This window comes from Methanosarcina sp. UBA411 (genome assembly GCF_002495725.1).
GTDB lineage: Archaea > Halobacteriota > Methanosarcinia > Methanosarcinales > Methanosarcinaceae > Methanosarcina.
In genome coordinates this window covers 126,735-184,405 of sequence record NZ_DAGK01000034.1, presented here as the reverse complement: position 1 = coordinate 184,405, position 57,671 = coordinate 126,735, and the positions used below count along the sequence as shown (strand labels likewise).

Below are 57,671 nucleotides of genomic sequence, written 5' to 3'. Positions count from 1 at the left end.
AATGGGAAAAAACATAATTAGAAATGTAGTAAAATAATAATGAAAGTTGATCCTCGACTAAATTGATAATTTTATTGTATACTGGATGTACATAGGAGTGCCAAAGATTATACGAAGTATACAGACAGGGCACTCATGGTTAACGCTATGATCAATGGGTGCATCCTGCTTCATGGCCATGCACCAGTATCAAAAACGGCTTTTGGACTGAGCAAAATGAAAAATAGTATTACCGCACGCATCTGTAACCCTGGTCAGCACAACGTCCTTACTTTCTTAATAATCATCCCTTGTTTCGCAACTTGGTAAATTTCAGACTACCACCTAGTAAAATCTACACAGTCTTTATAAGAATATGGCCACCCAAATTTCTTTACGCTCTATGTGAAAAAATATATCTTTTTTATAAAAAACGATCGAATATTATTAATTCTCGTTAAAGTACTGGATATAATTTATAAATTATTTAATATTGAATAGTCCAATTTGCTCATAGTTTATAATACACGGTATCAGAAAGATACTTTTGACAATTTTATTAGTAATAAATAGTATTATCATTTTTAAATAATATTTCATTGTTTTTATTTTTCTTAATATTTTCCGTTTGGAGATTTTTTAATTATATAAGAATATTTTTAAATGCACACATCGTTTATATTCTCACTATGTCCTCAAAGAACCAAAATGGCAGTAATTTATCCCATTTTGTTAAAAAGTATCTGCCAAATAGAAATATTATTTCTCAAAATCTTAAAATATTTCTACCAGCTTTTCCATATATAATAATATTAACTGGGTTATTATTTGTGGTATATTCCGTAATAACTCCTGTTCCTGTTAATTCTACATCAGTGACTGATATTTCTACAAGAGTATCTACTATATCTACTATTTCTGCTTTTTTCACTGTAGTTCTTACAGGTTTATATTTTGTTGTTAACTCCAAGCAACTAGATGTAATGTCAAAACAACTAAATGAAATGAAAAATGATCGAGAGCTTCAAAATCAACCTCTTCCTTGGATCTCTAATTTGAATTTCTATATAGAAAAGCCAAAATTATTTTATTCACCACCTGTACCTATTGAAAAACGCCATTCAGTTCAGGCAACTTATTGGGCTGAATTTGAGATTAAGAATGTTGGTTCATATCCGGCTGTATGTGTGGATGTTTCGTCACTTGTTTTAGTGCTTAAAGATAAGCCAAATACTACCTATGATTCATGTTTTGCAGCGATCAAAGAAGATTCCTCAGATATTGTGAGAAAAAATGACGATAGATATCTAAGCTTTGAAGGTATATCTGAAAGGATAGATACTCTTGAGGAGAAAGAAAAATGCAATGTACATTTTATGTTCTCTCATGATGAAGAGGGTGTTTTATTAAGAAGATTAATAGATAGTCGGAATGTTCATTATCCAATTTTAAAAATTAGAATTCTCTTTAAAAACATTCTCGGAGCACCTTTTTTTCTTTATAACGTATATTCTTTATATCCACCTTACATTAATTCTGAAATAAGCCCAGTTTTAAAAGATTGGTTGAGTAAGATAGTATCATTCCCAATAACTTATAATAATGAATTGGACAGTTTAAAAAGCTTAGATAAATCACGTAATGGAAAGGATAGATATGAATTATTTCAAGAAGTTACAGAAAAGTTTAATGTATCTTTATTAAATGCAAGTCCGGAAGCTGACAAAGAAAAATTGCGTGTAGTACCTATTCCTGGATATTTCGTTATTAAACCGATAAGCGAAGAAGAGTATAAAGAAGCTACTAAAGAGATTTATTATGGATTTGTACCTTTCTAAATAAAAACCATAAGGGATAAATGCACAGATTTTGAGGTAAAACTTGTGCAATATCCTATAAAATCTAAATTTTCATGACACTTCAATATCCGAACTTTTTGATGTACAAAGTTCGGATTTTAACCAAAAAACCACTGACTTTTCGGTCAATTTTTATGAAATTCACCATAAAATACGAACTTTATTATATTTAGTTCGTATAAGCTTTTCATAAATAATAGACTTGTAACCTTTGATGGAACCAAGGTTCTCACAGCAGCAGAATACGATTGATTTGTTAATTTCATTCCAATGAAGTTCAGGCGCATATTTTTGAAGTTAATACAATTACAGGCCTTTGGTACGTGGAGGCAGTATCCAGAATTTACTGAAAATTCAAAGTCAAATTTTTGTATACTGAGCAAAATATAGTTCTCTTGCTATTCGATTTTCAAACCACAAACTTACTAAAGTTTCTACTTTTATAGAAAAATTGGAACACTACCCCAAATTACCTTAAAACCTTCATTTGTTCTTGGTTTATTCTGAAAGACTCAGGTACTTCTCCCTGAACTCAGGGTTTCTCATAAGGCAGCACTTTGCATTATATGCAGGGTCTTCCCTGATCTTTTTCCACACATCCTTTATCCTGTCTCTATGAATATTTCCATAGGGGATCGGGATACAGGCACAGGGAAGAATATTCCCTTCAGGGGTTATATGGAGCCACTTCCGGCCGGCCATACAGCCTGTAGTTTTCATGACCTGTGGGATCGGAAATACTCTAGGGCCTTCTTTCTCCTTGGCGCTGGATACGAAATTCTCAAATTTTCTCAGATCTTTTGGAGTCATGATTTCAGAGGCGTGATCCATCCACCTGCCCGTGGGAACTATTTCGTAGAAGGAGAGTTCATGGACTCCAAGCTCCGATGCAAGCGCATACAGTTCTTCAAGCTCGTTCACATTGTCCCTGGAAAGCACCACATATATGTTTACAAGCAGTCCTGCCTTAATTCCATTTTTGACGGCTTCAACGGCGCTTTTAAAAATTCCTTTTCTGCCCCTTACGTGATCGTGTTTATCCTCGTATGAACTGTCAAAACTGACAGTAAGGGAATAAAGGCCTGCTTCTTTCAGGCGGCGGGCTCTTTCTTCGGTCAGTCCTACCCCAGAGGTGAACATGCCTGTAATGGCTTTTTCAGGGTCTACATATCTTATCAGGTCTTCAAGGCCAGGATAGGTCAGGGGTTCGCCCCCGTCAAAGATCACGAAAGTCGTGCCCATTTCGAGCACCTGGTCAATTGTAGATTTTACGATTTCAGGGTCAAGCTTTTCCCGATTTTTCGTGTCAGGCAAAGCGCAGTGAATACAGTTATTCGGGCACTCTTCAGTAATGGAAATTGTTACCTGGTCAGGAATCATTTTTCCTAGAATAGAATAAATCTGGCTTTTTACCAGGCGGTCAAAACCCGAGCTTGGCACAGGAGGCATCCAGGTTGAACAGATGAGTTGGTCAGCCTCGACTTTTGCAGGCTTTTCGCCTTCAAAAATTGTTAGGTTTTTCTCAAGAGTTTTTCTCACAAGGATGGACGCAGCCCCGCTGGTTTTCATCTTCATCTGTCCATCTTCGATCTCAGCATAAACTCTGAAAAGGGGACTTTTATAGAAATCGTATTGCATATTGTTTCCTGCGTCTGGCATTTGATAATGTCCGTGTCGGTTCCGTTCTTTTTTACTCTTTTAAATTTCAGTTCATTTGTTCCTGAGGAGTGCCCTGTATTTTAAGATTGCAGAGGGTTTTTTCTTTAGCATGAACGCAAAAACCTGCATAGCCTGCTCAATTGAACTTCCATGAATAAATGAGAGATCTTCCTTTTCAAAGACCTTTGTCATCTCATCGATTTCCCTATCCGTCATTTTCCTGAGAGTCTCAAGTCCTATCCGACCCACATAATGCTCGGCCAGAAACTCTTTTTCCCAGATCTTCCGGTATTCTGATAGGGCAGATTTTGAGACATCTCCTTTGCTTATGGCATCTGCAGCGACATCTCCACATATCTGGCCTGCTCTCATTGCATAGCCTATTCCCGACTGACCTGCAGCCCCGCCAGCAACCATTATCCCATCGGTTATGTATTCACCTGGAATTGTCACTATAGGATCTCCGCCGGAAAGTTTTCTTACAACTTCAAACTCTTCGAGCCCTTTAAGTTTTTTGAAATTCTCAACCCAGGCATTAAGGTAAGGCGTTGCATCGGTTCCACATCTGCGCACGTAGGCCCCGATTGCGGCATTGTCTCCTCCTCTTGGGGAGTATGTAGTTTTCCAGCCAGGGGCATGATTTCCTACATAATACTCAAACATCTTCGGTTTCCCAAGTCCAGGACTTTTTATGTCCAATTCGATTCCCCACGCAATATCTTCAGGGTGTTTCATTGTCTTAAGGCCCACAAGGGAAGCCATCTTTGAATTTATACCGTCGGAGATAATAACCAGTTTTGAGGTAAATGTCCCGGCAGAAGTGTTAACAGTAAATCTCTCTCCTTCTTTCTGGATATCCTGCACTTTTACTCCTGTCCGAAGCTCTACGCCGGTTTTCATTATTTTATTTGCATAAAACCTGTCGAATGCAGTTTTATCAATAGCGTATCCGGTTGCCTCAACTTCGACTGTCCTTCCTGATGGTGAAATAATCTTCATGCCTTTAAGATAATGCAGAACATAAGAAGGATCTGCCTTTTCTCCGCATTTATCTAGCATTCCCTTAAAAAAGGAGTTTGCAGGATGGGGAGGATGCCCTATGTCTTCTTTTTTTTCCAGTAAAAGGACCGCTGACCCTTTCTCACAGGCGTTCCTTGCAGCCATCAGTCCTGCAGGAGATGCCCCTATTACAATGATATCTGCATCCATTTTTCTCTACCTGTTTTACCAGAGAATGGAGGTGTAACCTACTGCATAAATGCACAGCACTACGTCAAGAATCATTGATCCGAACATAATCGCTCTATAATTTGAGCCGTTAAGGAAGAGCCTGCCACCCCTCTCCGGCGTAGGATGTTTGATAAAATCAAAACACTGAGTGAGCATCCAGAGACCTGAAGCCAGGGCCCCTGCAAAGTATACAGGTCCGAGACGGGCTGACCAGCCTATGATTAGTGAAGCTATGACACCAACGATCCACCAGAATATTACGAATCGCGCAGTAAAGGGAATTCCAAAAGTTACTGGCATTGTTGGAGCACCTTTCATTCTGTCCCCTTCTACATCTCTGGAAACCCCTCCAAGAGTAAAGGCCCAGTCTGTAACGCAAATCATTAGCCCGAAGCAAATAGCCGGCAAAGGAAGAATTACCCCATCACTGCCTTTCAGGAGTCCCGCAGGGTCAAAGGCGAGCCAAATACCCACAGGTACAAGCCCATAGGATATACCCACTGGCAAAAAACTGAGGAAAGTATTCCTTTTTGCAAAGATTGAATATATTGTGATAACTGTAGCCGCAATAATAAGGATTAGGAGAGACTCAGGGTTCAGATAGGTGGCTGCTGCTCCTGCAATTACTACTAAAAAAATAGCATAGGCAAGTGCAGAGTTCTTTGACACTTTCGACGAGGGCAAGGGACGACCAGGCAAGTTGATCGTATCGATATCTATATCACAGCAGTCATTGAACACGTACGAACTTGTAATGGCTGCAAAGCCGCCTATTACTGCAATCAAGAAGGGAAAAAGTTCGGGAAGCCCTCCGGTCGCCAAATAAGAAGCAAGGATTGCACTCGAGGCAGGTAGGGTAAGGTCCATGTAGTAGAGCTCGGGTCTCATCAGACGCAGATATGGACTGAGTTCACCAATTCTTGCTGTGAGGGACAATAGTTTCACCTATACTTTTCTGGTTTATACGAAAGTTTTTGTATAGAGCTTTATATTTCAGCTCTTTCCCTGTTTAGAGGGTTCTTTGCAGGTAATTCTATAAAGGTTTGCACCTCAAAAAGTTTTCTTTTTATCTTTTTTGGGACAGGTTTTGATTGCCAGTAACTCTAAGGATTCAAGGTATCAGGAATTACAGGGCATCTGGGACTGCTAATTGGCTCCTCAAAATTTATTTTTTTCACTCTTCCCTCTAATTTATTCTTTTTTCCAATCTTTCCTGTATACCAGTTTTGCTTTTTTGCTGATCTCCTCAATTAGAGGGTGCCTGAACTCCTCCTCGCAGATAAAAGTAAATTCAGCTTCCGGGTTCAGATCCATCAGTTTAAGAGTGTTTGAAAGAGCGGTATTAAGAGCTTCGTAATCCGGAAGTTTCGGGACTTCGGCATTGAATGGATAGACTTCTTCCATCTCGGCGGGAAATGCCCCGAAAGGCGCTTTGAAAGTAAGGACCTGGTCGTACTCTTTCTCTCCTTTTACAGGACCTGTCCTAATGATTGCTGAGCCTTGCAGGCTGAACCTATCCAGTCTTTTTCCGAAACGCAAGACTTCGGGACGGAAGGAAGACTCTGGCCCGCAATAGAAATAAGTGCCCTTTGTAGCGGGATCAAGTTGCTCAAGCCAGGAAGAGTGGGTATAAAGTTTTTTTAACCCATCAAGAAGTTTCGGGTGGGCACGACAGCGCTGCTCTACAAGCTCAAGCAGTTTTCCATCCTTTATGCACTGTTTAATCAGCCTGATCTCAGCAAAGGTCGCGTAAAGGTTGTGCTTCCCCAGAAGTTCTTCCCGGTTGTCGGCTTTTTTCAATTCTTCTGCCGTGTATCTTGAACAGATCGGACAGGAACAGGGCAGATAATTCAGTTTTTCAACATGGTAAGTTCCATTTACAGTAATATAACGTCCGTCCTTGGCGTAAAGGGCATAAGCTGCCGAATCAAAAAGGTCACAACCCAAGGCTACTGCAAGGGCGAACATCATGGGGTGTCCTGCCCCGAAGAGGTGAACCGGCGACGCTGGAGAAAGACCTTTTTTGGATGCGGCAATTACATCAACAAGTTCTCCGTAGCGATAGGCTTCCATGAGCGGAACAACTGCTCCAAGGGGATAGACTTCAAAATTGAGGTCTCTAAGGTGAGAAGCGGCTTTTTCCCTTAATTCTGGGTAGGTCGAACCCTGAACCGGCCCTGCAAGAAGCTGTTCGCCCTGGATAAACTTTCGTGCCGCTTCCAGGCGTTCGGCTGTGACTGTTAGTTCCTCTTCAGCCCTCCTGTAATGAACATCAGGGGGTGTAGGGATATCCAGCGGGACAATAATATCGCTTCCTATCTTTTGCTGGAACCCGAGGATTTCCTCATTCGTAACTTCCACGGAGCCGTATACGGAAAGCTGGAAAGAACCTGAATCCGTCATAATGGGCCCGTCAAAATCCAGGAGCCCATGCAGCCCTTTTTCCAAGGCGACGCTTTTCAGTTCTTCCTTACGGTAAATAATATAGGAATTGGTAATCAGGATCTCTGCCCCGAAGTTTCGCATTTCTTTCGGGGGGATAAGCTGAATATTTGGATTAATCACAGGCATAACAGTAGGTGTCTCAACAGTCCCATGGGGAGTTCTGAGCCTTCCTATCCTGCCGCCTGCATCCTTATCGAGAATTTCAAATATTGCTGACATGCCGGGGGTATAGATGCCTCTCAGATATATCTATTTTTGGGGACTGAAAGGAATGCTGGGGAAGTGCAGATCAAACTGGATTTTTACCCTTATTCCTGGTTTCTTTCAATATCTTGGAAGTCCTTGAATATTTTATTTTTTCGAATACAGTGGCATTTCTCTTTTACACAATCTTGTGATTTTTATTCATCATTTTTATATATTATTAATAATCAAACGCATCATGACTGAAAATATACAGGTGAAAATATGACTGAAGATCCGAAAGAACTGTTATTTGACTTTACGGCCGGACTCGGAGATTTTGCTTCCGAAACCGAAGCTCAGGGACAGCAGGCTGCAGCGTTTATGGGTATGGTCGGGGCAAGTTTTGAAACCTCGGTTCTTGACTTTAAAACCAAGGAACTTATCGCAATCGGTGTTGCCCTATATCACCGTTGTCCCTATTGTATCTCTCTTCATGCCTTCAACGCCCTTGAAGCCGGAGCTACAAAAGAAGAAATTATGCAGGCATCCATGGTTGCAGTTGCTTTTGGCGGCGGGCCTTCAATGTCCTTTGCAGTCACTCTTCTGAAAAAAGCTGTTGAGACCTTCCAGGGAGAGTCCTTTACTGAGGAAGACCGAATGGAAATTCTCAAAAGGCTTGGTATGGCCTGAACAATTTTTTTTCTCTTTATTACTTTGAAACCGCGAAAGGTAATGATATCTTTCTTCAAGTTGGAGTCAAAGTAATCTTTATCTGTTTTTGTTCCTTTAATTCTGTAGACCAGCTGGGAATCTCATAATAAATACAGATTTTTTTGTATTGGAAAACCCTCTCTGTTAATAGAGAAACTTTACTTCTTAGTGAATAATTTAAAATCAATTCAAAATCACAGTATCAAATAATGAGCATCGGAATCTTGTTTTTGAATATTTGCAGAAAGACGAGAAAAGTAAAAAGTCTCTCGTCTTCTGTTTTTTAGACTTTGATATAAGACTCAAAAATGTTTTTAGGTAAGAAACTTTCATTTCACGAATTTTCTCTGTTTTCTTGCCTTAATCTTCTTTAGCTCGCGGCATAGCAATAATTTCCCTAACCTGAAGGGAAAAGAAATCTCCACTGTGGGCCGGCCTGAGCACGAGGGCTACATCTGCACCCTGCCTTGTGCCTCCTATTGCTATAATCTCCGTGTTATCAGAAACAGGGATATGGCCTGAATCTGCTGCCATAATTGCGACCTCAATGGCTACCTTGAAGCCTTTTCCGAAGAGAGACCTGAGAGTATCCGAAATCACTTCTAGTCTGGAATATCCTCCGAATTTCTTTGTAATTGAGCGTTCGACTCCTGAGAATATATGGGACTGAGTGGTTATTATCGCCCCAAGCTCTTCAAGCTTCTTTTTATATTCCTCTTCCACTTCCCATTCGCCTTTCTCTTTCTGTCCATACTGGTGGCTTATTCCGATAACTTTTATGTTGCTGCCCTTCACAGCCTCTGCCATTTTTAGCGCGGTTTTTCCACTGGTGCTTGCCACCACAATATGTGATATTTTAAGTTCAGCCGCCCTTTTAGCTGCCGCTTCAATAACGGCTTTTGTATTTGACTCTCCTATGTTGTCGAAATAGAGAATAGATTTTTCCATAAATTCTTCTCCTCCTGTGTTCGGATTTTTTTCTATGAGCTCTTTTTACAGTTTCCTTTGTCTATTATGCTTTTTCTATTGCTATATTCGATATAATCCGGTCTCAGTTAAGCTCTCCACCGGAGAGACAACTTAAAATCCATTGTAATTTCTTTATAGGAATTATTTTTCCCTGTCAGGAGAAAAGATATATATTAAAAAGATTCTCTTTTTATCAGAAAGAGGGTATGGTGGTCGGAAGCTTGGGTACATTACATGTTATTTATTGGTGTATGTTCAGGAAGTAGCGTAAATTCGGGCCGCCGAGAAACTTGTTTATCTAGGATTAGCTCAGATATATAATCATAGGGGTCGTATTTTGCTGAGGTGGTTATTTGTCAAATACAGATTATGACAACAATGACGTTAAGATTATTACCAAACCTGTGCAATCAAAAAATCCTGTTTTGATTGAAGGTTTTCCCGGAATCGGGCTCGTGGGGAATATTGCAAGTCAGCATATGATAGAAGAATTGAAAATGGAATATATCGGCTCTATTGACTCGAGGTATTTCCCCTCGATTGCAGTGCTTTATGAGGGACTTATAAATATGCCTGTGAGGATTTACGAGAGCGTAGAACACAACCTGATTATTGTAATCTCCGACATTCCTATTAGTCACACTGTCTCCTATGACGTCAGTAACGCTCTGGTGGATTGGGCTGAGTCTATTAATGTAAGAGAAATTGCTTCCATTGCAGGAATTGCTATAATGGACGGGGGACATAAAGTATTCGGGGCAGCCACCACTCCGGAGATGCTGAATAGAATCAAGGAAAAGGTAGAGGTTTTCCAGATGGGAACTATCTCCGGAATTTCGGGCAGCGTAATGGCTGAATGTCTGCTGCGTGAAATCCCTGCTTTTAGCCTGCTTGGTGCTACCAGAACCCAGAATCCTGACCCAAGAGCTGCTTCTGCTGTTATTGAAGTTTTAAATGAGCTCTATGGGCTTTCAGTAAGTACAGTTCGGCTTATAGAGCAGGCTGAACGTATAGAGATCGAACTCCAGAGGCTTGCTGAAGATGTTCAGACTGCGGAGCAGAAAGGAGAAGTAAAGAAGGAGTTCCCAATGTACGGGTGATCCAATGGAGTACATCGCGTTAACAGGAATTGCTGATTCTCTTATCGAGGTCCTGAAGAAACACCATCTCAGGACTCTTGAGATTCGGAGTCCTCAAAATTTCGTAGGAGTACTCGGGCTCAATGTAGGAGATAACGTTCTCCTGACATCTACCAGCCTTCAGGATCTCACGGATGGAACTCAGGGTCTCATAGCAAAGGTTGTACAGAAGCAAATTTCGGTTCATTCCATTGTCAGTTCGAACGATTTCTACATTGAAGAACGAGAAGCTATGTCAGCCCGTATTCAGCTTCAGTGCAGGTGTATGGCAAGGGTAAGAAATGTTATTTCAAGTGAGCTTGGAAAACCGGTCCGGGTGGATGCCAGAGAAATTTCTTGCTATGAAGCCAGATAACAATTTTTACTGATAATCGTTCTTTTTAGAAATTTAACAGTACTTTGTTAAAAATCAAAAAAATCTCTTTTTTAAATTTTAATTTTCTTTTTTAAATTTTCAATATTTTTGTATATATTCTAATGTGTGAAAATTCTAGTTACAGATTAACCGCTAAAAATTCTAGAAAGACTGTCTTAATAAGATTTTTAGAGTATTTTTGGAATATTTCCTGAATAATTATCCTGAAATTAAAAAAGAAAGGTTCCGGAATGCTGGGGACTGCCAGCAATCCTGGATTTATACTTTAAATTTTACATCATATCTTCAGGCATTTCGCCGCCTGCTCCAGGACCACCTAATTTGGCTGGACTGGATGAGGCAATTACATCATCGATCCTGAGAACCATAATTGCGGCTTCGGTAGCTGCATTGATTGCCTGGGTCTTGATCCTGAGAGGTTCGACAACATTGTCTTCGAACATGTCCTCGATCTTGCCGGTGTAAACATTGAGTCCGGCACGCTTGTTACCTTTCTCGTGCTGGGAGCGCATTTCCACAAGCATGTCGATTGGGTCAAGTCCTGCATTCTCTGCAAGGGTGCTAGGAATAACCTCAAGGGACTCGGCGAATTTCATTACAGCAAGCTGCTCCCTGCCTTTAAGGGTTGCTGCGTATTCCTTGAGCCTGAGTGACAGTTCTATTTCGGGGGAGCCTCCACCCACAACGATTTTTTGGTCTTCGAGAGCAACGCCCACTACTCTGAGAGCGTCTTCGAGGGCTCTTTCAATTCCTTCTACCACATGCTCGGTTCCGCCGCGAAGAAGGATTGATGTAGCTTTGCTGTCCTTGCAGCCTGTAACGAAGGTCATTCTTGAGCCTGTAACGTCTTTCTCCTCTACAAGCCCGGCATAACCAAGGTCAGATTCCTCGATTTCATCAAGGTTGGTGATAATTCTTGCACCTGTTGCGCGGGAAAGTTTGTCCATATCGCTCTTCTTTACCCTGCGCATGCCAAAGATTCCTGCTTTTGTCAGGTAATACTGGGCAAGGTCATCAATTCCCTTCTGGCAGAAGACAACATTTGCGCCTGTGTTGATTACCTTGTCCACAATTTCCTTGAGCATTGCTTCTTCCTGGTCTAAAAAGAGCTGCATCTGGTCAGGAGTGGTGATCTTTATTTCGGCTTTAGTCTCGGTTTTCTTGAGCTCTATGGGTACGCTTAAGAGCAGGACTTTTGCATCCTCTACTACTTCGGGCATGGCTGGGTGGACACGCTCTTTATCGACAATTACACCATCGATAATCTCGGAATCCTTGATACTTCCGCCGGGTCTCTTCTCTACCTTGATGTCATCGATGTCTACAGTGATCTTTCCATCCTCGCTTCTCTCAGCAACTGATTTTACGGCCTTTACTGCAAGCTTGGAAAGGTGGTCCTTTTGAGCCTCTGCTCCTTTTCCTGTTATGGCTGTAGCTGCAATCTTTTGGAGAGTTTCGGTATCTTCGGGAGCGGCACTGATAGTAATGGTATCGATTATTTTTGTAGCCTGGTCTGCTGCAAGTCTGTAGCCGCTTGCAATTACTGTTGGGTGGACGCCACTTTCCAGCAGGTCCTCTGCCTTTGTCAGGAATTCTCCTGCAAGTACGGCTGCGGTGGTGGTTCCGTCTCCTACTTCGGCATCCTGGGTCTTGGCTACTTCTACGATCATCTTTGCACCTGGGTGCTCGATGTCCATTTCTTTGAGGATTGTTGCTCCATCGTTGGTGATAACAACATCACCCATGGAGTCTACAAGCATCTTGTCCATACCCTTGGGTCCAAGAGTGGTTCTTACCGCTTCAGCAACCGCTTTTGCGGCCATAATATTGTTATGCTGGGCATCGGAACCATGAGTTCTCTTGCTGCCTTCCTTTAAAATAAAGATCGGTTGTGCTGCCAAGCTTTAATCTCCTTTTATGATATGAATTTCTATGAATTTTTATTAATTGTATTATTGAGCACGTTAGCTTTGTGCGTAATTTCCTATTCTTAATGCAAGCACTTCTATATAAGAATTTCTCTGTATCTTATGTCCTGAATTCGGAAAACGGAGCCTCCTGAACCTTTTAATGCCTTCTCCGAGCTATTTTTTCAGGTAGACAAAGTTTGCAGTGTTATTCCTATCTCACTCCTTATGTTGGGATTTATGAACCTGGAGGACTACATCCATTATTGGGATGTATTGAAACACAATTTTATCGAACAAAAATTCGCATCGTTTTTCATTAATCTTTCATCTATGTAATTTTTCGCTCTCTGTTTGGGTCTGCCATCACGCTACCGTTTTGTAATCAATAATAATAAAAATAGTCGGAAAAGGAGCTAACATGTAATGTCTTTGCTTAAAATTCCGCCGATATTACATAACAGATCCTTAGTACTCTTATTAGCTGCCCGTATATCAACTGCAATTGCTTTTCAAATGTTAACCGTTGCTGTGGGGTGGCAAATTTACTCAATTACTCAAATGCCTATTTATCTAGGGCTTGTCGGATTAGTCCAGTTTTTACCTATGGTTTTACTTACTCTTGTAGTCGGTTATTTAGCAGATCGCTATGACCGAAAGTTGATAATTTCTTTCAGTCAAATTGCAGAAAGTATAGGGATTTTCCTGCTTGCTTACGAAAGCTATGTTGGATCAATTACCGAAGAAGGAATTCTCATCACTATCTTTTTTGTAAGTACCGCCAATGCTTTTCAAGGGCCGTCAATGCAATCTTTGCTACCTAATATTGTCAGTAGGGAAGTTTTTCCGGAGGTAGCTGCTTTATCAGCATCTACAGCTCAGTTTGCATTCATTATAGGTCCAGCAATTGGAGGAATTCTTTATACGTTAAATCCCGAAGTTGTATATTCTGTAGCTGGTATGTTAACACTGGCAACAAGTGTGATTATTCTCTTTGTTTCAATAAGGATGGGATCTCAAAACTCTGAACCAGTAACCAGAAATTCGATATTCGGAGGAATAGCTTTCATTAGAAGCAAGCCTGCTATACTCGGGGCAATTTCCCTTGACCTTTTTGCAGTGTTATTTGGCGGTTCGACAGCGTTATTGCCTGTTTATGCCAGTGACATTTTAAAAATTGGACCTTTAGGTTTGGGATTACTGCGTTCAGCACCCGCCGTAGGTGCATTGATAATGTCTGCTTTTTTGGCAAAAAAGCCTCTAAAGAACAACGAAGGGCTTATAATGTTTATTGCAGTAATCTTTTTTGGGATTTTTACCATAATTTTCGCTGTATCAACTTCTTTTCTTATATCACTCGCATCACTTGTGCTGTTAGGAGCATCTGATGTGGTAAGCGTAGTCGTCCGTTTAACATTGATACAATTGGAAACTCCAGATAATATGAGAGGCAGAGTAAATGCCGTAAATTCAATGTTTATAGGTACATCTAATCAACTTGGTGAATTTGAATCAGGGTTAACTGCTTCCCTGTTTGGAGTCGTACCTGCTGTGTTACTTGGTGGAATTGGTTCAATAATCATTGCAGTTCTATGGATGAAGCTGTTTCCAGAGCTTTTGCACGCAACCGAACTGGGAAAATCAACTGACTAATGCTTTAGATTCTAAAATACGCTCACAAAAATAAGCTTTTAAATGAATTCATTGGTCAATGAAAAACCATTAACTTATGAATTTATGAGATAAATAATCTATCAAGGACTTATACGGAAAATATTTAATGTGATCTCATGTATTAATCGTTAGTGAAATCTTTTTTAGTAAATATTAGTGAGTAGTTTATTAGTAAGTTTTTCTCAATAATTCGTAGTCAAGACCAGTATTATCAGGCTTAATATCTACGAACCTTACTGGATTTTCGAACACCGCCAGTTACGAACTATAGGACTTACGCAGTTGGACTGAGAAATCAGTAGAATTAAACCCTCAACTGTCTAAAACATTGAACCAATCGCAACGCTGATTGTTCTTGATTTTGTAGTTCAAGTGCGTAAGTCATGGAACTATTTATCTTTAAACACCTTCATAAAAATCGTATTTTCGGAGATTTTACTCTCGACGTTGGCCCCATATGTTTTAAATAAACTTTCAAATGTTGTTAAATTTAATTTAGAATTATTAAGGCCCAGACTATGAGTTAGTGCCAGCAAATAGTAGTCACTGTTGTCTTTATAGTCTACCGTATCAAACATGTGTGATGTTCCAAAAACAATCGTTAGTCCATCTACAACTTCTTTTAGACTGCACTCGTTAAGAGGCTTCTGAAGAAAAAACTGTACTACACATTCAATGGGTTTATTTTTAGTCACATACTCATCAAATCGCTCAAGATTAACAGTTTCCATTAGTATTTTTAAAGCCCCTCTTTGGACACAACAAACCGAATTTATTGATTCACACGCCAGCCAGAATTTTTGTTCAGTAGTTAATTCCGGATACTGCTTTGAATTATTTTCCAGACATTCCAATGCTAGTTCCAGGACTTTTTGTTGCGTTTCAAATTTTTCAGCATGTTTTTTTAATAATTCCCAATGCCTCCCTGAAATGGTGGTGGCAATGCGGTGTCTTTTCATATTATAGCTCATGATTCTCCTCCTCTTATCTGCTCCACTTGTTTTTTAATGTACATGCTGAACATACGATACGCAGATAATCTATTTTTACATGTGTATTTTATGTTATGACAATAACAGCAAAAAATTGCTGTGAGATTTGCACAGTTAATGTAAATAATTTATAAAATAATTATAAAAATAAATGAAAAAATATTCCAAAAAATGGGAAAATGGTTACGTTTTAATCAACTGCGTAATTTTTAATTTGATAAAACCAATAAGGAGCGATTAAAATGTCAAGTTTGGATAGTACTGATTATAGCTTAACAATCAATCTGAGTAGTTCAAAGAGAGATCAGCTAGCAAATAACGGTTTTCATCTTTTTGCATTTCGAGGAGTAGACGTTAAAGGACAAAATGCACAACCAGTTATTTGGAAAAGATTAGATGATCTGTACGAGACAATACCAATTCCATTAACAGTTCGATATGGAGCTTTTATTGGCCCAGAAGACCAAACGTATATACCTGGTTCAACCAGTAGAGAAATTAATTTAGGTCAGGAAATGACTGTTGATGACAATACCCATGTTGAGATTATTGACGGTCCCAGTGCAGATGCTATATCAATCCATAATACAGGATCAAAAACACACACTGCTGGGATTAGTGAATTCGATTCGGCAAAAAATACGTTTAGTGCATTATGTGCTTCTATACTTATTCAACAGGCACTAGGTGAGTTTACTCCCACTCAAAAAATAGCAGTAATATTTGCCACAGCCTCCAAAGTGGTCGGATCGGTAATTGTAAGATCAATGGCCGATGGAATCTTGGTGGACTTAACACAAAAACATAATCGTACAATTCTCTATGATGACAATGGAGTGTGGAAACCTGATAGCAGTGACGGAACACAGGTTATTAAAGCTAATGATGTCCTTAAAGATTATTTAATCAACTCCCCGACATTTAATCAACCTGCCTTATTACCATATGAGTTAAAAATATCAAACCGGATAAACAGTCTTGAAAATAGAGTTGAAATTATAGAAGCGTGCTTGAATAAACAATAAAACAGTAATATAGATTGCTTATTTTAAAAATTGATTTCTAAAATGTATTTTACTGGGGAACTCTATATGCATGTATATAATCTGTAATCTGTGATCTATGGCATTATTATAGCCCTTAGTTAATACATTCATTGGAAAGAAAACTAACGCTTAAAAATGAAACTAGAAAACTAATTAAACTACTTCAAGATTTATAAAAAGAATTTTAACGAGAGATCTCATGTACGAGCCTTTATCATATACTAATCGTTAGTGAGATCTCACGTACTAATTGTTAGTGAGTTTTCAGTTAGTGAATTTCATTTACTCATCATTAATGTGTCGTTATATACTCGATCATCCGTGGAGTCAGCAGAGGAATGAGCTCCGGAAGCATATTAGGCATCAAGTTCTCCATAGCTTTCGGCATAAGGTCCGGGAGCTGTTCCCTCATGTAATCGGGCATAGGAACTCTCCTTTCTACGGCTTTAAGCATGTCAGGCATGACTTTCGGCATAACCATCGGCATAAGCCGGGGCATCATAACCGGCATCATGGGTTTCATCATGGCATCCATGCCTGGCACATATTTGACCATCTTCATCATTGCCTGAAGCGGGGCTGGCATCGCTGCCATCATCTGGGGCATGAGTTCAACCATCAGGTCGGTCATATTCTCAGGCTGCATAAGGGAAATCATCTTTTCAAAGGGAACCCATGATTCCAGGGTATAGGCAGTAGAGTCAGGGAGGTTGTACCCAAGACTTCTAGCCACCAGGGCTCCCAGATCCTGAACCTCGATATTAAGATTGTTTTCCTGCGCTGCCACGCGGAACTGGAAAATACAGCATGGGCAAAGCGCTGCAACGATGTCGGCTTTAACATCAAGGGCTTCTTGGAGTCTCATATCTCCCAGTTTGTATGCAACAGGGGGCTCGGCAATAAGGCTTACAACCGAACCGCAGCAGTGAGCTCTTTCCCGGTTGTATTCAAGCTCCCTGAACTGGATTCCGGGAATCGATTTCAACAGTTCTCTGGGCGGCTCGTAGACTTTGCCCCCTGCCCTTCCAATGTGGCAGGAATCGTGCCAGGTTACCACTTTATCTAGCGGTTGCTTGAACTTCGGCTTCAGGATATCGAGACGCTCCGCGAGCACTTCAGAGTAGTGTTTTGCCTCAAGCCCGTATTCAATTCCCAGTTTTTTCGCCCACTGAGGATAAACTGTATGCCACATTAGCCAGCAGGCAGGGCAGGAAGTTATTACGGTTTTTACACCTTTCTTTTTCATGTTTGCGACATTCATTCTCATTGTCTTTTCAAAAACATCCCACCTTCCGGCAACAAGCATGGGAATTCCGCAGCAGGATTCTTTGTCAAAGAGCCCTGTAAGCTCCACTCCAGCATCATCAAGCATGCGGACAGCCCCTACAGCCACGTCATTTTCCACAAAGGACGCCGTACAGCCCGCAAAATAGGCATACTCGGCTTTATCCTTCATCTTTGCCCTGATGTCTTCCGGAATCCATTTATCCCGGTCTTTTCTGTAGTTTGCCCAGATATTCCGCTCTTTAAGGAGGCTTGCAGCCATGATCTCAAAGGGAGGGAAGGTCATCTTTTTCTCTTCTACAACCAACTTTTTGCGCATCGTCATCCAGGCATCTTCAATCGGCATATCCAGTTCACAGCGGGAGTCACACATCTGACAGGTGGTGCAGCCAAGGAAAGTATTTGTCTGCCTCTGGTCAAGTTTTTCCCGGCCTGCCAGGTACTCCTTGATAAAGAACCATTTTCCGCGAGGTGATTGGGATTCCCATCCCCTGCCGTAATACTGGTCGCATTCGCTCACACAGTACCCGCACTGGGAACAGGAATAGGCAAGTTCTGCCACTTCTGCCGGAATCTCTTTTTCGTCCTTGAAAGAAACCTCCCCAATTCCTGACATGTTTCCGGCTATCCTGCCAAAAGGTTCGAAGGCAGAACCCATTGATACAGCAGTATTCAGGAGTCCCTTTCCCTCCAGGGTTTCAGGGTTCATGATCCCATTGGGGTCGATTTCTTTTCTCAGGGCTTCGATTTCAGCAAGTCTGCCCCCAAAGACATTTTTCCTCTTTGAGGCGAAGAAAAGCCCTGAGGAATAAGCCCTTCCGCCGTTTTCTTCTGCGATCTTCAAAATGCTCAGGGAAAGAGCAAATGCTGTATTAAAGAGCACGGAGCGTTCCGAGTGGCGCATGAAACAGAGGAGAACCACATACCCATCATTTATAACCATGCCTTCGGTAAGCATAGGCAATTTGATTTTCTTTCCAATCTCTTCAAAAGCTCTGTCCATTTTCTCAAGTGGCACCAGGATCTCTGCAGGAATAAACGAAGGACCCAGCCGCTTTACTTTCATGGACTTGAACCATTCGTCGGTCTCATGTTTTGCAATTTCTTCAGGAAGGATTGTCCCGCCGGCACTTTCGATTGCTTCTTTCAGACCGGAAACGTCCCTGGAGGCAGGATACATGAAAGTCGAGACATAAGAAACCGGTAGTATAGGCCTGTCTTTATCCACGACTTCTCCATAATGGAGTTTTCTGGGCGCTTTATTCTTCATATCTGCCCATTCGGGGTTCAGGAAGGAAATTGACCAGAGAGGGATATTTTTTCTTTTTATACCTTCTATCGCTTTCTTCAGGGCTGAAGCACTCGGGAAACTGGCAGAAACAGCTTTTCTCTCTTCGAACTTCTGAACTTTCAGAGTTATCTCGGTGATAATGCCTATGGTTCCCATTGTCCCGATTAACTTTTTCAGTTCAGGGCCTGAAAACTCCCGAATTTCTCCTGTTGGAAGCACGACCCTAGCTTTTTCCATGCTCTCGTAGCCCCAGCCAAACTCATAGCTTCCGTAACCGGCTCCGCTCTGGGACAGCCAGCCTCCAACTGTTGAAGAAGGAGCGCTTGAAGGAATTGCTCTTACCGAAAGCCCTTTTTCTTTCAGTTTTCTCTCCAGTTTTTCCCAGATTATCCCGCTTTGCACAACCGCTTTTTGCCCTTCGGGATCGATACTTATGATCTTATTAAGTGGTGTAACATCGGCAACTATTCCTCCCTTTGTCGGAATTACCCCTCCGTAGCCTGATGAGGCTCCTGCGCGGGGTGTCACTGGGATTATATGCCGGTTTGCAAATTTAAGAAGCTTTACTGCGTCTTCTTCGGTACGAATTTTTACAACAGCTGCAGGGTCAGTATTTCCAATTACCTTTTTAACAAGCGGAGGTAAAGCTCCCATATCGTGGTTGTAATAGTGACGTTCGCGTTTGTCAATATTGACATATTCCCCAAAGAGTTCGGAGATTTCTTTTTCCTGAATTTCAGAAAGTTCTGATACGCGGCTTGTCATAATTTATTCTCCATTTTCTTTCTAATCCTTTTTCCTAATCCAGTATTGTAATTTGTAGATACTTTCCAGTATTCGCGTTCTGTTATGCTAAATTCAAACTCCGGAAGTGTTTTTTGGGTCCCCGATGTCTTACTATATGCTATAAAATAAAATATTTACTGCTGGGGCCGTTCCTAGTTTTTAAATGATATGAATTAAAACCTGATAAGTAAAATCTCAAAACTTCAGGGCATCTTTCGGACAGGCACTCACACAGCGTCCGCACTTAATACAATCAAGTTTTGTGTCGTCCTGGCGGATTTTGAGCTGCATTGGGCAGATCTTTTCGCATTTTTTGCAGTTAATACATTTTTCTTTTGTGAGTTTCAGAGGATACCTCTTTCCACCAATCAGGCGCTGAGCTGTTCCCATAGGACAGAAGGAGCACCAGGTTCTCGGGCTCAGGTAACTGCCCAAAAGGGTTGCGATTGCAGTTGTCACCAGACACATCATTACAAATACCATGCCTATTTTCTCGAAAGTATTAAGACTCCCGATAGTGTTTGCTATCCTGTATCCCATAAAGCCCATTAGCAGTAAGAAAATTGGCAGGCGGATCCATAGGGAACGCAGGGTGGCAGGTATCTTCTTTTTCCTTGAAATCTTACTGACCCAGAAATCAACAAAACTTCCCCTGGGACAGAGGTTTCCGCAGAACCATCGGCCTCTGAAAGGACTAATCAGGAAGATTGCTGCAAAAACCAGCAGCATGAAATACCCGAGTGCCGGATACCAGAGCCCTCCTATGGAAACGATAAGAACAAGAATCCCCAGGTAAGGCGTTATTTTAAGCAAATTAGATCATCCTCCATTATCCCATTTATCAAGTTCCTGTCCGAGCCGGTCAGCCCAGGAATTCACCACACTCATTATAATATTTTTTATTTTAGCCCTTGAGTTGACCTTATACTTGAAAACATAGCCTCCTCCGTCCAGGTTCTGCTGCAACCTTTGCAAAATTTCTTTTTCATGCAGTTTTTTGACGGAGCGCTGGATTGTGGATATATCTAGCTTCAGAGCTTTTGAAAGGTAATCCGTATCAACCCACTGGTCTTTCTCATTTAAGAAATACTTCAAAACATTGAGGTCTGCCTTTGTAAGGTTAAGGGCACACTTGATCACATCTTCGATTTTGAACTCTTTACATGCAAAGTCTATCATTACCATCCCTCTAGAGTATTACAGTACTGTAATATTCTTACCGCAGTATTATATATACGATACCAAGTACTGTACACTCCAGCCAAAAATAGGAAGTACTGCATTTTTTAATGGCATCCTCTAACCCTACCTACATGCATGCAGAAGAATAAATATTCCAAACGGAAATTAAAAGGAGAGAACAAGTAAAGTCTCTTTGTTGTAACTTAAAAATGCGATATTTATCTGACAGCTTTTATATATGATTTTTATGGTCTGTACGGAAATATTTTTATACTTCCTTTTTAATCTGCAAATTGCGGTTTAATGAGCAGCCTTAAACTTTAAGGCTTTCTTTTCACAGGAAAACCTATTCTCTTTGCATTTAGCTCATTAAAATCCACAAACACTCCACAAAAGCCGGCAGGTTTCTCCTTTTCCCTGCCGGATTCACACACCCTTTTCTTAGACTACCTTTATTCGGAGAAGCTGTATCCAGCTTCGGTTTTTTTCTGTTCCTCCCATTTCCCCTTAAGCCAAATTATTTTTCAAGCCTTTTTATCTTGAATTGTATTATTTTTATTATATTCATTTTTAATTGTGTTTGTTTTGGATTACATTCCAAAGGCAGTCTGTGTAATTGTATTCTCTATTTCGTTTCTTAGCTCCTCTGGAATTCCCCTTATTCCTACATCCAGGAATCCGCGCACAATCATACCTACAGCCTCATCTTCGGTAAGGCCTCTGGCCATCAGGTATTCCACCTGGTCTTTAGCAATTTTTCCCACAGCGGCTTCATGAGTAAGTTCGACGTCATCTACGTTTGCTTCAAGGATAGGGATTGCAAGCTGGCTTCCTTTGTCGGTAAGAACAAGCCCTTTGCATTCAAGATGCCCTTTTGCTCCCTTTGCATTGCCTATCATTTCTCCTCTTGCAATTATTCTTCCACCGATTGTGATTGTCCTCGATATAAGTTCGGCCTTCGTGCCAGGTGCATTGAAAATTGCCCTACTTCCTAGATCCAGCTCAGAGCCTGAATGGGCAATAGCTATAGTATTTAGCCTTGTCACTGCTCCTTCTCCTTCAAGTTTTACAGTCGGATAAGTTTGGACCGAACGAACAGGTTTCAGACAAATGTAGTTGCTTACGTAAGTTCCACCTTCTTCCACGCGAACAACTGTTCTCGGGCGAACTCCGATCTGCTCGGCCCAGTTGTGGATCATTGTAAAATTCAGGGTGGCGCCTTTTTTTACGTACATCTCGGAGATTCCCAGATGCAGTCCTTCTTCCACTCCTTTTTTGGAGGTACAGCCTGTGATAATATCAAGGCTGGCGCCTTCTTCGACGATTATGATATTATGTACGGTCTGGTACACCTTTTTACTATTCAGCATAAGGCAGGTCTGAACAGGCATTGAGGATTTCTTACCTGCAGGTACCCGGACAAAGTACCCATCCGCATTTTCAAGGTAGGTTTTTGCTGTGTATTTGTCGGTATCAACAGATACAAGCTTCCAGGAGTATTCTTTAAGCCATTCGTATTTTTCCAGGGCTTTCTGGGTGGACATAAGTTCTACGTTTTTATCTTTCAGGGAAGAGTGGGAAACTGCATTGTCAAGTACCAGCAGACTGCCGGATCGGCCCTCTTCGCTAGGTACTACTCCTACCTGAAGCAGGGTTCTTTTGCTTTCCTCATCAAGGGTCTCGAGATCTTCTATAGGTTTGCTAATCTTGGAACCTTCCTCAAACTTCCCCAGCTCAAAATCCTCCCCGAAGGCTGCCTTCTTCTCGGCCGCGCTTTCAGCCCGACTTTTCAGGTTCACTTCATCAGTCTGCATTTTATACACTCCTCATATCCTCTGTTCTTTATTTCTTCCAGCATCTTCAAGGGGTTTCCTGAGCACATGATCGTTCCATTACAAAGGATGTATCCTCTATCTGCCTTTACATAATCCAGAATTTGGCCTGTGTGGGTAATTATAAGGGCAGATTTACCTTTCTCACAGCTTTCGCCAGGGCAGTTCACTCCTTCTTCAAGCAGTCCCTTTATTGTCATTCCTACCTGTTCTATGCTTACAAGGTCAACTCCAGATTCAGGCTCATCAAGCAGGTAAAGACTCGGGTTCTGGGCTGCAAGCTGCAGAAGCTCTGAACGTTTGATTTCTCCTCCAGAAAAACCCACATTCACATCCCTGTCCATAAAACGTGTCATATCAAGATTCTCGGCAAGAACCTCTGGATTTTTCTTTCCTTTTGATAACACTTTTATAAGATCTTTCAGTTTAATCCCGGACATATCTGGAGGGCGTTGCATCATAATTCCCAATCCACGGCGGGCTCTCTCATCCACAGACAGGCCGGTAATATCTTCCCCATTAAATAGAATCCTGCCTTTTACAACTCTGTATTCACTAAAGCCCATAATCGTCCTCATCAGAGCTGACTTCCCGGCTCCGTTTGGCCCAAAAAGTACATTAGTATACCCTTTTTGGACTTCGAGGTTCACGTCATGAAGCAAAGTTTTTCCGTTGACCTCTACAGTCAGATCTTCTATTTTGAGCATCAATATTTTCTCCCTTTATTTCATTTTTGATATGGGTTCCCCTCTATTTTTTACCTTTTCTAAAAAAATAATAATTGAAAGTGTATTTATTCAAGTGCGTCTTATATGGCGGGAAAAGTCAAAAGCCGAAAAATCCCGGTACCTAATTTCCGTTATTTGCCACCGATCTTTTATTCTTTTAAGAAGACATTCTATTTCTAATTATACCTTCTCTGTAAATTTTATCTTTTCTTTAAAATTAAGGCGTTAAAATACAAAACTTTTTAGATTACTTCAAATACACGATTATATACAAAATCTCTAAAATAGAAGTTTTTTAATTATTTAGATTATCAATTTATTTCAGCTCTAGGCGCAGACCTACTTCGATTTCTATGAATTTCGTTGGAAAAATCTGTTTTATTCTTTCTCTGTGAGTGGTACAATGCCCTGCTGCTATAAGTTCCATCCTTCTGAGCCTTTCAAATTCCTCGTTATCGTGAAGTCCTCCGATAATTCCCTTTACTTTCCCGTAACGGCTGACAGTATCAAGTATTTCGGCAAGCCCGGGGTGAGCACAGCCTGTAAGCACATAACATCCATTTCCCGTATCCAGAACAAGTGCCTGTTCTTTTACCTTGTCTCCGAGTTCCCCTGTACTATTGATACCCTGAGAGATTTCTATAGGCTCTTTTATTTCAATAAGACTCGCCCTTTTCTCAATTTCTTTTTTCAGATTCTCCGAAAGAGACGCAGGGACATAGACTTCAAGCCCTGGATTTACCTGAAGAACCTCGGGAAGGCCTCCTATGTGGTCCCAGTGCTGGTGAGATATGATTAATTTTCTGATGTTCACCGGGTCAATGTTGAGACTTTTCATATGCCTCAGAAGGAGAGGTCCATCCCATCCGGTGTCAAAAAGAAGGGTTTCACTACTGGTTTCAATAAGAGCTGCAAAACCCCAGCTTTCTGTGAAACCCTGGCTGGCTTTGTTGTCATAAATGACAGTAAGCCTGAACATCGGATTTCCTCAGATTTCTGTCATGGTTTTATATTCCATAACAGCAGAGACAGGATTCGTTTTGATTTCAATTCCAGTCTCTTCAAGGGCGCAGATGCCGTTAATACCTCCTACGATTGCAATTCCGAACTTCCCGGTTTCAACAGGTGCTCCAAGTAAGGTTTCATCAATCTCTCCAGGAGGGAAATACCCTGCAAGCCCTGCTTTTTCTACCGTTTTAAGAACTTCTCTGGCCCTCTCATAAGCCGAGGAATTAATCTGCCGCATATTGGCAAGGATTCTACCTTCTCCTTTTTCAAGCACTTCAAGGACAGAAGTGGTCTTCCTGCTCATGAAAATCTGTATGGGATCGATTGATGTCCCACTGTAGGAAATTAAATCTAAAAACCGTGCAGGTTTTCGATCTTCTATCTTAAGAATTCCGCCGTAGGCAGGTTCCACAGGGATGCCTGCTTTGAGAAGGAGCCCATCGAAAGCAACGCTACATACCGTAGCTATTCCTATTTTTCCAGGAGGCAGGGAAACAAGCTCCTCATCTTCTTCAATAATTCTTACTCTGGGGCTTATCATATACCCTTCGTGTGCGGTATATGAGACCACATCAATTACAGTCTCTAAATCGTCCTTATCAAAATATGAAATATTTACGGGTACTACTCCTTCATTGGTTTCAGGATTATATGTGGTTCTGAAAGCCATTTCTTCTATCCGGGATATTACAAAGCCAAAACGGTCCGCGATGAGGGCGTCGCTCATCTCCTTTTCTCCGAGCTCTGTAAGTGTACGACCTGCATACCCATGTTTATGTGTAAACCCTCTCTCATCTAGGATCCTTAGATGGTAGCGGACAGCCCGCTCTCCTATGTCATAGCCTCGGTTATTAAGTTCATCAGCTATTGCCCGAGCACCTATAGGCTTGTCACTTTCGTGAATCACCCTCATAATTTCAATGAGTTTTCGCTCAATTTGCGGATCCATCATATTTAACACCGTTATACCTTATGATCAAAATGAATTGCTCGTGATCGCGACAAAAGTTTAATAACTTTTAAATACTCTTTGAGTAAAACTTATGTCTTTCAGCTTGCCCAAAACGGATTCAATTCTTATTTAATTCAATTATAGTAAATCTTTTCGTAGTTAATATATTTTTGTCTCCCAAGTTCCATCACCCGAGTCCCTTATCGGGAGGAAGGTCCTTCGCTCAGAAAGGCTAACTTATGGGTAAGAGAAACCGTTTCAATTTGTTAAGGAAAGATGACTTTGGATTACGAGCATTATTTCGCTTTCTCAGAAGGGCAAATTTATAAATGATATTCTCTGAGCTTTTTTCTGGAGATTTAACCTGGATTAGTTTTTCCTTGCCGGCTATGGGTATGGAATTCTGATTAGTTACTTACTGATTATGTGCCAGGCTTGGGTTGGGATTATATAATAAATTATGTTTCATACAATTTTTATAATCCCAGATTGGGGAGAGTAAAGTTCTCCTGTTTCCAGGAGGGTTTTGAGAATTTTTTTGAATTTTTCTTGAGTTATTCCTTTTTCGAGAGCTTTCTGTTGAAGTTCTTCTTTTTCTATTTTTCCATCAGCAGTTTTCAGAATTTCAAGGATAGCTAATTTTGGGTCTTTTTTTGGGGGGCTGGGGCTGGGGTTGGAAGGGCTTCTTTCTGGAAATTTAAATTCTTTTGCTGGGCTCTCGGTTTTGGGGGTTTCGGATTGAGACTCTTTTGGGAGCGAAGTCAGTGAAAAGGTTTCGTTACCTTTTCCGGAGATTTCAGCTTGCAGGCGAGTCCGAAAAAGCACTGCGTCTTCGAGATCCTCTGATGAATGGAATACTCTTAATTTTCTAGTTTGCAGGAGAGCACCGCAATGCTGGCATTTCAGGGTATTTTTTCCGGTTTCTGTGATCTGGGCATGCTGTCGACATTTCGGGCACACGATAACTGCATATCGGAGATTTTTGCGTTCTTGTCCGAATTCCAGTTCAATTCACCTTCCGTATCTTCTCTTTCTTTTCTGAAAATCCCTAATAGCTCTCATCAAGTCAACCTTTCGTACATCTTTCCAGTTGACATCTGTAAAATAAAGCTCAGAATACACGGACTGCCACACTAGGAAGTCCGAAAGCTTCTGCCCTCCCGAGCGGATCATGATATCAGGCTCATGATTAACAAGGAGATGGGATTCGAGCATTTTTTCGTCCACCTCTTCAGGCTTGACAGTTCCTGCTTTAACCTCGTCAAGGATAGTCAGTACAGCCCTCGTAATCTCATCTCTTCCTCCAAATCCCAGTGATACATAAACAAAGAAATCCTTTCCAGGGACAGTGCTATTTACCTCTCCGTCAACACCGTGAATTCTATAACCCGTACCGGCAGAAAGGTTAGAAAAGCTCTTTTCCAACCTGGCTTTGAGTGTTGATGCGATTTCAGCTTTTAAAGCCGGATCAGTTTTCAGGATATCTACATAGACACTTACAATCTCTACTCTAAATTTTCTAAAAAGGTAGAGTGCGGTTATGAGCTTCTCCATTCCTTTAGGGTCAAAAAGGTCAGTCTCCTTGAGTATAATTGCTACATGCCTGGGAATATTTGAAGATTCTCTGACTATTTGCCAGGTCAGGTATTTCTCATAGACCGGATATGCAAAAGAAAGTAAATCCATCTGGTAGATATCCTCCCTGACAAGCTAAAGCAATCCACTATTTCATCTTTTCCGTTGTTTATCGCAACTTCATAGTTCTTTCCAGGTCTGTCCCTGATGATAGTTTTCTCGATTTTATCGGGTTATTATTGGGTATTTACTTTGCAGTGGATACGATCTTGATTACATCTCCATTCTGCATTTCATGCTTTTCCCCAAGCCTTAGCCTTGTTCTTGCATCTACCGCGTACAAAAACCTATCCCCAATATCAGTATGGATCTGATAAGCAAGATCATGGCAGGTAGAGCCTCTTTTCATAAGATACGCATCAGGAAGCATATTCCCGCTTTTATCGGACCATTTTCCTTCGTCTTCTACGGGATATACAACAATAAGATCCAGAAGCTCGAAGACAGTCCTGTTTATACACTCTTGGACACCTGTACTTCCAAGCCTTTCGATCACTTTCTGAATAGCTTCGAGACCTTTTTTCTGGGCTTTTGTAAGATCCCCTCCAAGAATCTCAAACTTTCCTTCTCCGGGACTATACTTGATAAGCCCTTTCTTTGCTGCAGACTTAAGTGCAAGTTCGGCTGCTGCACTTGCAGGCACTACTATTCTATCAAGATCTCTAAGCTTATCCAAGTTTTCTCTTGGGGCGATGTCGGCTTTATTTGCGGCGATAAGCAAAGGCTTGCTGATCTCTCTCATTGAATCGCAGAGCCGGATCATATCCTCTTCACTCCATTTAACATGGTCCAACCTTGCAAGCCCTGTTTCCATCAAAGCTGCATTTACATGGGACTCTCTTATTCCTGCTCCAGCAAGCTGTTCTGCAATTACGACTTCGAGCTTGAGTCCCTCGGCTTGGATTTTTCTAGCAAGTTTGAACCAATTTCTTTCCAGAATTCCATAAAGCCACATCGTAATTTCCCTGTTCAGGAAAGCTACATCATCAAGAGGGTCGTGATCTCCTATATCTACAGGGTTGCCCTCGGCGTCAGTCCCACCTGAGGCATCTACTACATGAATTATTGCCTGAGCCTGCCTGAGCTCATCCAGAAAAGTATTCCCAAGTCCTCTTCCTTTGTACGCATCAGGGACAAGTCCGGCAACGTCAATTATATCAATCGGGACTAACCTTACACCGTCCACGCATTTTCCGCATCTCTTTTCCTTCTCTTTGCAGGGGCATTCGACCCGCACATAAGTAACCCCATGATTTGCATTGATAGTTGTAAAAGGATAATTTGCAATTTCAACGTCTGCAAGTGTAGCAGCTTTGAAAAAAGTGGATTTCCCCGCATTGGGTTTTCCTGCAAGTCCTATAGTCATTGACATAAATTATAAAAACGAACTTGTTGCATTTAATCTTTATTGATAGTGATGTCGGAGAAGCAGGATTTTTTTCTCAACTTTCAGGCCAAGGTCAAAACTGCAAATCAGGGGTTGAGCCGTCGCTTCAGGAATAAAGTTTATATCCTTGAATGTGCTTATGAGTGTTGCTCGCTTGTGTCCCGATAGGGTAGTGGATATCCTTGAGGCCTGCGGAGCCTTAGACCTGAGTTCAAGTCTCAGTCGGGACGTAAATCTTATCTTTATCTTATTTTTTCAATAAATTTTCGTTTTACTTTTGCTTGATTTTTATTTTGCTTCTATTACTTTTTACATTTCGGTTTCACTTTCCATCTATCTTCCTCAATTTTCCTTCTTTTTTCTCACCGCTTTCTTCTTTTTCTCTTCTTTTTTCCCTCACATGCTTCTTCCGTCCTTTTTTCTATCTTTCCTATCTATTATTGCTTCTTTTTTTGTTTCTTTTTTCCAAGATATTCTTTTTACTTTACTCTTATTCCGGTTCCTCAATATCAAAAAGGTAATGAATATGATCTAAACTTTCTAGTATCTAAGTAAAAAGAGAGGTATTTATTAAAAGGAAAATTCTGATGTTACTTGTGATATGGTATTGATATTCTTATAGCCGCAGGTTGTGCTGAAGACAATGAGCCTGCACCTGACGATTCTATTCTTCAATGCCGGAAGCAAGGGCGACAATACAGCCGGAAGATGACACGTCTTCAAAATTAGAGAATTCTACATTGTCCGTCTTGAGAATTACGGAGCAGTCAGACCTCCGGAACTGTATATCTCAAAAGATGATGCCGTTTCCTGGTGGAGCAACAAAAGACAGGGTAATTACATTCTTGTTAGTGAAGATGGGCTATTTCTGGATGAAAAACTTTCATACAAAGTGCCTTTCACGCACATTTTTAATGAAGCTGGAACTTACCGCTTTGTTGTCCAAGGTTTTCCTGAAATGAACGCCACGATCAAGGTGAAATGAAACTTCTGCTTTCTTGACCTATACTCTCTTGCCCTACATTCTGTATTGAATTTTCTGCCCAGAAAGAAGTCAATTTTCTGCTCGGAAGAAGAAGGGCACTTGCCTCTAAATCGAGCTCTTTTTTCTTTATTCAAAACTGGCTGACGGTTCGGGTTTAGGGACTGGGAAGCGATTTTCAGACTTTAGTAATAGGTCTTGCTATACCTTTGTAGTGATCGAAAAGTTCTTTTCCCCATTTAAGTGCGCTTTCATCAAAACTTACCAGGTTATGATTGTAGTAAATCCCACTGTTGCAAAAAAGAGAAAGTGCCATGAACTTTTCCGTGACGATGCTTGAAGCAATCTTCATATTATTATTGTTGCAGACATACAGTTTGGTATGTCTCAAGTTCAGGAAATGCTCAAGTTCCTTTTTATAGTCGTTTAGCATTCTGTCATAAACGTATTCCGTAAATACCAATGTTATATCCGTACCTTTTGCGGCAAGCTCTATGCACAGGGATGGATATATAGGCAGGAAAAAGGAGGATGAAATCCTAACTTTTTCTGATTTTGAAAGATGCTCTACAACTTCTTTAGGATATTCAAACACATGATTCCGGTCCGGATTTACTTCGATGTAGTTTCCGAGCTTTCCTATATCGTCCAGAAATTCAGGAGGAATTGATGTCATATCCTGGTTTATCCAGTAATCATGGTTTTTATCGAAAACGCTAAATGTTTCAAGGATTGTCTTCATCTTCGGGACTAGAATCTCTCCGATACTGGAAAGTTTATAGAGCCTGTTACTCTCAACAACAAGATCCTGCTTCATCAATATCTTTATCTGGGTCATTATCGGGCTTGAGCGGACATCAAGTGTACTTTTAATCTCTTCGATGTTCTTGGGTCCGTCCAGAAGCAACAAAAGTAGATTTTTCCTTTTTTCTGAAAGAAAGAGAACATCCAATAATGATGACTCCATCTAATTCCCTCTCTTAGGTCTCATCCTATTATATCTTACATTGTATATCTCTATACCAGAAGACTCTGAGCTTCCTGTGCCTTTATCCCTTGCCATTGTAGTTTATGATGAGACAAAGGCTCCTTGGAATCTACACCGGGGATATAAAGAAAGCTACCCTTTTTTATCACCAGAGTATTACTGTTAAATGTTATAATTACTTTTCATTACGCTTTTATATACATCATAACAATTTCCAAACAGTAGTTCTTTCAAAACGTTTCTTTCTTGATTTTTAAGTACTATCATTGCCCTTGTAATTAGCTGAGGTTTATCTAGATCTGTATTTTTTCATTCATATCTTATTTACCAGTCTGGAAAGCCTCTTGAAATAATCGAACAGCTCCTGACCCCATAAAAGGGCGCTAGGTTCAGAGCTAATAATGAATTGCTGGTCGAATTTTCCTTTTTTATCAAAAAGACCCAGCATCATTGTCTTATCAGTTACAGTAACCTCAGTAAGCTTTATTCCTTCTTTGGAAACATACAGACTTACATTATCCATGCCCATTAATTCATTTATCATATTTGAGTGTTCGTTTGATAAATGATCCCAGACAGACTGAGTAAAATTCAGACAAAGTTCGGCATCTTTTCTACCAAGCTCAACGTAAAGGGAGAGATAGGCAGGGTTGAAATATGAAGCAAAGGTCGAAGCATGCTTTGCATTGGCCATGCTGTCAATTATTTCTTGGGAAGGTTCATAGATATGATTCAGGTCAGGTTCTATAAAGGTGCAATCTCCCAGCTCGGCTATACGCTCCAGCAGGTGACGCGGGATTGCATTAAGGTCATGACCTGTCCAGTAAGAGTTGTTTTTCTCCACTACCTCAAGAGCACTTATTAGGGGTTTTATCTTCTTGATTATGAACTCTCCCAAGACTGTAAGTTTATACATCTTATCTTCTTGGACAATAAGATCTTGATCTATCAATTTCTTTATCTGGGGAAGGATTGAGGTGGCTGTAACATCAAGTGTATTCTTAATATCATCAATATTTTTTGAGCCACTATCCAGCAATATAAGAAGGTTTTTTCTCTTATCAGAGCGGAAAACAAGATCGATAAGCGAAGAATCCATTTTCTTTTACTTCCTGTTATTCAGTAGCTTTAGCCGGTCCTCCTTTCCGACAGGCTGGTCCATTGGCTGTTCATCTCTATATTGAGCATTTTTTCGGCTTTTTTAATTAACTTTATTGTAAACAATATTATTTTTAATTAATTAAAAATACCGGGGATACAGGTTCCTACAAAAATGATTTTTGTTTCCATTGGCGTATGTTTCCAGCCAGGTGGAGAAAGGTATTCCATACTTGTGTTTACTTTTATTGAGCCTTCCGGAAGTCCAAAATCTTTCATTGAATCCAGAATAAGTTCTTCACCAGTTTTATGGGAGTACTCTACTGCCATTCCATATTGCTCAAACTTTTTCCTTCCTGTAGGAGTAAATACCAGGAAATTCTCGTCTGGATTTTCCATTGAGGACGGCCTGATAATTATCTCAATTCTTTTAATTCCTTTTCCTACGAGGGCTCCAACTGCATTTCCTACCTGGGCCTGTTCAGGAACTATAATCTCTGCATCAATGAGGGCCTTGATCTCTTCATAATAAGCTTTTACAGGACCTCCTATCAGGACTATAGGAATATTTAATTTGTACTGGACAGGAATTTCTCCTTCCAGCATTTTCTTTATTCCTTCTTTGCCCTTGCCTTCCATGATAAAGGACATAAGAATGTAAACCATATTTTTTGCAACTTGATGCTTTATTTTTTTGCAAAAAGCATGAACTCCCATTTGAGTAAAACGCGAGAGCTTTTTGGCTCCGATTGTTGCAGCTTCTACATCCCATTCGCTATATTCCCCTAGCACATGAAGGGCATCAGTTGGTGTGAAGCCTATAGTCTGGATTGCGCGCTGCTGAATAAGTGAATCAAGGACTGCTGGAGAGGGGAATCGCTTCATTTTATTTAAGATTTCATGGATAGAAAGAGGTTCGTCTTTTATAACATCAAGTAATTTTTTCTCGCTTTCTGTGGGATTAAGAGGCTCTGCTCCAGTCCTGATAAAGAATTTAGTGGGCTGAATATGCTCACTGAGCATGGTTCTCAAGGGTACGGGATTCTTCTCCAGTTTTTCCTTAAAGTTGGGGTATTGTACAGCAGCAACGCAAAGGGGCATAACTCTTCTCGGGCCTATTCTGACGCATTTCTTGAACCACACATGGCTATCTCCCCCATTTGCCGAAGTCTCCATTCTTATTGCTTTTACACGAGTTTGCCAGCCTCCGACAACTGCTCCTTTCTCACAAAGTTCAGGGACTCCATTTTTAATCATGGAGACATCTGTACTTGTCCCTCCTACATCGATTACGGCACATGTGTCCAGTCCTGAGAGATGAGATGCTCCCTTAATACTTGCAGCAGGGCCTGAGAATATGGTTTCAATGGGGCGCAGTTTTGCACCCTTTATATCTATAACCGAGCCGTCACACTTCAGCATAAGGACTTTCGCATCAAGGTTTCTTTCCTTTATTTCGGCTGTGATGGAATGGATAAACTGATAGGTTATAGGAATTAGCTGGGCATTTAAGACAGCTGTGGATGCCCTCTCGTAAGCTCCAAGTTCTTGAGAAAGTTCATATCCACAAACCACAGGATGCCCTGTCAGTTTAAGGATTACCTCCTTTACTTTAAGCTCATGTTCCGGATTTCTTGTGCTGAAGTATGAAGACACAGCAAATGCAGAGACTTTCTTTTTGAGGCTTACTGCAAACTGTTCTACGGCAGCAAGATCCAGAGGCTCAAGTTCATCTCCATTGCTGTCATGTCCTCCTCTTACAGTAATACAGTAATCTGCCGGGAGTTCCCTTGGGACTGTATAATCTCCTACTAGGATCAGGCCAACAGGATATCCTGTTTTTTCTAAAATCGTATTTGTAGACAGGGTTGTGGAAACCGATACTAGTTTTACTTTGCTGAGGTACTCAGGATTTAGTTTATCAATTGCATTTCGAATTCCGATCATAAGGTCCGGATAGGTAGTAATTGCCTTACTGGAATCAAGTATCCGGCTGTCCGAATCTCTTAAAATTACAGTATCGGTGTAGGTTCCGCCTGCGTCAATACCCAGACTATATTGCATGTAAAAACAGCCCCATTTTTTCTTTATAATACATAATTCATGTCCTTTTTTAGCTGTATACCATCCTTTTTATCCGGATTCGTAAAATTATTTCTCAAGGCATATCCTTGTTTATAATATCCGGCTGTTGATATCCTGATTATTTTTATCATCTCAGGCTGTAGTCGTAGTTCTCGGGATCCCTACTCCTACGAAAACAAGTTTTGTTTCCAAGGGCACATCAGCCCAACCACTTGGCGCCAGATGCCTACGGCTTACATCTATTTTTATGTTCTCTTTTTGAAGTCCTGCGTTCACCATATAATCTATAACGAGTTGCCTTCCAAGCTTTTCTGCATACTCAACGGCTTCACTATAAATCTCAAATTTCTTTCTTTCAGATGGAGAAAAGACGATGAACTCGTTTTTTGTTTCATACTGCATGATGCCTTCTGCAGTACACTTCTCGTGAGCTTCATAATCTATTATATCCCCAGCCTCACCTTCAAGAGACTTGGAAATAACTTTTGTTTTTATAAGAATTTCTACTCTTTTAATTCCTTTCCCAACAAGGGCTCCGACAGCATTGCCTACCTCAGCATGTTCTGGAACTATAATATCAGCATTAATCAGGTTTTTCAGATCCTCAATATATGCTTTAACAGGTCCTCCTAGAAGCACCACAGGAATTTCAACTCTAAAACGGGTAAAGTTCCTTCCTAGAAGAACCCTATCAATCTCGTTTCTTGGCATCCCTTCTATAAGGTAGGCAATAAGGTCTTCGGCAATGTTCCGCGCAACCCTGCGTTTTACTTCCGTACTAAAAGCCTCTGGGCTTTGCTTCAGTATTCTACCAATCATAGAAGCTCCGATTGTTGCAGCTTCTACATCCCATTCGGTATATTCTCCAAGCACATGCAGGGCATCAGTAGGAGTAAAACCAATTGCCTGGATTAACCTTTTCTGGATTAATGAGTCCAGCATTGACGGAGAAGGGCGTTTTTTCAGGGCTATGAGCAGGTCCCCAAAGGAAACAGGCTCTTTTCCAATATGCCCGTAGATTTCTCGCTCTCCTGCTTTCAATTCTATAGGCCTGAAGCCGGTTCTAACATAAAATTTTGTTACTTGGATGCTCTCGCAAAGATATCCTTTTGCGACCTTGTTCCGTTTCAATTTTTCTCTGAAACCTGGGTATATGACTGAAGCCCGGCAGAGTGGAGTTACCCGCCGAGGGCCTATATATATTCGGTCGCCTTTTACCCAGACATGGCTGTCTCCTCCAGTTGCAGAGGTTTCCATACGGATTGCTTTTACGCGGGTTTGCCAGCCTCCAACAACGGCACCCGAATTGCTGAGTTGAGGAAGACCATTCTCCATCATAGCTACATCTGTACTCGTGCCGCCAACATCGATCATAGCACATGTGTCCAGTCCTGAAAGATGAGATGCCCCAACAAGGCTTGCGGCAGGCCCTGAGAATATTGTCTCAATGGGTTTTTCCAGAGCCTCTTCTATTCCCACAACTGATCCGTCACATTTCAGCATCAATAGGTTCGCATTTATACCTCGGATTTCGAACTCTTCAGCTATTGCTTGGATAAACTTGTGGGTAATAGGAATTAGCTGGGCGTTAAGGAATGCAGTTATAGCCCTTTCATAGGCTCCAAGATCTTGGGAAAGTTCGTGTCCGCAAACCACAGGGTGCCCTGTAAGTTCCTTTACGGCTTTTTTGACAGCAAGCTCGTGTTCCGGGTTGCGGTTACTGAAATATGAAGAAACTGCAAAAGCCGAAACTTTATCTTTTACTTTAAGGGCAAAGTCTTTTACGGAATCGAGGCCAAGAGCCTTCAGCTCTTCCCCATCACTATTATGCCCGCCAGAGACCGTTACCCAGTAGTCTGTAGGAAGTTTCTCAGGTATCACATAATCCCCTACCATGATTAGTCCTACAGGAAACCCGGTACTTTCTAGGATGGTATTCGTTGACAGTGTTGTAGATACGGATACCAGTTTAATATCTTTAAGATACTCCGGACTCAGCGCATCAATAGCGTTTTTCATTCCGGGAAGGGGATCGGGGTAGGTAGTCAGCGCTTTACTGGATTCTATCACGGATCCGTCCGAATCCCTTATGATAACGGCATCAGTATAAGTGCCTCCCGCATCGATTCCAAGACTGAAGTGCATTTTCAACCTCTTTTGGGAATTATATAACTTCCTGGATTTCCAGACCATTTTTTAATCGAAATCGTTCTTAATCCAGACTACTTTTAATCCAGACCATTTTTAAATTCGGGTAATTAAGTTTTCTTTAGCAAGCGATAAGATTCAGATCTTTCTGAATCCAGGTGCTGATTTAAACCCCATATACGTAAAGCCTGGATACCTGTTAAATCTTGTAGTAGCTAAATGGATAGCTGCTAGAACTAAAGCGATGAGTTTGCTGTCTTCCAAACTTTCGGTTTTCACATTGGTACTTTCACACCATTATTACCATATTATTTTATTTTTTCTACGTTTTAATTTTGTTAAGATAAACTTGCCTTTTCCCCTTTCTTCTCATTAGAGGATCTATCTTTGCTTTTGAAATTCTGGTTATTTCTTGGAATTGATTCGATTTTTATTAGTATGTATATATCTTACGTAAAAGCTGCTTTCAGCCTTTTTTCTACGATATTTGCTATTTCTGCGGCTTCTAGGACACTTAGGGAGTTATTCACATTGATACTAGCATTGATTGCTATACCCTTCCCTACCCTGCGAGTTTTAAGTTCCCCGGAACCCGTGACGTTTTCAGTTTCATTTATATTCTCCCTAATTCTAAGATTATTTTCCTCAGCAAGGGAGTCTTCTATCAGCTCGTTTGCAGTCCTGTAGAGAAGTTCACCTGAAGTCCCAAGGAAATAGAGACTTAAAAGAAGCGCACCGAAAGAATCAGCTATTTCAAAGCTTTTTTCAGGCAGGAGCGTGCATCCTATACCTGAAATGACAAAGCCGGATATTAGTATGTCTTTTATTGAAGTAGTTGATAATCCTTTTATCTGGATGACTAATAAGCGTTTTATTGGGGTAATTGATAAACCTTTTACGGGGATATGAGCTTTTGAGGAAGCCTCTTTAACCTGTACTTCAGGATTTCCTGTCAAAACAGCCATAATATTTCTTAATACAAAGGCGGTTATTGCGGCATAGAATGCAATGATTTCAGGAGTCTCGGGCTCTTTACTCTGCAAAAACGTGAGCAGTTCCCCAGAACTCAGGGAAATCGTATGAAAACTTGCAAAAAGTAGAATTAAAGCCCCTGCTCCCACGCAGAGGGTTGTGATTTTTCCATGTCCATAGTTGTGACTTTCATCCCCCGGTTTGCTTCCAATTGAAAAATCCAGGAGTTTTATACACTCATTGATGAATTCGGAGAAGGAACGAATTGCATCGGCAAGAAGCAAAGTACTGTTTCCCAAAATCCCGGCTAGCAGCTTGAAAAGTGTCAGTATCAAACTCAAAGCAAGTCCTGTATAAGATCTATTGCGGGTTTTTTTGTGGGTTTCGTCAAGCTTTTTATCCGCTTGCATTCGAAGTTCACCGTTAATTAATTTTCCAATCTTCTTTCGAGCGGGTTTCGATCAATTAGGGATTTTTTGCTCAAGCCTTTTTTAAAAAGGCTTGTAATCACGTCGTCATGACGTTTTAGATTTAGCAGTAGTTTTCGCTCAAGCCTTTTTTTAAAAAAGCTTGGTTAAAACAAATATTATTTCTAAATTGAACAGGCCCTCAGATGCCTGTATCTTTCTAACGAGGTCACAATACAGAATTTAGCCATTCATGCAATAATATTGGGAAGATTGATTGGGAGGATTGGCAAGCACAGGCTTAAGACCTGTGCTTACCTGAAGAATCGCTTTTAGCTGTTTTTCTGTTTTTCCTGCAATTTCAGGATTTCCTATATATTGAGGTTGGTACAGGTTTTTTCCTCAGGTGTCTGAGGGTTTTACTCAGTAAATGCTAATTGTTTTACTATTAGAGTGGGATTACAGTTTTTCCGTGGATTTCATTCATTACCATGCCAAGAGCTGTATAAAGAGCTCCAAGGCCCATAACAAGTCCTACATAGCCAGCTATTACAAGCAACCCTGTACTGCCGGTTGCGTTTACAACAGCAAGCAACATAAATAACAAAAATAATGTAACAAAGACAAACTGGAGGGCACGGACTCCTATTCTCATAGTAACGATCAGCATAACAAAGGTATAAACACCCCAGATAAAGAGATACGCGGCCATAGCAGTTCCGGACGAAGCCTCAGCCCAGCCGATTGCCGGCATAACAAGCAATCCTGCCAGTGAGAACCAGAAAAGGCCGAAAGCGGAGAATGCAGTCCCTGCAAAAATATCTCCTTTTTTCCAGGACATAATTCCTGCAAACACCTGGGCGAACCCACCCAGAAATATTGCCATGGAAACGATCATTGACTCTACAGGGTATACCCCTATGTAGCTAAGACTCAACAGGACTGCTGCAAGGCCCAGGCCGGTAAAACCAAGGGGTGCAGCATTTGCAGTCTTGTCAACTATTACGGTAGCAGTTCCTACGTTTTCGCTCATGGTTTCACCTGAAGCCAGTTTTTCCAAAAAAATTAAAAAAGAAGTTTAGGGCTTAGAGCCCGTAGTTTTCTGGTTTGAAAACTGCAACTTCTTGTTTAAACTTCGTCAGGTTATCACTCATGAACTGGTCAGCATCGTCGGTGAGGGCTTCAAGGTCGGCTTTAACCTTTGAAAGAGCATTTGTTTCGAATCTTGTAAGTCTGAGCTTGCCGGAGCTGGCTCCTTCTTCGACGATATTGCAACATTCGATTGCTGCATTCTTTGCACGGAGGTAGTTGTTCTCTCCATCCTTTGCGATAGCCTGTCCTATCTTATAGGCGTTGTCGTAAGCAAGCACATAGCCCTGTGGGTCCCTGTATTTGTCAGAGAGCACAAGAATATCTCTGAGATCCTTTGCTTTTCCGGTCTGAAGGGCAACGTTCATCATGGAACAGTCGTATGCCAGGGTTTCGGACCAGCACTGGACAGTTGTACCGCCGAATTCACCGTGGTACTCTACAGACTCATTTGACCAGAGGTCACAGCATTGCATGACCAGGTTACCCATCAGATCAGAGTGGGCACAGGTTGAGGTCTTACCTTCCTGAGTTATTGGAACACCTGCAATGGCCTTTATGATGCTGTTCTCGTAACCGCAGTCCTTTCCAGGGCCAATGGCACCTGCTTCATATGCACAGAGGGATCTTGCTGCAGAGATTGCCCTTGCAACGATTGCAGTTGTGTGGGCAAGGTTCTTGTCAAGCAGGCCGCCTGCAATGAACATTGCAGTGTTTGCCTGTGCACAGTCAGTGTCACCAGCAGAAACAGTTCCGGTCTTCTTTGCAATGTCTGAAATGTCTTTCCAGACCATTTCCATATCCATGCTACCGAGTACACCTATTCCGAAGAGAATACCTGCAGTGTCGTTTCTTAGGATAGAGTAGTCGAAGATTTCCTTACCACCCATGCTCTCAACAGAAAGCAGGTCGGCACCATTCTTGGCAGCTTCTTCAAAAGCTTCCATAAAGGTGCTGTACTTGTCTCCTCTGAGCTGAAGGTAGTCACGGTCTTCACGGATATCACCAATCGTGTGGCGGAGTGCACATTTTATGCCATATTCATCATGATACTCTTCCATAATGGTCTTCTGGGCATGTGCAACAGCTCCTCCCCATTCAGGGTTGTTGGACATCTGCTGAACGTGTTCAGTTTCAAGCACAACAGAGGGAGCTCCGATTTGAACCATCCTTGACATAATGTCGGTGGTGATCCTCTCGTACTCTTTTATGAGCTTTTCTTTGGATGCGCCGGCTCCAGGTCTTGGGGCATAGTTGACTTCGGGGGATGTGTAACCTCCACCGATCTCAAGGCCAAGCCCTGCTTTTACAGGGAACTTTGAATTTCCGAAAATAAGTTCATCTGCGTTAGCGTAAGCCATTGAAGTGTATTTTTTTACCATTTTTGCTCCCTCCTCAGTGTTTGTGGAATTCCTCTCTTAATGCTGTTATATCTGTAGTACCTGCAACAATTGCATCAGCAATCTTGGGGGCATCTGCAGCTTCTTCACCATAAACTCCAAGTTCATACTGGGACACGAAGTCCTGGTTCACAGCACCGCCACCACATGCAAATGGGATCTTTATTCCCTTTTCAAGGAGCTTGTCATTAACTTCCTTAAATGCATACATGGTGGTTGTCATGAGGGCAGTACCTGTGAGCATCATCGGCTTCTCTTTTGCAACTGCAGCGATTACTTCGTCTACAGGAACATCTCTTCCAAGGTCAATTACCTCGTAGCCGTTTGCTCTCAGAAGGGCAGCAACAATGTTCTTTCCGATGTCATGGACGTCACCTTCTGCAACATGGCATACAACCTTGCCCTTTGGCTCAGGAACTTCGGTGGTCTGGCTCTTACAAAAATCGATACCTGCCAGCATCGCATCAGCGGACATCATAACGTTTGGCAGGAAAATGATACCATCGTCGTAGAGTTGGGTTACAACTCCCATTCCTACCATCAGGGCATCATCAATAAGGTCGATTGGCTTCTTGCCTGCATCGATTGCGGCTTGGAGTGCGTCAACCACATCATCTTCTTCACCCTCATAGATTGCTTTTGCAACCGTGTAGATGAGTTCATCTTTGGGATAAAGCTCTTCTGCTGCTTCGTCGGGGGTCATTTCTTTTTCAAGGGCGACGTTGTAGCGTACTAATATGCCATCGATGTCTTCCAGTTTCAAATCCAACATATTTTAACCTCCATTTAGTAATAGGATCTCGGATTGCTCAGATCGTTGACCCTGCAAGTTACATCTCCCTGAAGTTTTTATGCGTTTTTTACCGGACACTTTTTGAATACAATGTCAAGGAATTCGAAACCTCCAAGATCGAATCCCTTTCATTGAGGGGTTTGGATAACTTCCTTGTGGTGTACTGGTCATTCAATAGACTGGATTTTAATCCTTTTCTCCCATTTTTCAAGCTCTTTTCAATGGGATTTTAAGTTTCCAGGTTCAAAGCTCTTCTATTTTTTCTGTTTCCTGGCTAAAAGAATCTTTTTTTCCAGTTAATTCTGACAGGTGTACTTCCTTTATTATTCCGGGATGCACTTGCAAATCACATTTAGATTTTATTACATATACCTTCACCTATGCTAATTTTTGAATTACTATAATTTTATAATTCTCATCCCAATTTTCCCTGCAAGTGATTTTATAAAAGAGAAGTTTTTTTTAATCCTCATTAATTTAAACAATGGGATCAAAATTTATTGGTTGATTGTTCTCCCTTTAAGGAGATTTTTGATTGCAGAGAGTGAAGATATGGAGGTTTTTATTTTAAGTGCAGAGGTTATCAAGTAGATTTGTTTTTATTGGAAATTTGAAACAGGCAAAATGAAGTGATTAAAGTTCATTTTTTAGGGAACACAAGTGAAATTAAAGTCCTTTTCAGTTATTCCCACAAATTTTCCTATTTTCTTCCTGTGAGAAAGACGTGAGAACTTCCGGATCTCAGAGCTTTTAATAGCCCTTAAGTTCATTCATACTCGATTTTTTTTGCCGTTTTTCAACTTTTTTTGAACAGAGGCGAACTATTTCCCTTACAGTTTATTCTGTCTCTGTCTTTACTTTCTTCCTAAGCAGATTTCTTTGTAACTGTTCGAAATTCTGCTGCTAATCTAGATTCAGGTTTCTTCAAATGGCTGAAAAGAGTAATTTTTCTCTTTCTCTGAAGTTTCCCTTCAAGACAAGGGCCGTTGACCTTTTATTATATATAATCTTTTCGCATGTTAGGTCACGATTGTCCTATACTGGAAACTCTCTTCCTTCCAGAGTTTAATCCTTCCCGAAGGATCGTGGTATAGATCGTTCTTGTTTTCTAGTTCCCCAAAGGTTCAATAAAGAAGTCCTAGATTCTCAAGCTCTGTCTTTATGACCCTCCGGCCTTCCTCGCAGTCTTCAGGAGATTTGCCACCTGTGATTACCAGCTTTCCAGAGCTGAATATGAGCACTACTACCTTAGGAGCTTCAAGCCTGTAAACAAGCCCAGGAAATACTTCTGGCTCGTACTCGACATTCTCCATTCCAAGGGCTATAACAAGAGCGTTCAGGTTCACATTTGTCTTCAGATCGGCTGAGGCTACAATGTTCTGAATATGAATCTTGGGTTCTGGATCTATCTTCTCGCAACCTATAATTTTGAGCGTGTCAGCCAGATTGATTATAGCCGTACAAGCATTTTCAATGTTCTTGGCTCCGGTGCAGACTACTTTACCAGAAGTGAATATTAGAAAGGCAGCCTTAGGATTATCAATTCTGTAGACTAAGCCGGGAAACTTCACTTTGTTATATTCTGCTCTCTCTAGCTCAGCCTCTATTTTTTCCAGATCGAACTCTTCTGCCAAGGTGGTGGATGCCACCACATTCTCTATAGTTACTGTGGACTCCATGCAACACATATCTTAAATGTACTATAGATGTGATTGTCGGTTAAGACAGAAAATGGTTTAAAAGCGGTGTGTATTAAACAAAATGTATAAATCAAACGTTATAATCATTGAAAAATCGGTCTATTTATATTGATTTCAACCTAATAGACTGAAAAATGACTTTGATTTCGGAAGAGACGGAGAATTCGATCACAGGAAGATTACGAGTTGTACTCCAAGTGCCCTGGAATGGAGCAACAAGTTGGTTCAGTACTATATAGGTAGTTTTACGAAGATCAATTATAACTACAACGGTTAATTAAATTAGGAAGATTAATTAAAAAGGTGAGGAAAATAAATTTTGCCTCACTAAAAACTATAAAGGTTAACTAAATTAGGAAATTCCTTTCTCTTAGTCTTTGCTTTTGATATTCGAAACTCTCTGTACGTGCGCCTGATCCCCATGCTTATGCTTTTCATGGTGCTCATGTTCGTGGTTATGTTCCGGCTCGATTTTATTAACATTTATTTGCTTTCTCTCAAAGACTTCCTGTACCGAACTATTTACAGCAGCTTTAACAGCTTCCTTGTCAACGTTTGAGACTGCTGAAAGTATTTTGAGGGTAGGGGCAGCTCCTTCCTTTGATTTAATTACATCTTCCTGGGGTTCTTCGTAATATACTGTAACGCTCTGTTTCACGGTTTCTGATCCGTTGTCCAGGAAAAGTTTAATGTGTCCTACGAATTCAGGATTTAGTTGAAGTACCTTAGCTTTTATTGTGTTCATCAGTTCGGTTGTCAATTCCCTGGCAGCTTCGGTACTGAAATCCCCGTTTTCAACCGCAAACTCTGCAGAATAACTGCCTACTTTTGAGGCTTCGATCGAACTTTCGGTCTCCTGTGGTGCAGAAGGTTCGGTTTTAGAAGATTTTGCTTCAAAGGGTTCAGTTTTTTTAGTTATTTCAGCTCTTGGAGCTCTTTCTGATAATTCTTCAAGATCCGGAAGCACTATTCGCATGAAATTCTCAAAGCTTTCGCCTGTGTCCTTTCCTGAAAGCAAGACTACCTTGGCTTTTGGATTCAGTTGCTGGACCGAGGCTTCGAGGATTGAAAGTCGGATAGGTTCTATCAGGTCTATCTTATTTATTCCGAGAATTTCCGCATCAATGATCTGCCTCATGGCAAATTCTTTTACTTCTTTCATCAGGTGCTTGAAACGACTGCCGTCAATCAGGGTCACAAGAGGAGCGATTCTCACTTCTTCGCCTAGGTTCATAAGCTCGACTTCGTTCCTGATAACATGTGGAAAAGCAATTCCTGTGGGCTCGATCATTATAATGTCTGGCTTATATTCTTTTACAAGGAGGTTCATTGTTGTCCTTAACCCTACTTTCAGGGAACAGCAGATGCATCCGCTTGTGATCTCTTTCGTATCGAATCCAAACTTCTTTATTACATCTCCGTCGATGCCGACTTCCCCGATCTCGTTCACGATAATGGCAACTTTTTTACCTTTCTCGGCCAGGTATTTGCCCATATTAATAATAGTGGTGGTTTTCCCGCTTCCCAGAAATCCCCCCACCACAACGACCTGCACGTTTTTTCCTCCCTTGGTATCTTCTTGCTTATTGATTACTGCTTATTAACTGCTACTTGCTTATTAGTTACTGCTGCTTGCTTATTGCTATCGGTTATTGCTTATTTCTTCTTTATTCGTTTTTAGTCTCAATAAGCTTACCCTTTTTACTTTCCTGAAACTGTCAAATTTTCCCATTTAAATCTGTCATCAGGGCAGGCGTGCAGACAGCGCTGACAATTTGCCCCATCACAAAGGTCAGTCCTTATTTTCACGGCTCCATTTTCTTCCATTCTCAGGGCTCCGTTAGGGCAGACCTTTACGCACTTATGGCAGCCTTCACATTCCTTAATTATCATGGTAAGGTAAGTCCCGACCCTTTCAAGTACTTCAAGCCCTTCTTCTCCGAGTTCTGGAATATCCCTTTCAACCTGGCGGTCAATTTTGATAATAGCAGACGGTTCGCCAATTATAGGTAGTTTTTTCTTTTTCAGGAACTTCTGAAGCATCTTGAAAGCCATGCCTTCGTTCCAGTAAGCAAGTTCCAGCATATAAGCTTCCTTAAAAGCTTCGGAGGTTGCAAACATTACATGAGTGCCCACTATTTCCTTTGAAATTGCCTGTAGTTCCCAGAGCCTGTCTTCAGAGAGCAGGATTTCTTTGGCAACGGTCAGGGAAGTATTTCCTATCTGGGAAACATAACTCACATTGTAAGGGATCATTCCCACTTTATGTGCCTTTGCAGCATCCATATAAGTGCCTGCCGCACCTGACATGTGAGCGGTTTGCAGTTCTTCTATGTCTATGCCTGCAGCGGCACAGAGTGTAATATGCCCGGCTCGAATTGCTCCTATGGCTCTCCCTGCTTCAATAAGGTCTTTATTCGTGAATTTTATTCCGTCCTGGAGGTGGATAACGCCACCCGGGGTCTGAATCTTTGGCAGCGTGATTAATTTATTTCTTATGCCTGCCTCTATAAGGGCAATAACTCCAGTACCTGTGATGCCTTTTGCAGTGAGTTCCCCTTTTTCCACGACTTCCCCTGTTTTAGGATTTACAAGGTCTCCCCTGGTAGCTTTCATGTCACGATCAAGTACGTAGCAGCGCAGGTTTTCTCCCTCAAATTCCACATCAGAGATTGTATGGGGGGAAGCAATGGACCCGTATTCTATCTCCTGACCTTCGAGAGCGGGACCTGCGGCAGCCGAACCTGTGTATATAACGCCATTTGCTTTAAGAGCCATTTCGGCATTTGTTCCGTAGTCAGTTGCAATCGCGATCTCATTACTCTCAATCATGCCGGCCTTTACAATAAGAGCAAGCGCGTCGGCTCCGACTTCGTGTTTAATTGCCGGGGGTACAACTAGTTTACAGTTTGTAGCTTCTTCAAATCCCTCTATCTCGGCCAGAGGTATTATGCGGGCATCCCTGTTTTGCTCTTCTATGTGGTATTTTTGCTTTTTACGCTCCCCGGCGTATGCCAGATCCTCGATTGGAATACCCTGAAAGATGGAAAGCTGAATTGGATTTCCGCAGATTGCGAATTTTTCCATTTCTGCAAGACTCACTCCAAGTTCATCAAGAATGTTCTTTACTGCGGTTGCTGAGAGCCCGTGAGCTTTATCAAGCCCATAATGGATTGCAAAGTCAAGATGGTCCATTACATTTGCTCCGGGCAGGGGGTTTCTCAGCGTTATGACGGTTTTCTTAATCTCACCGGTCTCTAAGTCAATTTTTTGGGCTCTAAAACCGCTGGTTCCCAAGTCAATTGCAATTCCTGTTCTCATATCTTAACCTCCTCCAAAAAAGTTTAAGATTCTTTAACTGATTTACTTCATATATTTTGAATTTTATAACTTTGAATGTTCAATAAATTTAAATAAGTCTCTGCTAAGTAAATTATGAAGCTATTTATCCTGAATCATTTTTTGGATTAATGCTCCTCAACTCACAACCTTTAAGGTCCTGGCTCTAGAGTATACACTCCGGCTACTAAAATTAAAAAATATGAAAATGGAACACAATTCTGCAGAAGACCTAAATGATTTAGAGTTCCGGAATGTGCTCGTGAAAAAAATAAAGGATTTTATTGCCTTTTCAGGCGTAGAATTCGTCTCTTGCTGCGACCATGGCTTTAATATTCTCGAGAGGGGTCATGGGTGCAATACCACAGCCTGGTGCCAGTACATCGACTCCACCCTCAAGAGCTTCTTTTGCTTCAGCTTTTATCTTGTCAATAGGTCCAGGCAGCAGAGTGAAAGGACTGGAAATATTTCCTACTAACCTTGCTCTGTCTCCAATGAGTTCCTTTCCTACTTTTGCGGTGCCGATCTTTTCTTCTACGCTGAGCCCTTCAAAACCGCAGTCTGCCATATCACTGAGGATTGCGTTAACTTTTCCACAGATGTGAAGTACAGTCACGGAGTTAACGCTGGCGGAAAACTTCTGTAACCTTGACTGGAGGAACTGTCTGAAACTGTCCGGGCTCATGAGGTCAGGGGAAGCTACAGGGTCTGCAATCGCGATAACATCTGCACCGGCTTCAACCATTGCGTTTGCATAAATGATTGCAGCTTCTGTGGAGAGATCAAGAGCCTGTTCGAAGAGGTCAGTTTTCTTAATGGACCATTTCATGAAAGATTTTACACTTACCAGGTCAGAAGCGATTGTAATCGGGCCTTCCATACCTCCGATAATTGGCACATCAGGACCTACTTTTTCCCTGACAATCTTAATGGCTTCAAGTACTGCTGGAATTCTGCCTCTCTGCAGGAGGTCTGTGGGGATGGCTGCGTCATCTAGACTCTTGGGGTAGGGGTGGGCTACGACAGAAGGCTGCCTGTTCTTGGTACCCATGTTGATTTCACAGCCCATTGCTTCAACGAGCACGGTAAGACAGTAGGGAAGTCTTACAGCTTCAAGTCCGCTGAGCTCATAGTTGGCAATTGCCAGCTTTGCCATAAGTTCAGGGTTTGTGTGGGCTTCAGGCCAGGCAGCTCCTACTTCATCCATAAGTTCTACAATTCCTGTCTGGGTCACGGAACAAACAGGTACTTTGTCAACAGGCTTGCCTTCAAGGGCAGCTAATAGTCTCGTTTTAAGTGTAAATTCGCTCATAAGTTATACCTTTTTTATTTTCTCGATTTATGGCTCTGTAGAAATTCTCTGAAATAAAGAATTTTAATTAATTTGAACTGAATAGCTTTACCTGTTTTTACTTTCTTATTTTCAGCCTATTGTAGCTGATTTAGATAGGGTTTTCTACAAAGCTCGATTTACATCTATTTTTATTATTATTATTTTAATATCTACTTGTCAATATTATATAGACCTTTTCAATTCAAAATGTTTCACTCTCTGGAAAGGAATTCCAGAGTCTTGAAACACAGTTAAAAATCATAGGTCTAGCCTAGAAACACAGTTAAAAATCATAGGTCTAGCCTAAGAATTAATAATATTTTTTATTCTTTTTTCTGCCTCTCCCGAGCAGATGTGAAGATCCTGGTAGCAAAAACATTCTCAGGCTCCTTACACTTATATTAAAATGTAGATATTTCTTTTAGCTAACAACTTATAAAAGCTATTTGTCAGGAATTTTTTTTTAATATTTTTTTAATAAACCTGGTCATAATTTTTGACTTCATTGTTCTATATTTTTGTGCTAATCTAGTTGCCTACCTTTTTTCACTTTATCACGGTAATAGATCACATCTGATCTGGTATGTATCAAACGTCATTTCCTCTCTTACTTTAGATTTCAAAATGGTTTTCAGCTCCCATGTCAAGCTTCTTATTCTTATATTACATTGAATCACACAGGGATTCAATGGGGAAGAATCTAACTGGCGGCAACGGCAAGATTTGTTCTCCCCAGGGGAACGAACATAGTATTCCGATTACAGAATTTTTTGAAGAACTAAACGTTGACGAAAACGGGCTTAGCGAGCAGGAAGCTTCCAGTAGGCTCAAAGAATGTGGAGCCAATATTCTCGAAGAAACAGGAAAAGAGAGCATAATAAAGAAATATCTTCGGCAATTCCGGAATTTATTCTCCATCCTGTTGACTGTAGGAGCCATTCTATCTCTCATCGGAGAATACCTTGATCCCGGGCAGGGAAATTTGTATATAGGAATTGCTCTCGTAGGCGTTGTAATTCTCAATGGAACTTTTACATTTATACAGGAATACCAGGCTGAAAAAACAATGGAAAGCTTTCGGCAGCTTCTTCCACCCCATGCCAGAGTTCTGAGGGAAGGTAAGGTAAGAGATATTCTGGCATCAGAGCTTGTTGTAGGGGATATTATTCTTCTTGAGGAAGGAGATAAGGTTCCTGCCGATGGACGCTTGATTGAGACTAACGCTCTAAAAGTTGATAACTCAGCCATTACCGGCGAATCAGAACCTCAACTTCGATCTTTGGAGTACACTCATCCAAATATGTTAGAATCCAGAAACATGGTTTTCTCAGGGACTCTGGTACAGAGTGGAAACGGGAAGGCAATCATTTTTGGAATAGGACATAATACCCAGATTGGAAGCCTTGCAACTCTCACACAACAGACCTCAGGCGTGGATACTCCTATCCGAAAAGAACTCAACCATTTCATAAAGGTTATATCCGCGATTGCTGTGATTATGGGAGTAATCTTTTTTATACTTGCATTTTTTCTTCAGAATGTATTTCTTGCAAGCCTTATTTTTGCCATTGGAATTATAGTTGCCAATGTTCCCGAAGGACTTTTACCCACAGTTACTCTTGCCTTGAGCCTTGCTTCCAGAAGAATGGCTTCGCAGAATGCTCTCATAAAACAGCTGGAATCAGTAGAAACTCTAGGTTCGACTACTGTCATCTGCGCTGACAAAACTGGGACTCTAACTCAGAACAGGATGGCAGTTAATACTCTTATGATCGGTTTTCAATGCCTTGTTCTTCAATACTCTCTCAGTTCTCTGAAAAAAACTGCAACGCAGGAGACAGAAGAAAGTAAAAACAAGGTTGCTGCTGAAGAAATTGCAGATTTAGGAACAGAAGGAGTTTGCATTACAGAAAAACCTGTATGGGATCCTGAAAAATTGTCATCTGTTTTCATAAGAGTTGCAGGCCTTTGCAATAATGCGGAACTTAGTGAGTCACCTCCAGGGTATACCGGTGACCCGACTGAAGGAGCACTTCTTGTTTTTGCAAATAGTATAGAAGATATAAAAAAACTCCAGAGTGATTATCCAAGGTTAGAAGAGTTCCCTTTTGATTCGCGTACCAAAAGAATGGAAGTTATCTGCCGGACTCCTGAAGGAAAACTTGAAGTTTATCTCAAGGGTGCCCCGGAAGTAGTTGTGAAAATGTGCAGTTTATCCTTAGATTCAGAAATCAGGAAATTGGATGAAAATAAGCAACAAGAGCTTCTTGATCAGCATCTTAGCCTTGCAAAAAAAGGAGAACGGGTTATTGCCCTTGCGTACAGGCAGATAGAAGAGCTAAAGGAATATACAGAGGATTTTATTTTCTTGGGATTTGTAGGAATTGTAGATCCTCCACGCCCTGAAGCCAGAGAAGCTATTGCAAAATGTCATACAGCCGGGATCAAAGTTGTCATGATCACAGGTGATCACCCGGTTACTGCAGAGTCAATAGCAAAGGATGTAGGACTTGCAAATGCTGGAAACCTTGAGATTATTACCGGAGACGAGCTGGCTACGCTCTCAAACGCAGACCTTGCTTCAAGATTAAAAAATCCGAGCATTGTGTTTGCCCGTACTTCTCCTGTACAAAAGCTGAAAATCGTACAGCTTTTCCAGGCCGAAGGGGAAATCGTTACCATGACAGGTGACGGAGTCAACGATGCTCCTGCAATCAAGAATGCGGATATGGGAGTCGCTATGGGCAGCGGCACAGATGTTGCTCGTGAAGCTGCGGATATGATACTGCTTGATGATAATTTTGCTACTATTGTGAACGCTATAGAGGAGGGCAGAACTGTTTTTGATAACATAAAAAAGTTCATTGTGTATATTATTACCCACACTATTCCTGAAGTTCTACCTTATATAGCTTTCATCCTTTTTGCCCTGCCTCTTCCTATGCCAGTACAGCTTATTCTGGCAATTGATCTTGGTACAGATATGTTGCCTGCGCTTGCTCTTGGGGAGGAAAAAGGAGAAGAGGATATTATGAAAAGACCTCCAAGACCCAGAACTGAAAAACTATTAACTCCTCAGGTGCTCCTTACAGCTTATGGGATAAAAGGACCCATAGAAGCTATTGCAGGCTTTTTTTGCTACTTTGCTGTACTTTTTGAAGGGGGATGGAATTTTGGCGAGCAGCTTGCAAACAACAATCTCCTTTATATGCAGTCAATAACTGCTTTCTTTTCCGCAGTAATTATATGCCAGATTGCTAATGTTTTCGCTTCCCGAACCCGGTTCCAGTCAGTATTCACACTGGGATTATTTAGTAATCGTATGGTTCTGGTAGGGATTGCAACTGAACTCATAATTCTCGCATTAATTATCTGGAATCCGTCGGCAAACCTTATTTTCAATACTCATCCCCTTGATCTCAGATATCTGCTCTTTGCTATTCCTTTTGCAATTTTATTGCTCGGAGTCGACGAATTAAGAAAATATCTACTGAGAAGAAATGTAAGCTGGGTAACCAGATACCTTAAGTGGTAAATTAAAGTTGAACTGTCAGATTCCTTTAATAGCGAACTAAATCTGATCATCCAGTTCTAATTGTTAAATCAAATGGGCACTAAAATATTTCCTTCTATATGAAAATGTTTAACCATGAATCTTATTTTTGTTTTCTAAATTCAGTATTATTTTATTATTAATTACTTTTTATGCCTAATTATTTTAATAAAGTGAATTATAAGTTATTAATTGAGAAATAGGAACTATTAACCTCTTATTTTATATCCAGAAATATAATTTATTATGAATACTCATTGAAAACTTTTATATAGATTCCAATTTATTTCATCTGTTACTATTATCTTATACACTTCCCTGCAGACCCTAATCAAGATCCTAGCCTACATCCTGACCCATCCTATCTCCAGGCTTAATTGACCTGAGACCTGGCAACGAGCTTAAAGAATGAACGTTAGTAGAAAGATCCTTGTTATTATCTATATCATCTTTGCTCTCCTCATTTCAGTTGTTATTTTTGCGTCCCAGAGCATTCTTGATTCCAGTTTTTCCGACATGCAGGAAAAAGAGGCAGCTGACAATGCAGAAAAGGTAAAGGACATAATTGACTTTCAGATTCTACAGCTTGAGGAGGTCAATTCTGCTCTCTCTTCAAGAGATGATGTTAGGGCTTTAATGTTCAATCAACAGCCTCAAAATCTCAATGGAACTACATTCGGTGACATTTTTTCCATTAGTGGGTGTGATTTTATTTTTCTTGTAAATAATTCAGGATATATTGTATATTCTGAAATTTCGGACTCTGAGCCCTCTACTAATGCTTCCACTCTTAACGTTTCCCCTCTTCTCGAAGTCCGTCAGAGAATTAATGACGGCAGTTTCCTCTGTAAAGGGGCTGAAACTCCTTTAAAAGGTCTGTTCCTACTGGAAAACGGCCCTATAGTAATCTCCAGCCAGCCTGTGCTCGCTACACCCGAGAATAAAGAAAGTTCAGGTACAATCATTCTTGGAAAATATCTTGATTCAAGCTTTATAGAATCTGACCAAGAAAATACAGGAATTGCATTTACGTTTTACAGTTTTAACAATGCACCGTCGGATTTTCAGCAGGCTTTTTTTGAAAATCCTGGTCCAAACTTTATATATACGGTAACCGGAGAACGCGTTACCTGTTATTCCATGCTTGAGGATCTTTCTGGAAGCCAGGCTATTGTAATCCAGACTGATGCAGACAGCAATATCTATGCCGAGAGTCAAAAGGCTCTTCGATACATAGTGTTTTTCCTTTTGTTCGCAGGCCTTATTATTGGGGCAAGTTGCAAGTTTCTCCTTGATAAGGAAGTCTCATCCCGAATCGTTGCAATTAATAATTTTGTGGAGAAAGTAAGACTGAATGAGAATTTCTCCGGAAGATTTTCTATGGATGGGGATGATGAGCTCTCAAGGCTGTCTGAAGGAATAAACCAGACCCTTGACCGCCTGAGAACTACTTCTGATGAGTTTAAAGTCCAGGAACATGAAAAAAAGCTAATCCTTGATTCTCTCAGTGAAATTGTAATCTTTATGAATTCTGAATTGGAAATTATCTGGTTAAATAAAGCAGCTCTTGACCACATGGGCATGATGAATATGGATAACGTTCTCGGGCGCCATTATCAAGATCTGCATATTTTATATAAAGAAAACTTGAGCAAATCTCCTGTACTGAAAGTACTAGAATCCGGGAATGAAGAGTTTGGGGAAGTAGTTACACAGGACGGGAAGGTCTGGATGGTAACTGCAATTCCTATAAAGAACGAAGACGGCAAGATTACCGGAATTCTGAAAACAGGGCTTGATATTACCGCACACAGGCATTCGGAAGAAAAATTAATTCAGGCAAAATTAGAAGCTGAAGAAGCGAATAACTCTAAGAGCGAATTCCTTGCAAACGTGAGCCATGAGTTGAGAACCCCTCTGAATTCCATTATAGGCTTTTCGGATATTCTTCTTGAGAAGGTTTTCGGAGAGCTTAACGAAAAGCAATTCCGATACGTAAGCAACATTTCTACCAGTGGGAAACATTTGCTGGTACTTATAAATGACATCCTCGATCTCTCAAAAGTGGAAGCCGGGAAAATGGAGCTTCACTACAGTGAATTTTCGATCGATTCTGTTTTCGAAGAAGTCAAAGCCGTTCTCTCTCCTCTTATACAGGTAAAATCTCTTGAAGTAACTTTTAATATCGAGTCCAATTTTAAAACTCTTGAGGCCGATAGAGGACGCTTAATTCAGATTCTTTACAACCTTGTAAGCAATGCAATAAAATTTACTCCAAACGGTGGAAAGGTCTCGATATATTGCAAAAAAAGTGGGAACAGGGCACTTATTTCAGTCATAGATACCGGTATAGGCATTTCTGCTGAAGACCAGGTAAAGCTTTTCCAGCCTTTTACCCAGCTCGATGCATCAACAACACGGCAGTATTGCGGCACAGGGCTTGGGCTTGCTCTTGTGAAGAAAATCGTGGACTTGCATCAAGGAGATGTCTGGGTTGAGAGCGATCCTGGAAAGGGCAGTAACTTTACCTTTGCACTTCCTCTCAGGAAACCATTGGAGCTCAGGAAAGCCAGCGAGATTGGACTCGAAGATGTAATCATAGAATTTGAGATGAGCAAAGCAGCCGCCCTTTCCGTAAAAGAAAATATAGAGGATTTGCAGGAGGAAATAGAGCTTCCCGAAATCTGTCTTCCTGAAAAGGGAGATACTAAGCAAGAACTTATTCTGATAGTTGATGATGACAAAAGTTCCAGTGAACTCCTCTCCGTTATCCTTAAAGACGCAGGATATAGTGTAGCTCTCCTTTATAGTGGGAAAAGAGTTTTAGAGGTTACAAAGAGCCTGAAACCCGATATTATTACCCTGGATGTCTTCCTACCGGATACTAATGGCTGGCTTGTCCTGAGGCAGCTAAAGAATGACCCTTACACGGCTTCCATACCTGTGCTTATTATTTCCATGACCAACAATAACGAGTTTGGAATTGCCCTCGGAGCAACCTACTCCTTTGCAAAGCCGGTAAAAAGAATTGAACTGGTAAATTCTCTCCGAGAAATTACCGGGAAGTTTCGGTTCGAATATCCTAAAGTTCTTATAGTAGATGATGATGAAAATACTGTAGAACTGCTAAGTTCGATGATTGAGCCTGAGGGCTACGAGGCTATAAAAGCTTACAGCGGAAGAGAAGGATTGCAAAAGCTTTTCTCTGAGCCGCAGCCTGATATTCTGATTCTTGACCTCATGATGCCGGAAATTAACGGATTTGATGTTATATCCAGCATGAGGGCCGATGTACGCACAAAAGATATTCCTCTTATTGTATGCACTTCCGGAGAGCTTACCGAAAAGAATCTCGAAGAATTGAACAGTGAGCTGAAAGGGCACCTTATTTCTATTCTGAAAAAAGGCACTTTCGGAAGAAAAGAGTTAATTAATAGAATAGAACAATTAGTTATGCTGAAGAGGCGTAATGATGAAAAAGATCCTGATTGTCGAAGATAATCCCATGAATATGGAACTAATTCTGGACCTTCTGGAATTCTCTGGATATAACATAACTAAAGCCGAAGACGGGATAAAGGCTCTAGAACGCCTTGCTGAAAAAAAATTCGATATTATTCTGCTGGATATGCAACTTCCGAAGATGGATGGACTTGAGGTTCTCGATCAAATTAAGAAAAATCCTACGACTGCAGATATCCCCGTCATAGCAGTTACAGCTCATGCCATGAAAGGCAGTGAAGAACATTTCATAGAAATGGGCTGCGTGGATTATGTCTCCAAACCCATAGATATCCACAAGTTCAGGGCGATGATCGATAAATATCTGGGAGAAGACTCATCTTAACTTCAGAAGGATAATTAACTTCAGAGGGGCTGGTTATAGTTTCTCTTTATAATTTCTCCAATTGTATGGATTGGTCTTTATAGTACAAAAAAAGTTCTTCACACCATTTAAGTGCGCTCTCGTCAAAACTCATCAGGCGTTGATGGTCAAATTTTCCCTTTTTGTCGAAAAGCACAAGTGAGCAGAAACGCTCTGTCACTACATCTTTGAGGGTTACATTTTTGTCACAAATGTAAATTTCAACATTTTTTGATTCTACAAGAAATTTCAGATCCTCATAGTAATCCGCTTTCATCCTCTCAAAAACGGGTTCTGTGAGGATAAGACATATTTCAGCTCCTTTTTTTGCAAGTTCCAAGTACATTTCAACATGGAGAGGATTGAAATATGAAAGAAACATCTTTATGCGCCTTGACTCAAGAAGGTTACTTCTAAAATCTTCAGGTATTTCAAAAAGCCGGTTAAGGTCTGGTTCAAGCATGAAGTAGTTCCCTAATTCATCAATCCTGTTAAGGAGTGATTCGGGAATTGCGGTAAAGTCATGGTTTATCCAATAATCGTAATTCTCCTCAAAAACCCTGACGGTATTCAGCAAAGGCCCCATCTTTTCAACTACTATCTCTCCCATCCCCGAGAGCCTATAGGTGTTTCTATCGTCCTGTACTATCAGGCGTCCCTCTTTTAATTTCTTGATCTGGGGCATGATCGATGTCGAGTTGACGTTGAGGGCGGTTTTTATTTCATCTCCGGTCTTTGGCCCTTCTTCTAGCAGAAGTAATACATCCTTCCTTTTTTCTGAAAGAAACGCCAGATCAATAAGTGATATTTTCATTTTGTTCCATCTCCCCGGGAAATTTTTAATTTTAGAAGAGATATTTCCCCTTTATTTCTTTTCAGAAAGCGGCCTGAGTTAGCAAAAATTCTTTTTCTCTCCAGAAGAACTTTAAAGGAATTTCTCTCAACATTACTGCGCTACTTTTTAATTGATCCTTTATATTTTTTTCCAAAAAAAAACTTATTTTTTCCCGTAGCTAATACATAACCCACATATTTTGAGGTTGATTTTTTTCGGAGGAGGATTTTTTTGCTTTCTTCCAGTCTTTTGAACCGGTATCGAATCTTTTTGCTTAAGAGGTAGTACTTTGTCATTTTCAAGATCGTGTCTATAAGGTACTCTACAAAGCTCCAGGTTCCACCCATCGCTTCTGCCATGTATTTTGTCTCTTGAAGGTACCGGATATGTTTGTATATTCTTACATTAACATCTTTCAGGCCTGCTCTTTGAAGTTCTTCTTTCCATTTTTCAGGTGGCAACGGGGAAAAAGGAAGCCCTGTTATTTCTCCAATTATTTTTTTCGGCTTGATCAATTTCTTTGGCGGCTTTAGCAGGAATCTCCTTTTCTCTATACATTTAGTTTATCCCTACATAAGCCCTCGGCCTCAGAACCCTTGCGAATTCTTTGAAAGCTCTTTCACTATCCAAAAACTGGGACGCAAACTCTGTTCTCAAGGCGTCGAAAGTTTCTGCTTCAAAGGGGAGGGCATGAGCATCCCCTACTCTGAATTTTGCTTTATCTGAAACTTTCTGTCTTTTTGCCTTTTCTTTTGCTTTCTCAATCGAAAGTTCCTCAATATCAATTTCTACTACCTCACAGCCGATTTCTCTAGCAAGGTAACAAGCAGAAAAACCGGTCCCACATCCAGCCATCAGGACTTTTTTCGTAGAGTCAATCCTACACAATTCAGCAAGTTTTTTGGTAGAGGTAAGGTCACCTACATGATAATAGGGCACTCCCAGATAACTCATAAAGTCGTAATATCCCAGAGATTCAACCTGTTTAACTGAAAGTTTTAGTTCTCGGTGTGAAATGTCTCTCTCGGCCTGCATATCCAATCTGCCATTTTCTAAAATCATTTAATATTCTAATGATTTCAGTTTTCATTTTCCTTATTTTTTACTAGGGCAAAGATCCCACGCAGAATTTCTTTCGGAGAGGGAGGGTTCCCAGGAATTTTTATATCCACAGGCAGGATTTTGTCAACTCCTCCAAGTACGGCATAAGAGCCTTTGTAAATCCCGCCATTGCAGGCATCGTCTCCGACTGCGATCACGAATTTCGGGGAGGGCATGGCTTCATAAGTTTTTAGAACGGCTTTGGCCATATTCAGGGTGACTGCACCTGTAACCAGCAGGACATCAGCATGCCTTGGAGAAGCCACAAAAGAGATCCCGAATCTTTCAACATCATAATGCGGGGCTCCGAGGTTTGAAATCTCAAGCTCGGTTGAATTGTCACTGCCTGAATCCAGTTCGCGGATTGCAAGGCTGTGCCCGAAAACTTTGTTAATTTTCGCTTTCATTTCGGAGCCGAGAGCGTCAAGTTCAGTGTCTGAAAACTTAAATTCTTCCGTTACTTTTGGGCGGAAAACATACATCAGAGGATTTACCATTCATTTCACCTCAGAGGTCGGTTCCTGCATAGGAAAGATTAAGGCTCTTATTGATCAAGGGGAAATCAGGAACAATATTCCCGAGCACTGCATGTTCTATGGACTGCCAGTTGCAGAAAGAAGCAGTTCTCACCTTGTAGCGGTCAATTAGCCCGTTCCTGATATAAACCCAGTGCAGGTTCTGTCCCCGTGCAGCTTCAACCATTGAAAGGGCGTACCCATCAGGGATATTTGAAATCGCAAACCCTGTATTTTCGGCGGTAATTGCGCCTTTCGGAATTAACGCTATAAGCTTCTGGATCAGGGAAACTGAGTTCAGAACTTCTTCGGCTTTAACCTCAAACCTGGAAAGGACATCGCCTGCGGTTTTAATCGATCTTTCCGGAGGTATGTCTTTGTATATACCATATGGATGGTCAAGCCGGACATCATAAGAAGTCCCAGCCGCCCGGGCAATAGGGCCTGTAAGATTAAGCGGAGCAATCAGTTTCTTTTTCAAAATCCCGGTTGTTGAAAACCTGTCAATAATGGAAGAGGAAGCATGGACAGCTGTAATCGCGGATTCTAATTGCGGTACGAATGTTTTCAAATAAAGGTTGAGTTTTGAAAGAGCCTCGCCTGAAATCTCCTTTTTTACACCTCCTAGATCTATGACGTTTCTCATAAATCGGGAGCCTGTAAGAAACTCGTTTTGCCTGAAAATATTTTCACGGAAGATTAGGAAAGGCGTTGTCATTGTCGGGAACCCTATATCGGTAATCATGCCCGAGAGATCACTCATATGCGAGTAAATACGTTCCAGTTCTAGAAAAATAGCCCTTAAATAGCTCGCTCTGGTCGGAATCTCGATTCCCGCAATTTTTTCGACGGCCGTGCAAAAGGCAACTGCATTGGCAACGGTTTCATCCCCACTTATGACTTCAGCAATCGGGACACAGGCAGAAGGGCTTTTTCCCTCGGCAAGTTTTTCTATTCCCCGGTGTTTGTAAAAGAGCCGGATTTCAAGATTAAAAATATGCTCTCCAATCACGCTGAACCTGAAATGCCCAGGCTCAATAATTCCTGCATGAACAGGCCCGACCGGGATCTGGTACACGCCTTCGCCCTCTACCTGTTTGAAAGGATATGCTTCCTCCGGGTCTTCGACACTCTGGATTTTTTCATTTTTAAAGGATTTTAGGAGAGGGTGAAAGCCTTCTGGATATGCCTCATGTAAAAAGAGTCTTCTT

At 41.1% G+C, this 57,671-nt stretch carries 44 protein-coding genes and 1 tRNA gene (1 of these 45 only partly in view); 10 read left to right on the top strand and 35 right to left on the bottom strand.

From position 1 onward, the window contains the following. Nucleotides 1-668: 668 nt before the first annotated feature. Nucleotides 669-1,817, top strand: a complete 1,149-nt coding sequence (locus tag BP861_RS14090) for a hypothetical protein (protein WP_292376592.1) — start codon at nt 669-671, stop codon at nt 1,815-1,817. 519 nt (nt 1,818-2,336) lie between these two features. On the opposite strand, the gene BP861_RS14085 is transcribed toward BP861_RS14090, so the two are convergent. From BP861_RS14085 to tgtA, 4 genes are all read right to left on the bottom strand, one after another. Then, a complete protein-coding gene (locus BP861_RS14085) occupies nt 2,337-3,476 on the bottom strand; it encodes a radical SAM protein (RefSeq protein ID WP_292376794.1) in 1,140 nt (379 codons plus the stop codon). A gap of 72 nt (nt 3,477-3,548) precedes the next feature. Then, complete coding sequence (locus BP861_RS14080; RefSeq protein WP_292376590.1) at nt 3,549-4,706, bottom strand: NAD(P)/FAD-dependent oxidoreductase; 1,158 nt, start codon at nt 4,704-4,706, stop codon at nt 3,549-3,551. Between the two features lie 15 nt (nt 4,707-4,721). After that, nucleotides 4,722-5,663: a UbiA prenyltransferase family protein gene (locus BP861_RS14075; protein WP_292376588.1), complete on the bottom strand. Its 942-nt coding sequence runs from the start codon at nt 5,661-5,663 to the stop codon at nt 4,722-4,724. 255 nt (nt 5,664-5,918) lie between these two features. After that, nucleotides 5,919-7,391, bottom strand: coding sequence for a tRNA guanosine(15) transglycosylase TgtA (gene tgtA, locus BP861_RS14070; protein ID WP_292376586.1), 1,473 nt, complete (start codon nt 7,389-7,391; stop codon nt 5,919-5,921). Nucleotides 7,392-7,640: 249 nt separating this feature from the next. On the opposite strand from tgtA, the gene BP861_RS14065 reads away from it, so the two are divergent. Beyond that, a complete protein-coding gene (locus BP861_RS14065) occupies nt 7,641-8,048 on the top strand; it encodes a carboxymuconolactone decarboxylase family protein (protein ID WP_292376584.1) in 408 nt (135 codons plus the stop codon). A gap of 381 nt (nt 8,049-8,429) precedes the next feature. Here the strand turns inward: BP861_RS14065 and BP861_RS14060 are convergent, their stop codons facing one another. Further along, complete coding sequence (locus BP861_RS14060) at nt 8,430-9,017, bottom strand: pyruvate kinase alpha/beta domain-containing protein (RefSeq protein WP_292376582.1); 588 nt, start codon at nt 9,015-9,017, stop codon at nt 8,430-8,432. Nucleotides 9,018-9,391: 374 nt separating this feature from the next. Here BP861_RS14060 and BP861_RS14055 point away from each other — a divergent pair, with 374 nt between their 5' ends. Next, the gene (locus tag BP861_RS14055) at nt 9,392-10,138 is read left to right on the top strand and encodes a proteasome assembly chaperone family protein (RefSeq protein ID WP_292376580.1); all 747 of its coding nucleotides are present in this window, start codon (nt 9,392-9,394) and stop codon (nt 10,136-10,138) included. A 4-nt stretch (nt 10,139-10,142) separates the two neighbouring features. Beyond that, the gene (locus BP861_RS14050) at nt 10,143-10,532 is read left to right on the top strand and encodes a DUF473 domain-containing protein (protein WP_292376578.1); all 390 of its coding nucleotides are present in this window, start codon (nt 10,143-10,145) and stop codon (nt 10,530-10,532) included. Nucleotides 10,533-10,825: 293 nt separating this feature from the next. Here BP861_RS14050 and thsA read toward each other — a convergent pair whose 3' ends face one another. Beyond that, entirely contained in the window at nt 10,826-12,454 is a 1,629-nt protein-coding gene (thsA, locus tag BP861_RS14045; RefSeq protein ID WP_292376576.1) for a thermosome subunit alpha, read from the bottom strand. A gap of 432 nt (nt 12,455-12,886) precedes the next feature. Between thsA and BP861_RS14040 the strand changes: the two genes are divergently transcribed. Beyond that, on the top strand, nt 12,887-14,113 hold the full coding sequence (locus BP861_RS14040; RefSeq protein WP_292376574.1) for an MFS transporter: 1,227 nt from the start codon (nt 12,887-12,889) through the stop codon (nt 14,111-14,113). Nucleotides 14,114-14,523: 410 nt separating this feature from the next. Here the strand turns inward: BP861_RS14040 and BP861_RS14035 are convergent, their stop codons facing one another. After that, complete coding sequence (locus BP861_RS14035; RefSeq protein WP_292376572.1) at nt 14,524-15,105, bottom strand: hypothetical protein; 582 nt, start codon at nt 15,103-15,105, stop codon at nt 14,524-14,526. 263 nt (nt 15,106-15,368) lie between these two features. Here BP861_RS14035 and BP861_RS14030 point away from each other — a divergent pair, with 263 nt between their 5' ends. Continuing rightward, complete coding sequence (locus BP861_RS14030; protein WP_292376569.1) at nt 15,369-16,151, top strand: hypothetical protein; 783 nt, start codon at nt 15,369-15,371, stop codon at nt 16,149-16,151. Nucleotides 16,152-16,464: 313 nt separating this feature from the next. Here the strand turns inward: BP861_RS14030 and BP861_RS14025 are convergent, their stop codons facing one another. The 10 genes from BP861_RS14025 to BP861_RS13980 form a co-directional block, all read right to left on the bottom strand. After that, entirely contained in the window at nt 16,465-19,512 is a 3,048-nt protein-coding gene (locus tag BP861_RS14025; RefSeq protein ID WP_292376567.1) for an FAD-binding and (Fe-S)-binding domain-containing protein, read from the bottom strand. 216 nt (nt 19,513-19,728) lie between these two features. Further along, complete coding sequence (locus tag BP861_RS14020) at nt 19,729-20,346, bottom strand: 4Fe-4S binding protein (RefSeq protein WP_292376565.1); 618 nt, start codon at nt 20,344-20,346, stop codon at nt 19,729-19,731. 6 nt (nt 20,347-20,352) lie between these two features. Next, a complete protein-coding gene (locus BP861_RS14015; protein ID WP_292376563.1) occupies nt 20,353-20,712 on the bottom strand; it encodes a helix-turn-helix domain-containing protein in 360 nt (119 codons plus the stop codon). A gap of 593 nt (nt 20,713-21,305) precedes the next feature. Then, nucleotides 21,306-22,529, bottom strand: a complete 1,224-nt coding sequence (locus BP861_RS14010) for a SufB/SufD family protein (protein WP_292376561.1) — start codon at nt 22,527-22,529, stop codon at nt 21,306-21,308. Further along, nucleotides 22,511-23,254: an ABC transporter ATP-binding protein gene (locus BP861_RS14005; protein ID WP_292376559.1), complete on the bottom strand. Its 744-nt coding sequence runs from the start codon at nt 23,252-23,254 to the stop codon at nt 22,511-22,513. The genes BP861_RS14010 and BP861_RS14005 overlap by 19 nt, the downstream gene beginning before the upstream one ends. A gap of 337 nt (nt 23,255-23,591) precedes the next feature. Further along, nucleotides 23,592-24,254 (bottom strand): MBL fold metallo-hydrolase, encoded by a 663-nt coding sequence (locus BP861_RS14000; protein ID WP_292376557.1) that lies wholly within the window; start codon nt 24,252-24,254, stop codon nt 23,592-23,594. 9 nt (nt 24,255-24,263) lie between these two features. Then, on the bottom strand, nt 24,264-25,235 hold the full coding sequence (locus tag BP861_RS13995; RefSeq protein WP_292376555.1) for a DUF128 domain-containing protein: 972 nt from the start codon (nt 25,233-25,235) through the stop codon (nt 24,264-24,266). A gap of 465 nt (nt 25,236-25,700) precedes the next feature. Next, nucleotides 25,701-26,195: a DUF5817 domain-containing protein gene (locus BP861_RS13990; RefSeq protein ID WP_292376554.1), complete on the bottom strand. Its 495-nt coding sequence runs from the start codon at nt 26,193-26,195 to the stop codon at nt 25,701-25,703. Between the two features lie 51 nt (nt 26,196-26,246). Next, nucleotides 26,247-26,921: an undecaprenyl diphosphate synthase family protein gene (locus BP861_RS13985; RefSeq protein WP_292376552.1), complete on the bottom strand. Its 675-nt coding sequence runs from the start codon at nt 26,919-26,921 to the stop codon at nt 26,247-26,249. Between the two features lie 136 nt (nt 26,922-27,057). Continuing rightward, nucleotides 27,058-28,242: a redox-regulated ATPase YchF gene (locus BP861_RS13980; protein WP_292376550.1), complete on the bottom strand. Its 1,185-nt coding sequence runs from the start codon at nt 28,240-28,242 to the stop codon at nt 27,058-27,060. A gap of 173 nt (nt 28,243-28,415) precedes the next feature. Between BP861_RS13980 and BP861_RS13975 the strand changes: the two genes are divergently transcribed. Next, a tRNA-Arg gene (locus BP861_RS13975) sits at nt 28,416-28,487 on the top strand. Nucleotides 28,488-29,417: 930 nt separating this feature from the next. Here BP861_RS13975 and BP861_RS13970 read toward each other — a convergent pair. From BP861_RS13970 to mtaA, 13 genes are all read right to left on the bottom strand, one after another. Beyond that, nucleotides 29,418-30,206 carry a helix-turn-helix transcriptional regulator gene (locus tag BP861_RS13970; RefSeq protein ID WP_292376548.1) on the bottom strand — a complete coding sequence of 263 codons (789 nt, stop codon included), beginning with the start codon at nt 30,204-30,206 and terminating at the stop codon, nt 29,418-29,420. A gap of 334 nt (nt 30,207-30,540) precedes the next feature. Continuing rightward, the gene (locus BP861_RS13965; protein WP_292376546.1) at nt 30,541-31,326 is read right to left on the bottom strand and encodes a helix-turn-helix transcriptional regulator; all 786 of its coding nucleotides are present in this window, start codon (nt 31,324-31,326) and stop codon (nt 30,541-30,543) included. A 137-nt stretch (nt 31,327-31,463) separates the two neighbouring features. Continuing rightward, nucleotides 31,464-33,389 (bottom strand): hydantoinase/oxoprolinase family protein, encoded by a 1,926-nt coding sequence (locus BP861_RS13960; RefSeq protein ID WP_292376544.1) that lies wholly within the window; start codon nt 33,387-33,389, stop codon nt 31,464-31,466. 153 nt (nt 33,390-33,542) lie between these two features. After that, the gene (locus BP861_RS13955) at nt 33,543-35,555 is read right to left on the bottom strand and encodes a hydantoinase/oxoprolinase family protein (protein WP_292376542.1); all 2,013 of its coding nucleotides are present in this window, start codon (nt 35,553-35,555) and stop codon (nt 33,543-33,545) included. 452 nt (nt 35,556-36,007) lie between these two features. Beyond that, on the bottom strand, nt 36,008-36,940 hold the full coding sequence (locus tag BP861_RS13950) for a cation diffusion facilitator family transporter (protein WP_292376540.1): 933 nt from the start codon (nt 36,938-36,940) through the stop codon (nt 36,008-36,010). 445 nt (nt 36,941-37,385) lie between these two features. Further along, complete coding sequence (locus tag BP861_RS13945; RefSeq protein ID WP_292376538.1) at nt 37,386-37,970, bottom strand: acetate uptake transporter; 585 nt, start codon at nt 37,968-37,970, stop codon at nt 37,386-37,388. Nucleotides 37,971-38,022: 52 nt separating this feature from the next. After that, nucleotides 38,023-39,408 carry a methanol--corrinoid protein co-methyltransferase MtaB gene (mtaB, locus tag BP861_RS13940; RefSeq protein ID WP_292376536.1) on the bottom strand — a complete coding sequence of 462 codons (1,386 nt, stop codon included), beginning with the start codon at nt 39,406-39,408 and terminating at the stop codon, nt 38,023-38,025. Nucleotides 39,409-39,421: 13 nt separating this feature from the next. Further along, nucleotides 39,422-40,198 carry a methanol--corrinoid protein MtaC gene (gene mtaC / locus BP861_RS13935; RefSeq protein WP_292376534.1) on the bottom strand — a complete coding sequence of 259 codons (777 nt, stop codon included), beginning with the start codon at nt 40,196-40,198 and terminating at the stop codon, nt 39,422-39,424. 264 nt (nt 40,199-40,462) lie between these two features. Then, nucleotides 40,463-40,597 (bottom strand): hypothetical protein, encoded by a 135-nt coding sequence (locus tag BP861_RS13930; protein WP_292376533.1) that lies wholly within the window; start codon nt 40,595-40,597, stop codon nt 40,463-40,465. Between the two features lie 746 nt (nt 40,598-41,343). Further along, a complete protein-coding gene (locus tag BP861_RS13925; protein ID WP_292376531.1) occupies nt 41,344-41,898 on the bottom strand; it encodes a TATA-box-binding protein in 555 nt (184 codons plus the stop codon). A 391-nt stretch (nt 41,899-42,289) separates the two neighbouring features. Then, nucleotides 42,290-43,474 carry a GTP-binding protein gene (locus tag BP861_RS13915; RefSeq protein WP_292376529.1) on the bottom strand — a complete coding sequence of 395 codons (1,185 nt, stop codon included), beginning with the start codon at nt 43,472-43,474 and terminating at the stop codon, nt 42,290-42,292. Between the two features lie 146 nt (nt 43,475-43,620). Continuing rightward, nucleotides 43,621-45,240 carry a methylamine methyltransferase corrinoid protein reductive activase gene (locus BP861_RS13910; RefSeq protein WP_292376527.1) on the bottom strand — a complete coding sequence of 540 codons (1,620 nt, stop codon included), beginning with the start codon at nt 45,238-45,240 and terminating at the stop codon, nt 43,621-43,623. Nucleotides 45,241-45,550: 310 nt separating this feature from the next. Next, nucleotides 45,551-46,570: a methylcobamide:CoM methyltransferase MtaA gene (gene mtaA / locus BP861_RS13905; protein WP_292376525.1), complete on the bottom strand. Its 1,020-nt coding sequence runs from the start codon at nt 46,568-46,570 to the stop codon at nt 45,551-45,553. A gap of 709 nt (nt 46,571-47,279) precedes the next feature. Between mtaA and BP861_RS13900 the strand changes: the two genes are divergently transcribed. The 3 genes from BP861_RS13900 (at nt 47,280) to BP861_RS13890 (ending at nt 53,991) form a co-directional block, all read left to right on the top strand. After that, nucleotides 47,280-50,126 carry a cation-translocating P-type ATPase gene (locus BP861_RS13900; protein WP_292376523.1) on the top strand — a complete coding sequence of 949 codons (2,847 nt, stop codon included), beginning with the start codon at nt 47,280-47,282 and terminating at the stop codon, nt 50,124-50,126. A gap of 426 nt (nt 50,127-50,552) precedes the next feature. Then, nucleotides 50,553-53,645 carry a response regulator gene (locus tag BP861_RS13895; RefSeq protein ID WP_292376521.1) on the top strand — a complete coding sequence of 1,031 codons (3,093 nt, stop codon included), beginning with the start codon at nt 50,553-50,555 and terminating at the stop codon, nt 53,643-53,645. Further along, a complete protein-coding gene (locus tag BP861_RS13890; protein WP_292376792.1) occupies nt 53,617-53,991 on the top strand; it encodes a response regulator in 375 nt (124 codons plus the stop codon). The genes BP861_RS13895 and BP861_RS13890 overlap by 29 nt, the downstream gene beginning before the upstream one ends. A 46-nt stretch (nt 53,992-54,037) precedes the next feature. Here the strand turns inward: BP861_RS13890 and BP861_RS13885 are convergent, their stop codons facing one another. From BP861_RS13885 to BP861_RS13865, 5 genes are all read right to left on the bottom strand, one after another. Further along, nucleotides 54,038-54,823 carry a helix-turn-helix transcriptional regulator gene (locus BP861_RS13885; RefSeq protein WP_292376519.1) on the bottom strand — a complete coding sequence of 262 codons (786 nt, stop codon included), beginning with the start codon at nt 54,821-54,823 and terminating at the stop codon, nt 54,038-54,040. Between the two features lie 140 nt (nt 54,824-54,963). Then, on the bottom strand, nt 54,964-55,359 hold the full coding sequence (locus BP861_RS13880; protein WP_292376517.1) for a hypothetical protein: 396 nt from the start codon (nt 55,357-55,359) through the stop codon (nt 54,964-54,966). Nucleotides 55,360-55,402: 43 nt separating this feature from the next. Continuing rightward, nucleotides 55,403-55,906 carry a class I SAM-dependent methyltransferase gene (locus tag BP861_RS13875; protein ID WP_292376515.1) on the bottom strand — a complete coding sequence of 168 codons (504 nt, stop codon included), beginning with the start codon at nt 55,904-55,906 and terminating at the stop codon, nt 55,403-55,405. A gap of 17 nt (nt 55,907-55,923) precedes the next feature. Further along, nucleotides 55,924-56,442 (bottom strand): NADH-quinone oxidoreductase subunit B family protein, encoded by a 519-nt coding sequence (locus BP861_RS13870; protein WP_292376513.1) that lies wholly within the window; start codon nt 56,440-56,442, stop codon nt 55,924-55,926. Nucleotides 56,443-56,452: 10 nt separating this feature from the next. Then, nucleotides 56,453-57,671: the 3' portion of an NADH-quinone oxidoreductase subunit C gene (locus BP861_RS13865; protein WP_292376511.1), read on the bottom strand. 458 nt of this gene lie beyond the right edge of the window; the window shows 1,219 of its 1,677 coding nt (coding positions 459-1,677); the start codon falls outside the window, past its right edge; it ends in the stop codon at nt 56,453-56,455.

Coding starts and splice junctions, on each gene's coding strand:
- BP861_RS13895 (WP_292376521.1), top strand. CDS start 50,553: ATGAACGTTAGTAGAAAGATCCTTGTTATTATCTATATCATCTTTGCT.
- BP861_RS14005 (WP_292376559.1), bottom strand. CDS start 23,254: ATGCTCAAAATAGAAGATCTGACTGTAGAGGTCAACGGAAAAACTTTG.
- BP861_RS13885 (WP_292376519.1), bottom strand. CDS start 54,823: ATGAAAATATCACTTATTGATCTGGCGTTTCTTTCAGAAAAAAGGAAG.
- BP861_RS13980 (WP_292376550.1), bottom strand. CDS start 28,242: ATGTCAATGACTATAGGACTTGCAGGAAAACCCAATGCGGGGAAATCC.
- BP861_RS14000 (WP_292376557.1), bottom strand. CDS start 24,254: ATGTTCAGGCTTACTGTCATTTATGACAACAAAGCCAGCCAGGGTTTC.
- BP861_RS14030 (WP_292376569.1), top strand. CDS start 15,369: ATGTCAAGTTTGGATAGTACTGATTATAGCTTAACAATCAATCTGAGT.
- BP861_RS13955 (WP_292376542.1), bottom strand. CDS start 35,555: ATGCACTTCAGTCTTGGAATCGATGCGGGAGGCACTTATACTGATGCC.
- BP861_RS13950 (WP_292376540.1), bottom strand. CDS start 36,940: ATGCAAGCGGATAAAAAGCTTGACGAAACCCACAAAAAAACCCGCAAT.
- BP861_RS13870 (WP_292376513.1), bottom strand. CDS start 56,442: ATGGTAAATCCTCTGATGTATGTTTTCCGCCCAAAAGTAACGGAAGAA.
- mtaA (WP_292376525.1), bottom strand. CDS start 46,570: ATGAGCGAATTTACACTTAAAACGAGACTATTAGCTGCCCTTGAAGGC.
- tgtA (WP_292376586.1), bottom strand. CDS start 7,391: ATGTCAGCAATATTTGAAATTCTCGATAAGGATGCAGGCGGCAGGATA.
- BP861_RS13965 (WP_292376546.1), bottom strand. CDS start 31,326: ATGGATTCTTCGCTTATCGATCTTGTTTTCCGCTCTGATAAGAGAAAA.
- BP861_RS14025 (WP_292376567.1), bottom strand. CDS start 19,512: ATGACAAGCCGCGTATCAGAACTTTCTGAAATTCAGGAAAAAGAAATC.
- BP861_RS14080 (WP_292376590.1), bottom strand. CDS start 4,706: ATGGATGCAGATATCATTGTAATAGGGGCATCTCCTGCAGGACTGATG.
- BP861_RS14040 (WP_292376574.1), top strand. CDS start 12,887: ATGTCTTTGCTTAAAATTCCGCCGATATTACATAACAGATCCTTAGTA.
- BP861_RS13910 (WP_292376527.1), bottom strand. CDS start 45,240: ATGAGAACAGGAATTGCAATTGACTTGGGAACCAGCGGTTTTAGAGCC.
- BP861_RS13900 (WP_292376523.1), top strand. CDS start 47,280: ATGGGGAAGAATCTAACTGGCGGCAACGGCAAGATTTGTTCTCCCCAG.
- BP861_RS13995 (WP_292376555.1), bottom strand. CDS start 25,235: ATGATGGATCCGCAAATTGAGCGAAAACTCATTGAAATTATGAGGGTG.
- BP861_RS13890 (WP_292376792.1), top strand. CDS start 53,617: ATGAAAAAGATCCTGATTGTCGAAGATAATCCCATGAATATGGAACTA.
- BP861_RS13960 (WP_292376544.1), bottom strand. CDS start 33,389: ATGCAATATAGTCTGGGTATTGACGCAGGCGGAACCTACACCGATACT.
- BP861_RS13875 (WP_292376515.1), bottom strand. CDS start 55,906: ATGATTTTAGAAAATGGCAGATTGGATATGCAGGCCGAGAGAGACATT.
- BP861_RS14050 (WP_292376578.1), top strand. CDS start 10,143: ATGGAGTACATCGCGTTAACAGGAATTGCTGATTCTCTTATCGAGGTC.
- BP861_RS13945 (WP_292376538.1), bottom strand. CDS start 37,970: ATGAGCGAAAACGTAGGAACTGCTACCGTAATAGTTGACAAGACTGCA.
- mtaB (WP_292376536.1), bottom strand. CDS start 39,408: ATGGTAAAAAAATACACTTCAATGGCTTACGCTAACGCAGATGAACTT.
- BP861_RS14065 (WP_292376584.1), top strand. CDS start 7,641: ATGACTGAAGATCCGAAAGAACTGTTATTTGACTTTACGGCCGGACTC.
- BP861_RS13970 (WP_292376548.1), bottom strand. CDS start 30,206: ATGGAGTCATCATTATTGGATGTTCTCTTTCTTTCAGAAAAAAGGAAA.
- BP861_RS14060 (WP_292376582.1), bottom strand. CDS start 9,017: ATGGAAAAATCTATTCTCTATTTCGACAACATAGGAGAGTCAAATACA.
- mtaC (WP_292376534.1), bottom strand. CDS start 40,198: ATGTTGGATTTGAAACTGGAAGACATCGATGGCATATTAGTACGCTAC.
- BP861_RS14035 (WP_292376572.1), bottom strand. CDS start 15,105: ATGAGCTATAATATGAAAAGACACCGCATTGCCACCACCATTTCAGGG.
- BP861_RS14085 (WP_292376794.1), bottom strand. CDS start 3,476: ATGCAATACGATTTCTATAAAAGTCCCCTTTTCAGAGTTTATGCTGAG.
- BP861_RS13985 (WP_292376552.1), bottom strand. CDS start 26,921: ATGGATTTACTTTCTTTTGCATATCCGGTCTATGAGAAATACCTGACC.
- BP861_RS14015 (WP_292376563.1), bottom strand. CDS start 20,712: ATGATAGACTTTGCATGTAAAGAGTTCAAAATCGAAGATGTGATCAAG.
- BP861_RS14090 (WP_292376592.1), top strand. CDS start 669: ATGTCCTCAAAGAACCAAAATGGCAGTAATTTATCCCATTTTGTTAAA.
- BP861_RS14010 (WP_292376561.1), bottom strand. CDS start 22,529: ATGCAGACTGATGAAGTGAACCTGAAAAGTCGGGCTGAAAGCGCGGCC.
- BP861_RS13925 (WP_292376531.1), bottom strand. CDS start 41,898: ATGGAGTCCACAGTAACTATAGAGAATGTGGTGGCATCCACCACCTTG.